Raw genomic sequence first — 56,623 nt, 5'->3', positions numbered from 1 at the left:
GGGGCTGGTCTCACCTTCGGCGTCGGCCAGTTCCTGCTCGCCACCGTCCGCCCGATCTGGGCGCGCCTCCTGATCGCCATCGCCTTTGTCGCGCCTGCGGTGATCGCGGGTTTCCACGCCACCCATGGCGTCGTGAAACACACCATGCCGTCCGAGACCTGGCAGATCGTGTTCTCGATCATCGGAGCTGTCGCTGTCGGCGTGACCGCCTTCGCGCGGATCATCGGCATGGCGGCCTCCGACCCTTCGGCGGGCCAACTGTCTCGCGTCTGATGCGGAAAGCCGTGAACGGCCCCGGCTAAGAGAGATATCACGTTCGTGTCCTTTCGGATGGCACAGAGCAGGCGAGCGCACGGAATGCCAAGGCGAGTCCCGGGCAGGCGGCCGCGTATTGAGCGGATGGGGGAGCAGCGTTTGTAACGGCAAGCCGACCATCTCCGGCGAGCGGTGCGATCTTGCTGTTGGCGTCTGGGACAGAGGTTGCGTGCGATGGCCCGGAATGAGGCGATGGAGTCGGTGACGTCCGGCGAGTCTTTGGCGGCAGCGTGTGGCCTGGGTCTCCGCGTTCTGTCCATTCAGCGACCGCTCCATACGGCCTCTTCAATGGCCTGATCTGGCCGAAGGACGGCTGCGCCTCGAGCGCCTATGCCACAATGGCGCGTCGCGACTTTCTTCCCCTGCCGGCTGCGCCGTCATTCCTCGCGAAACAACAAAGTCGCGCCTGCGCCATCCTCCGCGGTGCTCCGGTCGCAAGCGATGTGTCGTCGCCCGCCTCCGGCCTGCCGATCGCCATCGAGGCCGCAATGGTGCGGGCTCGAAAATGGATACGGAGACCTACAATGGCCACCATCGGCACCTTCAAGAAGACCGCCTCGAACGAATACACCGGCGACATCGTCACCCTCAGCGTCCAGGCCAAGAACGTCCGCATCGTCCCCGACCTGCGCGCCAGCGGCGAGAACGCCCCCAGCCACCGGGTCCTGGTCGGCCGCGCCGAAATCGGCGCCGCCTGGTCCAAGCGCTCCAACGAGGGCCGCGAGTATCTGGGCCTCAAGCTTGACGATCCGAGCTTCAACGCCCCGATCTACGCCAACCTCTTCGACGACGAGGACGGCGACACCTTCTCCCTCATCTGGTCCCGGCCCAACGGCCGCCGCACCGACTGAGGCGGACAAGGCCCCGGCCGAAAGGCCGGGGCCGCCACCGCATCTCGACCGAATCACCCGCGTCATCAAACGATAGTCCGAGTCGCGCACCGGCGTCGCCGATGCTCATTTCTGGTGACGTCGCGATCAAGAGCGACTATTTTAGTCGTAGTTCTGGAGTGCGTATTGGCCCTGATGGGAGGTGATCATGCATGATCACCGCCCGACAATCACGGGCCGCGCGCGCGTTGCTGGGTTGGACACAGGAGACGCTCGCTGACAAGGCCCAGGTATCGCTGACCGCGCTCAAGCGCCTCGAATCCGAAAGCGGACTCGAGGTGTACGAGACCACGCGCGATCAAGTTCGCAGGGCGCTTGAAGCAGCAGGCATCGTTCTCCTGTCAACTGACCGAGGACATGGAGTGCTGCTCGTTGACGATCGCGGAAATCGAAAGACGTGACTGGTTGCAGCAAAGAGCTTTCGCCGAGTCAGTATCCGTCGTTTCTCGAGAGACCTCCATCCCGCATGAAATCCAGCGAGAAAATGGGCTCAAGTTGAGCGAGCTACGCCATGGTTGTTCCCTTTGACGATGATCCGCCCTCCGGCCAGGAGCTGACCGACTACGACAGGTCGCACATCAAGCTCTATATGCGCCTGCTTGATGCCACTGCCGACGGCGCGGATTGGCGGGAAGCCGTCGAAATCTTGTTCGGCATCGACCCGCACCGCGACCCCGAGCGCGCGCGTCGCGTCCACGACGGCCATCTGGAGCGCGCACGCTGGATGACGCAGATCGGATATCGGCTGCTTCTGCGCGAAGGCTGCAACTGACTGGCATAAACGGGCGCTTCGTCATCGCGGTGCCGCCGCGGCACCGCGCGGTGCCGGCTCTCTGGCTTCCCACAACCTCCATGCGAGGGAATCAATTCTCGCTCGACTTGCGCAATCCAAGGCGGGGTTGAATATGAGGCCCGATACTTCTCGTTGGAGAGAGACACCCACTTACGACTACTTCGATCAGCTTGCGATCGAGGGGCTGGCGTGGGAGTGCCTGCGGCGACACGAACCCTACCAACGAACCTATCGCCAGATCCTGGAAGAGACGGACGTGGCCGAGCCGCTGCCATTGGAAGCACAGCAACAGTGGGGTTTGCGATTTCCCCGCACGGCCGGGTTTGTCCGCTCTGACACAATCCGTCCTCTGGTCGCCTGCCGTCGTCCCCTCCGTTCTCACGCTGGCGCCGGCTCCAGAACATCTGTCGCTCGGTGAAGCGCCTCCGCTTAGCCCGCTCGATATCACCCGCGACAGCCCTGAAGGAGAACTCGCTTTCTATGGCGGCGATTCTCCCCTTCAGACTCTCATGATGCCCGGCAGCGACCCGACAAAACCCGTCGTCGCAATGATCCCGTTCGATGCCGATATGCTCGGCCGGATCGAGACGCTAACGCGACTCTGGCGCAGCCTTCGCGGCCAAAGACCGCCGCCCGATACGCGGATGACCCAGCAGCAGCGCCGTCGTCTTCGCCGAATGATTCAGGCGGCCGACGGTCACATGAACGGCGCGAGCTATCGCGAAATCGCCATAGCGATTTACGGCGAGCCGCGCATTTCGGCCGAGTCGTGGAAGACCTCGCCTCTACGCGCCTCGGTGATCGGCCTGGTCAAAGGCGGCCTCGACGCCATCAACGGCGGGTATCTCAATATGCTTCGTCACCGCCGTCGCTCGTGATCGCCCTGAGGGGTGAGGAATTTAGCTCCGCAAGTTCCTCATCCCTCCCGTCGCCCTTCCTTCGCCACCGTGGTCGTTGTTCGCCGCTGAACCGCAGCGGCTTCCCGCAACACCACGGAGGCCCGATCCATGCGACCCGATACCGCCGTTCTACCGCCACGCTTCCTGCGGACCAAGGAAGCCGCAGAATTCCTCAGCCTTTCAGCCCGCACGCTGGAGAAGCACCGCACCTACGGGACGGGCCCGGCCTATCGAAAGCTCGGCGGCCGCGTCGTCTATTCCGTCGACGACCTTGAAACCTGGGCCGACCGTGGCGCCGTCACCTCGACCTCCGACCCGCGCGGTTCGGTCCTTCCTGCCAAACGCCAGACGCCATCGACGGGCCAGCCCGTCGGTCGCTTCGCACGCTGATCGCGCCCGGTCCGTTCATGGCGGTGCGGCGTCGTCACCCATCGGAGCGCGGACAGCTCGACCTGTTTCGGGCGCTCCCTGGCGACTTCGCGCCAAGAGACGCGCAGGATCTCATGACCTATCCCTTCTTCTCTCTTTCCAAATCCCATCGCACCGCGCCGATCGACTTCGCCGCCGGCGACGTCGCGATCCGCGTGGAAGCGGTGCCCGATCATGGCATGGCGACCATTTGGGACGCCGACATCCTGATCTGGGCGGCGAGCCAGATCGTCGAGGCGCGTGACGCCGGGCTGCGCACATCGCGCCTGATGGCCGCCACTCCCTACGAGATTCTCACCTATGTCGGTCGCGGCACCAGCTTGCGCGACTACCAACGGCTCAAGGCCGCGCTCGACCGCCTGCAGTCGACCACCGTTTCCACCTCGATCCGACAACCGGCCGAAGGACGCCGCCATCGCTTCTCATGGATCAATGAGTGGCAGGAGCGCACCGACGGTAACGGCCGCCCCGACGGGATCGAACTGATCGTCCCCGACTGGTTCTACAAGGCCGTGCTCGATGACGCGCTCGTCCTGACCATCGACCGCACCTATTTCGATCTGACCGGCGGCCTCGACCGTTGGCTCTATCGCCTGGTGCGCAAGCACGGCGGCCGCCAGCGGGCGGGGTGGCGTTTCGATCTGCGTCATCTTCACCAGAAGTCGGGCAGCCTCTCGCCGTTCAAGCGCTTCGCCTTCGAACTGCGCGATATCGTCCGCCGCCAGCCGCTCCCCGGCTACGCCCTCTTTCTGGAGGTGGAGATTGGCGGCCGCGTTCTGCTCGCCTTCGAGCCGCACCCACCTTGTGGAAAACCTGTGGACGGGCTCGTGCTATCGGGAACCCGCACTATCGTGCCATCGGGAACCCTTGGCTCGTGCTATCAGGAACCCAAACAGGGTCTAACGCACAGAAAGCAAAGCCGAAAGCGGCCCCTTAACTTAGAGTCTAACCAAGAATCTAACTCTGAAGAGCGCACGTGCGATGTGGAAAACCTCATCCGTGCGACGGCGCGCAACCTCAGCGCGGCTTCTTCCGGTCGCAGAGCCGCTGACCCGAAAAGCGCGCAGACGAAGCTGTTCGACGATCGATCCCAAGCCGGTCAGCGTCCTTTCCGAGACCGCTCGGGAGGGGTGCGATGATCGTCGCGTTCCTCAATCAGAAGGGCGGCGTCGGGAAGACGACGCTCGCCCTCAACCTCGCTGGTGAACTGGCCAGCCGCGGAAAGCGCGTCACGGTTATCGACGCTGACCCGCAGGGGTCAGCGCTCGACTGGTCGCAGCAACGTAGTCGCGAAGGCCTTCCGCGCCTCTTCGGCGTCGTCGGCCTGGCGCGCGACACGCTGCACCGGGAGGCGCCCGAGCTGGCGCGCGATGTCGATCATGTGGTGATCGACGGTCCGCCCCGCGTCGCCGCGCTGATGCGCTCGGCTTTGCTCGCCGCCGATCTCGTCCTGATCCCGGTGCAGCCGTCGCCGCTCGACGGATGGGCGTCGGCCGAAATGCTCGCGCTCCTCGCGGAAGCTCGCATCTACCGGCCTGATCTTCTGGCGCGCTTCGTTCTCAACCGCTGCGGCGCCCGCACAGTCCTGGCGCGTGAGACCGCCGAGATGCTGGCCGATCACGACCCGCCCGTGCTCGCCACAACCATCGGACAGCGCATCGCCTTCGCTTCGGCCGCGCAGACCGGCCGCCTCGTCTGCGAGCTGGACGAGGCGGCGACGGCGGCCCGCGAGGTCGCGGCGCTCGTGAACGAAATCAGCCGCCTTCGCGCAGGGAGGGCGGGCACATGAGCGAGCGCCCATCGCGACGCGGCTTCGCCAAGCGCCCCGCCGACGCTGAGCAATGGATCAAGGCGGCTGACACGCCGCCACGCGATGCCGCCGCTTCCAGCTTCACCGCGCGGCTGACCATCGACATCACGCCGGATCTGCGCGGCCGCATCAAGATCATCGCCTTCCAGCGCGGTGTCACCGTCGCCGACATGCTGCGCGCGCTGCTCGAGCGCGAATTTCCTCCAACCGATGGAGCCCCCTCATGACCGGCACTGCGGCCCCCCGCGTGCGCGGCGGTCCGATGCCGCCTGCACAGCCCCACGAAGACATGACCCATGTCGAACTGACGTGGGTGGAGAAGAAGATCGAATACTGGATCAGGTTCGGTCGCCAAGCCCACGAACAGATTCTCGACCGCCGTCGGCGTGTCGTCGGCTTCCAGCCGAACGCCGTCTTCGCCTTCGTCCGCTGGGCCGCCAACGACTACGGCACCATCATTTCGCGCATCGACATTCTGCGCGCGATCGTGCCGGGTCAGTCCTATCAGACGGTTCCCTTCGTGCGCCCCGGCGGCGAAATCCTGCTGAAGGTTGAGGGCTGGCCGAAAGTCGAGGACGTGCTTCGGCACATCGACGCCATCGAAGCGCTCGGCGTCGATGCCTGCGACGTCGCGCCGGACCATTGGCGTCACGTCGCTCATCGGGCACAGGCCGGTCACGCACCGCGTCCATACACGGCCGAGCGCCATCTGGCGTGGCTCAAGCGGCGGGAAATCCAAGGATGACCCGTTCCGGCTATGTCAAAGCCACGGCTATCGCCACGCTCGGCGTGGCGCTCGCCATCGCCGTGCCGACATCCACCAAGCTGGTCTGGAACGTCACGCCCAGCGTCCCGATCGGACTCTACAGCATCGCGCCTTCCCATCGGCTCGAAGTCACCGATCTGGTCGCCGTCCTGCCACCCGAACCGCTGGCCGGTTTCATGGTCCGGCGCGGCTATATCGGTCCCGATGTGCCGCTGCTGAAGCGCGTGATGGCGCTGCCGGGACAGCGCGTCTGTCGCACCGGCATGGCGATCACCGTCGATAACGTGCCGCTCGGCGATGCCCGCGATCGCGACCGCATCGGTCGCGAACTGCCGATCTGGCAAGGCTGCCGACGGCTCGTCGCCGGTGAAGTCTTCCTCATGAATCCGGACGCGGCTGACAGCCTCGACGGGCGCTACTTCGGTCCGCTTGCCGACACCGCTGTGATCGGCCGCGCGACGCCCGTCTGGACCGACGAAGACGGCGACGGCCGCTTCGTCTGGCGCGCACCGACGCGCTGATTGCTTCCATTTTTCCACCCGCAACCAAGGAGACTTCCCATGCAAATCGGTATGTTCACTCGCGAAGCAAACGGCTTCACCGGGCAGATTCACACGCTGACGCTCGCCTGCGATCTCGCCATCATCCCGGCCGAACCCTCCGAGACGGAGAACGCGCCGGACTACCGCGTTCACCAGGGCAGTGACGAAGGTCCAGAAGTCGGCGCGGGCTGGATGCGCGCCGGCGAACGCGCCGGCGAGTACGTCGCGCTAGTCATAGACGATCCCGCTTTTCCGCATCCGATCCGCGCCAATCTCTTCCGTGACGACGACGCCGGTTCGGCTTGGTCCCTGCATTGGAGCCGTCCGTCCAAGCGCGACGCAAAGGACTGACGCCATGCAGCGCGCCGTCCTTCTTCTCCTTTCCGGCCTGGTCCTGACAGCGAACGCGGCGTTGCCCGTTCGCGCGCAGACCTCGACACCGGCGCGCACGGCATCCGTCGATCCGCACGCCGGTTACGTCGCCGAAGCCTCGCAGCGCTTCGGCATTCCCGAAGCGTGGATCATCGCCGTCAAGCGCGCCGAAAGCGCCGGCGACGTGCGCGCGATCTCTTCGGCCGGTGCCATGGGCCTGATGCAGGTGATGCCCGACACATGGGCAGGGCTTCGCGTGCGCTATCGGCTCGGTCGCAATCCTTACGACCCACGCGACAACATCCTCGCGGGGACGGCCTATCTGCGCGAGATGTACGATCGCTATGGCACGATCCCCGCCATGCTCGCGGCCTACAATGCAGGACCCGGCCGCTACGACGAGCACCTCGCGACAGGGCGTGCGCTACCCGCCGAAACCCGCGCCTATGTCGCTCTTCTCGCCCCTCAGCTCGGCTCCGCAGCGCTGTCGAGAGGCGCGCCCGCTGCCGCACCTCCGCCGCCCGATTGGCGCGAGGCCCCACTGTTCGTCACGCGATCCGCCGACGCTCGTTCTGCCGTCGGGACACCATTCGGCGGCCGCTCACTCGACAGCCGCTCGTCCCTTCCGGCTGCACCGGATGGCGACGGAGGACCGCAGGCAACGCCCATCGTTCTTGCCCGCGATGATACCGGAGACCCGCAATGATGGCGCGGCTTCGCATTCGCACCGGATCGGGCTCCAGCGTGTCATGGAGGGCGCGAAGGAGGGAGACAGGCACAACAACCGCACGATGGCAGGATAAAACGGCGCACCGTGCGCTTCGGTCGGTTGGTTGTTTTTGCTGCATTTTTAGACGCGTTGCGCGCCGTGCCGGGGTTACGCGCACCGTGCGCCGAACCCGCAATCCATTGGGCTTGCGCGAATTTTCGCACCGTGCGGGGCTGCGCCATGGCCGATGAAAACGAATTCCGTGTCCGGCCTGGCCGCATTCGCTCGACCCGCGCGCAGTCGGTTCGCCCCTTCATCGCCCAGGCGCTCGCGGCCGCGAAGAAGGCCGGCGGCGGCGTGTCGCGTTCAGGCCGCGTCGTCTCCGGCAACCGCTCGCGGTTCGGACGCGGCCAGCGCGCCTCTATCCAGGCCAACAGGCTCATCACCGCCCGCACGCGCGGCGCCGTCATCAAGGCCCGCGTCGTGCGGCACTCAGCGCGATCGGCGCCGCTTGGCACCCACCTCGACTATCTGCGCCGCGACGGCGTGACCCGTGACGGAGAGAAGGCGCGGCTTTTCGGGCCGGGTGATGGCGAGGCGGACGGCCGCGCCTTCGCCGAGCGTTGCGAGGACGACCGGCATCATTTCCGTTTCATCGTCTCGCCGGACGACGCGCTGGAGATGTCGGATCTTCGATCCTTCACCAGCGACCTAGTCGGCCAGATGGAAAAGGATCTCGGCACGCGGCTCGACTGGGTCGCCGTCGACCACTGGAATACCGAGCATCCTCACGTCCACCTGATCGTGCGCGGCGTCCGTGACGACGGCCAGGACCTCGTCATCTCCCGCGACTACATCAAGGAGGGCATGCGCGACCGGGCGCGCGAACTCATCACCCAGGAGCTGGGGCCGCGCACCGATCTGGATATCCGCCGCACGCTCGAACGGCAGATCGAGACCGAGCGCTGGACGCAGCTCGACCGGCAGCTTGTCCGCGACGCGGGCAAGACCGGCATCACCGATCTCGCGCCACGTGCTGATCAGACGCCAGACGAATTCCACGCGCTGAAGGTCGGTCGGCTGCGCACTCTCGAAGTCCTCGGCGTCGCGGGACAGGTCGGCCATTCGCAATGGTTCATCAAGCCCGAGGCCGAGTCGGTCCTGCGCGAACTCGGCGAGCGTGGCGACATCATCAAGCGCATGCACCGCGCCCTGACCGAGCGCGGCATCGAGCGCGGCTCGGCCGACTATATCATCGCCGCTGAAAGCCTCGACGTGCCTATCATCGGTCGCCTGGTTGAGCGCGGGCTGGATGATGAGCTGAAGGGTACGGCCTATGCCGTGGTCGACGGGGTCGACGGGCGAACTCACCACATCAAGCTGCCCCATCTCGACGCCGCCGGCGACAGCGCTCCGGGTTCGATCGTCGAGTTGCGCAAATTCGAGGACGCGCAGGGCGAACGCCGCGTCGCGATCGCCGTGCGTTCCGATCTCGACCTCACCTCCCAGGTCACGGCGTCCGGCAGCACCTGGCTGGACCGGCAGGCCATCGCTCGCGAGCCGGCCTCGCTTTCCGATGGCGGCTTCGGCGCTGAGGTCCGCGACGCGCTCGACCGGCGCGCCGATCATCTGGTCGGGCAAGGGCTGGCTGAACGCCAGGGCAGGCGGATCGTCTTCGCCCGGAACCTGATCGAAACCCTGCGCCGCCGCGAACTCGACACGGTCGCTACCAAGCTCGCGGCCGAGACGGGATTGCCGCACAAGCCGGCCTCGAATGGCGAGTTCATCGCCGGCGCTTATCGCCAGCGCCTCACGCTCGCCTCCGGCCGCTTCGCCATGATCGACGACGGCCTCGGCTTCCACCTCGTGCCCTGGAGCCCTTCGCTCGAGAAGCAGCTTGGCCGTCATGTCTCGGGGGTCGCCCGCAATGATGGCGGCGTCGATTGGAGCTTCGGCCGCAAGCGGGGGCTCGGCCTCTAGCCGGATCGAGGAGAAAGACCGTCGGGCGAAACCGTCCTATGTGCGCGCCACAGTTTTCGGCTGTACTTCGCCTACATCTTTCCTGTTGCTTGTCCCGCGTCCGGCTACTCTCTGAATGGCTCCATCTCATTCGTCGATTGGAGCCAGCGTGCGTGGAGGCCAGGTCCTTTGGGGTCAGATTGCTGTCGTCTTCACCATCATCGTGGTGACGACCTGGACGGCGACGCAATGGACGGCCTGGCGCCTCGGCTTTCAGGGGCAACTCGGCGAACCCTGGTTCGAGCTGGCGGGCTGGCCGATCTACTACCCGCCCTCGCTCTTTTGGTGGTGGTACTTCTACGACGCCTATGCGCCGGAGGTGTTCGCCACAGGCGGGATCATCGCCGCATCGGGCGGTTTCATCGCCATCGCTGTCGCCATCGCCATGTCCGTCCGCCGGGCCCGCGAGGCGAAGAATGTCGCGACCTACGGTTCCGCCCGTTGGGCCGAGAAAGCCGAGGTAAAGGCCGCCGGATTGCTTGCACCGGACGGCGTCGTGCTCGGCCGCTACGATCACGAGTATCTGCGGCACGATGGACCCGAGCATGTGCTGTGCTTTGCGCCGACGCGATCCGGCAAGGGCGTCGGCCTTGTCGTGCCCTCGCTTCTGACCTGGCCGGGATCAGCGATCGTCCATGACATCAAGGGAGAAAATTGGCAGCTCACCGGTGGCTTCCGTGCTAGGCACGGCCGCGTATTGCTGTTCGATCCGACCAATCCGAAGTCGTCGGCCTACAATCCCTTGCTCGAGGTGCGCCGCGGCGAGTGGGAGGTCCGCGACGTGCAAAATATCGCCGACATCCTGGTCGATCCGGAAGGCTCGCTGGAGAAGCGGAACCACTGGGAGAAGACCAGCCACGCGCTGCTGGTCGGCGCCATCCTGCATGTCCTCTACGCCGAGGATGACAAAACGCTCGCCGGCGTCGCCGCCTTCCTCTCCGATCCGCGTCGGCCGATCGAATCGACTCTCGCCGCCATGATGAAGACCGCTCATCTCGGCGAGGCGGGACCCCATCCCGTGATCGCCAGCGCGGCGCGCGAGCTGCTGAACAAGTCGGACAACGAGCGCTCCGGCGTGCTGTCCACCGCCATGTCCTTTCTCGGCCTCTATCGTGATCCGGTCGTGGCCGAGGTGACGCGGCGCTGTGACTGGCGCATCACCGACATGGTGGAGGGCAAGCGGCCGACCACCCTTTACCTCGTCGTGCCGCCCTCCGACATAAACCGGACCAAGCCCCTGATCCGGCTGATCCTCAATCAGGTCGGCCGGCGCCTGACCGAGGATCTGCAGGCCAAGGCCGGGCGGCACCGGCTGTTGCTGATGCTCGATGAGTTTCCGGCTCTGGGCCGCCTCGACTTCTTCGAGTCGGCGCTGGCCTTCATGGCGGGGTACGGTCTCAAAAGCTTCCTCATCGCCCAATCGCTCAACCAGATCGAGAAGGCCTACGGCCCGAACAATTCAATCCTCGATAACTGCCATGTGCGCGTCAGCTTCGCCACGAACGACGAGCGCACCGCCAAGCGCGTCTCCGACGCTCTGGGGACCGCCACCGAAATGAAGGCCATGAAGAACTATGCAGGGCACCGGCTCTCGCCATGGCTTGGCCATCTGATGGTGTCGCGTTCGGAAACCGCCCGCCAGTTGATGACCCCTGGAGAAATCATGCAACTCCCGCCCACCGACGAAATCGTCATGGTCGCAGGGACGCCGCCGATCCGCGCGAAGAAGGCCCGTTACTATGAGGACAGCCGCTTCAAGGAGCGCATTCTTGCGCCGCCGGTGCTGGCCAAACCGGCACAGGGGCGCGCGGACGACTGGAGCAGCCTGCCGGTTCCGACGCGCCCCGAGGGGATCGACGCGACGGCGGCTTCCACATCGTCCGATGAAGACCCGACCGAATCCGAGCGCCGCCATCAGCCCGAGCTCAATCGCACGGCTCCCCAGGAGAAGAAGGCTCCGATCGAGAACGAATTCGAGTTCGATCTTCCGGAGGAGCCTGATGAAGAAGCGATGCAGAACCGCCGCATGACCCGCCTGATGCAAGGTGTCGCCCGTCAGGTCTCCCTCGACCCCAATGACGGCATGGAGCTGTAGGCCCATGGCCGGACGAACGAAGAAGGTGAAGATCTCGGTCTACCTCGACCCCGATGTCATGACGATGCTCGGCGATTATGCCGCGCGCCGGGACCAGTCGCAGTCGATGATCGCCGAGGCCGCGATCGCGTCCTTTCTGTCACCGGATGATGCCGAGCGGCGTGAGGCCGTCGTTGCGAAGCGCCTCGATCAGCTCGACCGCCGACTGACGCGCATGGAGCGCGACGTCGGAATCTCGATGGAAACTTTGGCTGTGTTCATCAAGTTCTGGTTGGCGACAACACCGGCGCTTCCCGAGCCCGCCGCCCAAGCGGCGCGCGCCAAGGCTGGAGAGCGCTACGAGGCGTTCATCATCGCACTGGGTCGACGGCTGGCGAGCGGACCAAAGCTCAGGCAGGAAGTCTCGGACGACGTACCAGCGTCTGAGTAAGTAATGTTGGAAGCGCCTCATATCCGATATCATCGGCGCGACGCGTTACCATCATCGAGCGGCGCAAGGCGCAAGGAGACCGTCGACGCGAATTCGGCCGAGTCGTTCTTCGTAGTCTCCGCTTTCGTCGCAAGCATTCTAGCGAGCATTCTTGCAGGCGCACCGCCGTTCTCCTGTATTTGCACGCTGCGCTACTACTACGCCCGAATATTGTTGAAGGAGCCCGATTTCGGGCCCTTTTAATCATCCCCGTCCGGGGACCGTCTGAATTGTTCCCAGCCAGAGCGGGGACAAGATGGCGGCGATACATGACAATACAGAAGGGCGCACACGCAGTTCGCGCATGCTGCGTACAGCCCTCGGCGCCGCCATCACGCGGTTCCTGGATGACCCATCCATCATCGAAGTGATGCTAAATCCGGACGGCCGCGTCTGGGTTGATCGCCTCTCCGAAGGTCTTGCCGACACCGGCGAAACGCTCTCTCCAGCCGATGGCGAACGTATCGTCCGCCTCGTCGCGCACCATGTCGGCGTCGAAGTCCATCCCCGCGCTCCGCGCGTCTCGGCCGAGCTGCCGGAAACAGGTGAGCGGTTCGAGGGCCTGTTGCCCCCCGTCGTGGCTGCGCCGGCCTTCGCCATCCGCAAGCCGGCCGTCGCGGTGTTCGCCCTCGAAGACTACGTGGCCGCCGGCATCATGACCGCCACCCAGGCTGTGACGCTGCGCGAGGCCGTCATATCCCGCGCCAACATCCTCGTCGCGGGCGGCACCAGCACTGGCAAGACCACGCTGACCAACGCGCTGCTCGCCGAGGTGGCCAAGGGCGCGGATCGCGTCGTCATCATCGAGGACACGCGCGAGCTGCAATGCGCCGCGCCCAACCTTGTCGCGATGCGGACGAAGGATGGCGTCGCCACGCTTTCCGATCTGGTCCGATCCAGCCTGCGCCTGCGCCCCGACCGCATCCCGATCGGCGAGGTGCGCGGGTCCGAAGCCCTCGATCTCCTCAAGGCCTGGGGCACCGGCCACCCCGGGGGCATCGGCACCATCCATGCCGGCACGGGCATCGGCGCGCTGCGCCGCCTCGAGCAGCTCATCCAGGAAGCCGTCGTCACCGTCCCACGCGCCCTGATCGCCGAGACGATCGACCTTGTCGCCGTCCTCTCCGGCCGCGGTTCCGCGCGCCGGCTCGCAGAACTCGCCCGCGTCGAAGGCCTCGGCCCCGACGGCGACTACCGCATCACCCCTGCCACCTCAACCACAGGAGACAACACATGATCCGCACCTTCGCGCGCGGCTGCCACACCATGGCGACCGCCGCTGCCGCTGTTTCCATCAGCGTGCTTTTCACCCAGGCCGCTCACGCCTCCGGCTCCTCGATGCCGTGGGAAGCGCCGCTGCAATCCATCCTCCAATCGATCGAGGGGCCGGTGGCGAAGATCATCGCCGTGATCATCATCATCGTCACCGGTCTGACGCTGGCATTCGGCGACACCTCAGGCGGATTCCGCCGCCTGATCCAGATCGTCTTCGGCCTGTCGATCGCGTTCGCGGCGTCGAGCTTCTTCCTGTCCTTCTTCTCGTTCGGCGGCGGGGCGGTGATCTGATGACCGCTGGCCTCGAACAGCTCGCTGAGGTGCCGGGCTTCACGGTTCCGGTCCACAGGGCGCTGACTGAGCACATCATGCTCGGCGGCGCTCCGCGTTCGATCGCGATCATGAATGGCACGCTGGCCGGCGCGGTCGGCCTCGGCTTGCGCCTCTGGCTCGTCGGCCTCGCTATCTGGGCGATCGGCCACTTCGCGGCGGTCTGGGCGGCCAAGCGCGACCCGCTCTTCGTCGAGGTGGGACGCAGGCACCTGCGCATCCCCGGTCATCTGTCCGTCTGACGGAGTCATCGCCATGATGAACCTCGCCGAATACCGCCGCACCGGCACATGCCTTGCCGACTATCTGCCCTGGGTGGCGCTCGTCGAAGAGGGCATCGTCCTCAACAAGGACGGTTCGTTCCAACGCACCGCACGATTCCGCGGACCGGACCTCGATTCTGCTGTCGCCGCCGAGCTGGTGGCCGTCGCCGGCCGCCTCAACAACGCCTTTCGTCGCCTTGGTTCTGGCTGGGCGATCTTTGTGGAAGCGCAACGCTACGAGGCTTCGCACTATCCGTCCGATCTCTTTCCTGATGCCGCGTCCGCGCTCCTCGACGCCGAACGCAAGGCTGATTTCGAAGAAGCGGGCAGCCATTTCGTATCGAGCTATTTCCTCACCATCACCTACCTGCCACCGGCCGAGGACGCAGCACGCACTGAAGCTTGGCTCTACGAAGGGCGCGAGCATAGCGGCGTTGATCCGCATGAGGTCCTCAAGACGTTCATGGACCGCACCGATCGCGTCGTGGGGCTGCTTGACGGCTTCATGCCCGAATGCGCATGGCTCGATAGCTTCGAGACGCTGACCTATCTGCATTCAACGGTGTCGACGAAACGCCACCGCGTCCGCGTCCCTGAAACGCCAATCTATCTCGACGCGCTGCTCGCCGATCAGCCACTGACCGGTGGGCTCGAACCACGCCTCGGGGCGTCTCACCTGCGCGTCCTGACCATTGTCGGATTTCCGACCGCGACCACACCCGGCATTCTCGATGATCTCAATCGTCTCGCCTTTCCTTATCGCTGGTCGACCCGCGCGATCCTGCTCGACAAGACCGACGCCACCAAGCTGCTGACGAAGATCCGCCGCCAATGGTTCGCCAAGCGCAAGTCGATCGCGGCGATCCTCAAGGAGGTCATGACCAACGAAGCCTCCGCGCTCGTTGATACCGATGCCGCCAACAAGGCGGCGGACGCCGATCTGGCCCTGCAGGAGCTGGGCGCCGACTTCGCCGGTCAGACCTATGTGACCGCGACCATCACCGTCTGGGACGACGATCCGCGCCTCGCCAGCGAAAAGCTGCGGCTCGTGGAGAAGGTCATCCAGGGCCGCGACTTCACCTGCATGACCGAAACCATCAACGCCGTCGATGCCTGGCTCGGTACACTGCCAGGCCATGTCTACGCCAATGTGCGTCAGCCTCCGATATCGACGCTCAATCTCGCTCACATCATTCCGCTCTCGGCGGTGTGGGCGGGACCGGAACGGGACGAGCATTTTGCAGGGCCCCCACTGCTCTTCGGCAAGACCGAAGGCTCGACCCCGTTCCGGCTTGCCCTTCATGTCGGCGATGTCGGCCACACCCTTGTCGTCGGCCCCACCGGCGCCGGCAAGTCCGTCCTGCTGGCCATCATGGCCTTGCAGTTCCGCCGCTACGCCGGCTCCCAGGTCTTCGCCTTCGACTTCGGCGGCTCCATCCGGAGCGCCGCCCTCGCGATGGGCGGTGACTGGCACGATCTGGGCGGCAACCTGTCCGAAGGCCTCGACTCCTCGGTCTCGCTGCAGCCGCTTTCCCGCGTTCACGACACTCCCGAACGCGCCTGGGCTGCCGACTGGCTTGTCTCCATCCTGACCCGCGAGGGTGTGCCGATCACACCCGACGTCAAGGAGCACATCTGGTCGGCGCTGACCTCGCTCGCGTCGGCTCCTGTTGAGGAACGGACGATCACCGGCCTCACGGTCCTGTTGCAGTCCAACGACCTGAAGCAGGCGCTGCGACCTTACTGCGTCGGCGGTCCCTACGGCCGATTGCTGGACGCCGAATTCGAGCAGCTCGGCTCGGCCTCGGTGCAGGCCTTCGAGATCGAGGGCTTGGTCGGGACTGGGGCGGCACCGGCCGTCCTGTCCTATCTCTTCCATCGTATCGGAGACCGCCTCGACGGCTCGCCGACCATGCTCATCATCGACGAGGGCTGGCTGGCGCTTGATGACGACGCCTTCGCTGGCCAGCTCCGCGAATGGCTGAAGACGCTGCGCAAGAAGAACGCCAGCGTCATCTTCGCCACGCAGTCGCTGTCGGACATCGACAACAGCGGTATCGCGCCAGCGATCATCGAGAGCTGTCCGACACGGCTGCTGTTACCGAACGAGCGCGCGATCGAACCGCAGATCACGGCGATCTACCGCCGCTTTGGCTTGAATGACAGACAGATTGAGATCTTGGCCAGGGCGACGCCCAAACGCGACTACTACTGCCAGAGCCGCAGGGGAAACCGCCTCTTCGAGCTGGGCCTTTCCGAAGTCGGCCTCGCGCTCGCGGCCGCTTCTTCCAAGACCGATCAGGCGCTGATCGCCCGCACCGTCGCCGAGCACGGCCACGACGGCTTCCTTGCCGCCTGGCTGCGCCTGCGCGGCGCCGAATGGGCTGCAGACCTCATCCCCGATCTCACCAACCTCATCCCCCAGCAGCCCGAGAAGGAGGCTTGACTATGAAGACCTATCGTTCCCCCCGGCGCGCGCTCATGCTCGCGGCGACCATGCTGGCGACGCCGCTCGCGGTCTCGCCAATACTCTCGACTCCGGCTGCCGCGCAGTGGGTGGTCTATGACCCCACCAACTACGCCCAAAATGTCCTGACGGCAGCGCGTTCGCTCGAGCAGATCAACAATCAGATTCGTTCGCTCCAGAACGAAGCGCAGGGCCTCATCAACCAGGCGCGCAATCTCACCAGCCTGCCGTATTCGTCGCTCCAGCAACTCCAGCAAAACGTCCAGCGCACGCAGCAGCTCCTGCGGCAGGCACAGAACATCGCCTACGACGTCCAGAACATCGACCAGATGTTTCAGCAGCAATACGGGAAGGCCTCGCTCACCGCGTCCGACACCGAACTCGTCAATGGCGCGCGCTCACGTTGGCAGAATACGGTGGGTGGACTTCAGGACGCCATGCGCGTGCAGGCAGGCGTGGTTGCCAATATCGACACCAACCGCGCGCAGATGTCGGCGTTGGTCGATCAGAGCCAAGGCGCGACCGGCGCGCTGCAGGCGACGCAAGCAGGCAACCAGCTTCTCGCGCTCCTCGCCCAGCAGCTCGCCGATCTCACCGCGGTCGGCGCCGCCAACGGCCGCGCCCAGGCGCTCACCGAGGCCGAACGCGCCGCAGCGGCAGAGCAGGGCCGCGAGCAGCGTCGGCGATTCCTGACGCCTGGCTCCGGCTACCAGCCGGGCAACGCCCAGATGTTCGGCAACCGCAACTGAGGACTCCCCGATGGACGGCAAGATGCTGGCCCGGTTGGGCGCCGTCGTCTTCATCGCCGTCGCCATCACGGCGATGGCGATCGAGATGACCAGGAAGGAGCGCGCGCCGGAGCCCGTTCCGGTGCGCCTCCTCGAACCTGTGCGTGATCCCCTTCGCGACGGCCAACGTCGATGCCAGCAGCTCGGTCAGGCCGCGGCCAGCGATCCCGACTGCATGCGCGTCTGGGCCGAAACCCGCGATCGTTTCCTCGGCCGACCGGCAACTCCTGCCTCTCCGCCAGCAGAAGGACGCTGAACCATGGGCGGCGCAGGCGTCATCGACAATTTCCTCGAGGTCTTCACCTCCTACATCAACAGCGGCTTCGGACTGCTCGGCGGCGAAGTGGCGTTTATCGCCACCACCCTGATCGTCATTGATGTCACGCTCGCGGCGCTGTTCTGGAGCTGGAGCGCCGACGACGACATCATCGCGCGACTGGTCAAGAAGACGCTGTTCGTCGGGATCTTCGCTTACCTCATCGGCAACTGGAACAATCTCGCCAAGATCATCTTCGACTCCTTCGCCGGGCTCGGCCTCAAAGCCTCCGGCACCGGCTTCACCGCGCAGGATCTCATGCGGCCCGGCAAGGTCGCGCAGACTGGTCTCGATGCGGCGCGGCCGCTCCTGGAATCCATCTCCGACCTGATGGGTTGGATCAGCTTCTTCGAGAACTTCATCCAGATCGCTTGCCTGCTCTTCGCCTGGGCGCTGGTCATTCTCGCCTTCTTCATCCTCGCCATCCAGCTCTTCGTCACCCTGATCGAATTCAAGCTGACGACGCTCGCTGGTTTCGTCCTCATTCCCTTTGGTCTCTTTGGCAAGACCGCATTCATGGCTGAACGCGTTCTCGGCAACGTCGTATCGAGCGGCATCAAGGTTCTCGTTCTGGCCGTCATCGTCGGCATTGGATCGACTCTGTTCAGCCGCTTTACCGCAGGTTTCGGCGGCGCGACGCCGACCATCGATGACGCCATGGCCGTCGTCCTCGCGGCCCTGTCCCTTCTCGGCCTTGGCATCTTCGGCCCAGGGATCGCGGCTGGCCTCGTCAGCGGAGGACCTCAGCTCGGCGCCGGCGCTGCCGTTGGAACAGGCCTTGCCGTCGGCGGCGCGGCGCTCGCCGCCGGAGGCGCCGCTGGTCTTGCCGTGAAGGGAGGCGCAGCCGCCATGTCGGGCGGGGCCGCCGCGATGCGTGGCGGCGCATCGGCCGCCGGTGGCGCCGCCGCCGCCTACAGCCTCGGCTCGCTCGGTCAGTCTGGCGCCGCAGGAGTCGCCTCGGGCCTCGGCGGTGTCGCCCGCGCCGCTGGCGCTGCAACGGTCTCGCCGTTGAAGCGTGCGACCTTGCGTGCGGCCGAAAGCATGAAGTCCAGCTTCTCGGACGGCGCGAAGGCAGGCTTCGGCGCCACCGGCGGCACATCGACGATGGGCACCATCGGCGGCTCCGCCGATGCGTCCGGTTCCTCTCCCGCCTCGGCGTCTCGAGACGGCCCGCCTGATTGGGCCAAGCGCATGCAGCGCCATCGTTCTCTCGGACACGGCGCCACCCTCGCAGCACATGCCGTTCGCTCAGGCGACAGCCACGGCGGGGGCTCCTCCATCAATCTTTCTGAAAGTGACCGCTCATGAGCGTTTTCAAGCGACCCGCCGCCCACTATGGCAAGACACCCGAACCCGTCACGCCCTATCAGAAGGCCGCGCAAGTCTGGGACGAGCGCATCGGCTCGGCCCGTGTCCAGGCCAAGAACTGGCGCTATATGGCCTTCGGGTCATTGATCCTCTCGGCCGGCTTTGCCGCCGCATTGGTTTGGCAGTCCGCACGCGGAACGGTCGTGCCTTGGGTTGTTCAGGTCGACCGCCTGGGCCAGGCCCAATCCGTCGCTCCCGCGACTGCCGACTATCGCCCTTCCGATCCCCAGATCGCCTGGCATCTTGGTCGCTTCATCGAACAGGTCCGCTCCATTCCGGCCGACGCGATCATCGTCCGGCAGAATTGGCTGCGAGCCTATGAATGGACGACCGATCGCGGCGCGGCGGCTCTCAACGACTACGCTCGCGCCAACGACCCCTTCACCAAAGTCGGCCGCCGCCAGGTCGCCGTCGAGGTCTCCAGCGTCATCCGCGCCTCTCCGGACTCGTTCCGCGTCGCTTGGACGGAAAGACACTACGAGAATGGCCAGCTTGCCGTGACCGAACGCTGGACCGCGATCCTGACCATTGTGATCCAGACGCCGCGCGACGCGGACCGTCTGCGCGCCAATCCGCTGGGGATTTACGTCAATGCAATTTCCTGGTCGCGGGAGATGACGCCATGAACCCGTCTTTCCGCAGGTCCGCGTTTCCTGTTTTCCGTAAATCCGCCTTTGCGGCTGCCCTGCTGTCCGCAACCGTCCTCGCCGGTTGCGCCACCGCGCCGAAACCGCCGCAGATCAGCTACGATAGCACTGTTCCACCACTTCCGTCGGTCCCGGCAGTCATCACGGATCAGCGGCCACGTCCGCTGCATACGCCTCCGGCCTGGATCCCGGCCCGGGGCGGCAATTCCGCGAGCACGCCGACCGCGCGCGTCGAGAACGCCAACGCCGCCGCGCGTGTCGAGCCGCGGCGAGACGGCTATTACAACTCCATCCAGATCTATCCCTGGAGTGAAGGGGCCCTCTATCAGGTCTATGCCGCGCCCGGGCAGATCACGAATATCGCGCTTGAGCCGGGCGAAAACCTGACCGGAGCAGGTCCGATCGCCGCCGGTGACACGGCCAGGTGGATTATCGGCGACACCGAAAGCGGCTCGGGCGTGACCCGCCGCGTCCATGTGCTCGTGAAGCCGACCAGGACCGACATCACGACCAATCTCGTCATCACGACCGATCGGCGCGTCTACATGATCGAACTGCGCGCGGGCACGAACCCCTATATGCCCGCCGTGGCATGGGCCTATCCCGAGCCCCCAGCCAGCCAACGCGCCAACGTCCCGGCGAGGCCCGTCGTTCCTGCCGCGACTGCGCGCAACTATCGCTATGGCCTGATGGGCGATACGCCCCCATGGCGTCCGGTCTCGGTCTATGACGATGGGCGGCGCGTCTACGTCGAATTCCCGCGCGGCATCGTCCAGGGCGAGATGCCGCCGATCTTCGTCATCGGCTCCGACGGCGAGCCGCAAATCGTCAACAGCCGCATCTACCAGAACATCCTGATCGTCGATCGCATCTTTGGTGCAGCCGAACTGCGTCTCGGAGGCGGCGATCGTCAGCAGACCGTCAGGATCGTCCGTACTGACGGGAGGCCCGCATCATGATCGACAACGACACCAACAACCAACAGCCGGAGAATCTCTCGGCGACGCCGGCCGAGTCCGTCGCGCCTATGCGCTTGCGTGCCGAGCCGCCCCGCGTCACACGCCTGTCCCGCAAGGTCCTGGCGACCGCGAGCGTCGTCGTCAGCATCGGCATTGGCGGCGCGCTCATCTACGCCCTTCAAACCAGGGATGGCGGCGGCAACAACGAGGAACTCTATTCGACTGAGAACCGTTCGACGGCCGATGGTCTGGCCGGGCTGCCCCGCGACTATACCGGCCCTGTTCTCGGGCCGGCGCTGCCTGGCGACCTCGGACGCTCAATCCTCGACGCGCAGAATCGCGGCCAGCCGGTCGTTCCTCCCACGATGTCCGCGCCGCAGGTCGATCCGGAAGAGCAGCGTCGTCTCGCGGAGATCGAGGCGGCTCGCACCAGCCGTGTCTTCTTCCAGAATGGTCCTACCGCGGCTACCGCCCCCGCAGGCCTCGGCACACCGGGTCTGCCGGGCCTCGGCGCCGGAGTGCAGCCGGGCGTCGCCACGGCCCAGGATCGTCAACTGGCCTTCCTCAACGCGCCCGTTGACCGGCGCACGGTGGCAGGCGACCGGGTCATGGCGCCGGCATCACCCTATGTCCTTCAAGCTGGCTCGGTTATCTCGGCCGCGCTCATTACAGGCATCCGGTCCGACCTCCCTGGGCAGATCACGGCCCAAGTGACCGAGAATATCTACGATAGCCCGACGGGTCGCATCCTTATCGTGCCGCAAGGCACACGACTCGTCGGCCAGTATGACAACAGTGTTCAATTCGGCCAGAAGCGCGTCCTGCTCGTCTGGAGCCGCCTGATCTTCCCCAATGGACGATCCATCGTGCTCGAACGCCAGCCCGGAGCTGATCCGCAGGGCCATGCCGGCCTGCAGGACGGCGTGGACTATCACTGGTGGGATCTCGCCAAGGCCGCCGGCCTCTCGACCTTGCTGGCCGTTGGCGCGGAACTTGCGGTCAGCGACGAAAACCGCCTCATGCGCGCAATTCGCGATGGCGGCCAAGACACCATCCACGAAGCCGGCCAGCAGATCGTCCGTCGACAACTCCAAGTGACGCCGACTTTGACGATCAGGCCGGGATTCCCGGTGCGTGTCATCGTCACCCGCGATCTCGTTCTCGAACCTTATGGAGGCTGATGTGAGTAAGTTGAAGCTAGGTCCGATCGTCGACGAGAAGCCGGTAAAGACAACTGTGGAGCTGCCGGCGACGCTGCACCGCGATCTGGTCGCCTATGCCGATGCTCTGGCCCGTGAAACGGGCCAGCCAATCACCGAACCGACGAAGCTGATTGTACCGATGCTCGAACGCTTCATTGCAACCGATCGGGGCTTTGCGAAGGCACGGCGTTCACATCAATCGGCATCGCCGGAGGCGTGACAGCGTCTGCTTCACGCAGGCCGGACATTGAGCGGGCGAGATCAAGAAGCTGTCCTAGGGCCGGATTGTCGTTCTTCGGAGACCAAACGGCACTAAAGGGTAGAACCTCGCCGACAATCGGCCGATAGGCGAGACCCGGAAAGTGTGCGGCCGTCATTGCCTCACTGACGACCGTCAAACCACGCTTCAAGGCCACGAGCGGCAGAAGGTTTTCCCTGCCGATCTGGTGCACGCTAATCTGAGGATGATAGCCGAACGCGGCGAGGCGCTGTACCAGATAGTCATGGATCTCCTGGCCCGGACCTGCCTCATTGATGATGAAGTTCTCATCTGCCAGGTGCTGCCACTCCAACTCGTCGCGACCCGCCAAGAGGTGATCGACAGGAAGCACAGCGAATACGCGCTCCGACCATAGCGGAAGTGTTTCGCAGTCGCGCCAATTCCGCTCTCCTGTCAGGAACGCGGCGTCCAGCTGCATTCGACGAATTGCTGAGGCTTGATCCGCAGGGTTGTCTTCAATCAGGTCGATCTGAACCTTCGGATGGCAATCGGCATAGAGACCGAGCAGCTCCGCGAGGAAACCCGACGCGATTGACGAGTAGATGCCGATTTTGATCCGACCAAAGTCCGAGCGCTTGATCGAGGCGATTTCCTCGGCGCCATCTTCAAAGTTCCGCAAAATCTGACGTGCACGGCGAAGAAAACGCTGCCCCGCGAAGGTCAAACACACGCCTCCGCTATGGCGAAGAAACAATGTCGTACCCAGCCGATGTTCGAGATCACGGATGCGGCGACTAATCGCGGAGTGTTGAATCCTAGTATCGGCGCTGGCTTTGCGGAAGCTGCCATGCTCCGCGGCCGACACGAAATAACGAAGATGCCGAAGCTCTATGGTACGCGTTCTTTCCGCAGCCATCGTTACACACCCGCCCGTTCCCTGTTTTGGGCCGTTGGCACCTGCTGCCCAATACAGTGAGTTACCAAGCAAACTCGCACGACTCGGCTCGACAGCGATTGCCAAAGGCCTAATTGGGAGCGCCGCTGCATATCTACTTACCCCCGGTGACTGCTCTTTTGCGTCTCAGCGCCTAAGCAAGTTCCTAATTCGGCATAAGATCATTCGCTGGTTGATTGCGCTGCATTTGAGGTGCCGCCGTTTCCGCTTGATGGGAGCCCGACCTTTCCGCTCGCGGATGTTTTTCACCGACGAGGCGGGCGCGTGCGACCTTGACTTGGGCGGCCAACTCAAAGCGACGCCCGGCAACGCCGAGATGCAAATATAGGCTGTTGTCCTCGCCCGGCTTCTGACCCGACACCATGAGCATGTTCTGCTCCTGCGGGATCGTCAGCTTGTCCTGTGAGACGCCGGCCACCGCGATGGTGATGCGGTAGTCGTCCTCGCCAAGCCCGGCGATAACATAAGGAGGCCAGTTGTCGATACTCCCGGCGCGCTCGCAGCTTTGAGCGCATTCAACATTCGGTCGTAGCCGATGCTCGACCGGAACAGGGGCGAAAAGCCAAAAATAGTTCTCATAGGAGGCCCTCATACTGGCTGCTCAACTAGAATAGAATAAGCGGCATGCTCCGACTTGGCGCCGCGCAGCACTTTCATGACCCGCTCATCGCGCATCTTACGGGCGACTGCCGCGAGAATCTTCAGATACTCGTTGCTGCCTTCGGGGGCCGACAGAAGCAGAAAGACAACGTCGACCGGAAGGTCGTCCACCGCCTCGAAATCGATCGGTTTCTTCAACACCATCAGCGCGGCGAATGATGTTCGGAGTCCGGGTACAGGCGCATGAGGCATGGCGACGCCATGGCCGATGCCGGTTGAGCCCAGACGCTCGCGTCCCAGCAAGGCTGTATGGATCGCTTCCTCGGTCAACCCTGTGCGAGCGGCGGCATGCGCCGCCAGCTTTTTGATCAGGACGGCTTTCGTGGAGATGGATAGATCAAGGATCACGTCCTCTGGTGCGATGGCAGATGACAGGTTCATAAGAGTACTCGCGTTAAAGTCGCCCGCTTCCAGGCGAGCGTGCGCGGTCACTGCTCCGGTTCACGGAGGCGGTAACCGACACCTGTTTCAGTCAGGATGTATTGCGGCTGATCGGGCGTGGCCTCTATCTTCTGCCGCAACTGGCGGACATAGACCCGCAGATATTGGACATCGGTCGAGCCGCCCCACACATGCTTGAGGATATGCTGGTGCGTGATGACCTTGCCCGCGTGCTGCACGAGGACGCGCAAGATTTCGTATTCCTTGGGTGAGAGCTTCACCTCCTTGTCTGCGACCTTGACAATCCGCTTCACCAGGTCGACCGAGAGGTCGCCGACCTGGAATATCGGGCGTTCGCCCTGTTGCTGAAGCTTGTGCCTCAGCGCCACCCGAATGCGCGCCGCCAGCTCGCGCATCCCGAATGGTTTGGTGAGATAATCGTCGGCGCCCAGTTCCAGCGCCTTTACGATGCCCGTTTCATCGGTCCGGCTGGAGAGGACGACTATCGGCAGCTCGACAAGTTCGGCACGCCACCTCTCAAGAAGGTCATGTCCTGAGATATCTGGCAGCCCAAGATCGAGCAGGATCAGATCGGGCTTCTCCTCTGTGATGAGCGCGGCGGCTTCCTCGCCGTTTACAGCCTCGACCATAGCGTAGCCCTCGGCCGTCAGCCCAACGCGCAGGAGTTTCCTGATCGGCGGCTCGTCATCTACGACGAGAATCTTGACTACTGACGTATTCATATCCTTCCTTCCATAGGCGATGGCTCCGGTCCGATCGAAAACCGCAGCGTGAAAATGGCGCCGGGTCTGTCAGCCCGATTAGTTGCGAAAATCGTCCCGCCCATCGCCTCGACAAATCCCTTGCAGATAGACAGACCAAGCCCCGTCCCAGCCTGGACGTGGTCCTTCTTCCGGACGCGGTGGAAACTGTCGAAAATTCTCGTCAGGTCGTCAGAGGGAATGCCGGGCCCTTCATCGACGATCTGCAAAACAACATGGTCCTCTTCCGCCCAGGCCCTGATCAAGATCAGCGAGCCCGCAGGCGCATATTTGCGCGCGTTGTCGAGGAGATTGAACAGCACCTGCTCGAACAGGACCGGATCGAGGCGGACCATCGGCAGATCGGGCGGCACCGCGAGATCGACCCTATGGCAAGCCAGTATCTTCTCAGCGCGACGCAGGGCGCTGCCGACGCTGTCGCCGATGAACAGCGGCGTCAGCGATACCGCCGCCGCGCCCGATTCCAATCGGGTCATGTCGAGAAGGTTCGCGATGAACCGGTTCAGCCTCTCGGCCTCTTCGACAATTGTCGTCAGCAGTTCGACCCGGCCGGAGTCCGTCAGAGAGGTCGAATAGTCTCTCAACGCTCCTGCAGACCCGAGGATCGACGCCAAAGGCGTCTTGAGATCATGCGAGAGCGATGTGAGAAGCGCGGAGCGCAGCTTGTCCGCCTCGGCCGCGAGGCGCGCATTGTCGACATCGGCGACCAGTTGGATGCGCTCGATCGCCAGAGCGGCCTGATCCGCCAGGGAGTCGAAAAGCCGTTGCTCGGCAGGTGTCAGGACTGGCCCCTGCTTGTCATTGTCCAGCCCGATCACACCGACCTGTGTTCGCCCCGTCTTCAAAGGCAAGTAGAGGCGCTTCGCTCCCGGTAGTGTATCCGCCCCACGGCCCGCGGGCTTGTCATGCTCCCAGGCCCAATGCGCAGCGGCGATATCCGCATCGTCAAGCGTATCGTCCGGCGGATATCCTGCTTGGACCGCGATGCGGCCATTCTCTGGCAGAAGCGCAACCACCCTAACGTGCAGCATGGAAGCGATCTGATAGACCGTCGCCCACAGAACGTCTCCCAACGTCCCAGCGCCGGCGAGCTTCTTGCTGAACTGATAGAGACCTTCAGTTGTCTTCGCGCGCTCACGCGCAGTCACGGCCTGCCGCTGAACGCGGCTGGCAAGGTTGCTTGCGATAACCGCAACCACCAAGAAAAAGGCAAAGGCCACCACGCTTTCAGGATCGCCGATGACAAGAGTGTAAAGAGGGTCGAGAAAGAAAAAATTGAAGGCAAGCGCGCTTAGCACAGACGCAAACAATGCCGGCCACAAACCGCCGCCCATCGCCGAGGCGAGAACCGCCATCAGGAAGACAAGCGCGATATTGCGCACATCCAGAAAGCGGGAGAGCGCCGTCCCGAGGCCCAATGCCACGGCAACGTAAAGCGTGCTCCACAGATAGTGACCGACGTCTGGGCGCTTCTTAGATCGTGCGCTCACGGTCGCCGGACGTCGCGTATCCTCGCCATTGCCCGGCGAGATGACGTGCACGCTCACATCCGTCTTGGCGCGGATCAGATCATGCGAAACGGAGCCCGCGAAAAGCTCCCGCCACCTGGGCGAGGTCGGCATGCCGACGATGACATGCGTATAGTTGTTGGTCGATGCGTAGGTCAGAATTTCTTGCGCAACGTTCTCGCCGGGCAGGGTAACGGCCTCAGCGCCGAGTTGCTCGGCAAGTCGCAATGCACTGGCGATCTTGTCCTTTTGGTGCTCGGAAAGCCGGGCATCCTTGCTCGTTTCGACATGAACCGCAGCCCAAGGCGCACGAAGCCGGTCGGCCTGACGGCGGCCATAGCGCACGAGCGCCGTCGCCCCGGGCCGTTCGTTGATACATACCAGGACACGCTCGCCGGCCGACCACGGGCCGGTGATGGCGTGCGCCTGCATATGGGTGACTAACTGGTCATCGACCCGCTGCGCCGTGCGCCGCAGAGCCAACTCACGAAGGGCCGTCAGATTGCTTGGCGAGAAATAGTTCTGCGTTGCGCGCTTTGCGGTCTTGGGCAGGTAAACCTTGCCCTCGTTCAAGCGCTTGATCAGGTCGCCCGGCGTGATGTCGATGATCTCGATGTCGTCGGCACGATCGATGATCGAATCCGGAACGGTTTCTCGCACCCGGATGCGCGTGATTTGGGCCACGACGTCGTTGAGGCTCTCGACGTGCTGGATGTTGAGCGTGCTGTAGACGTCTATGCCGTTGGCGAGCAGTTCCTCGACATCGAGATAGCGCTTGGGGTGGCGACTGCCAGGGGCGTTGGTATGGGCGAGTTCATCCACCAGAACGAGCGCCGGCTTGCGCGCCAGAATCGCGTCGATGTCCATTTCATCGAGCACATGCCCTCGATAGGGCACTGTGCGACGCGGAACGATCTCGAACCCGTCGACCAGAGCCTCGGTCTCGGCCCGCCCGTGGGTCTCGACCACCCCGATGACCACGTCGACGCCATCCGCCCGCTGAGCCCGGCCCGACATGAGCATCTCATACGTCTTGCCTACACCCGGAGCCGCCCCAAGAAAGATCTTGAGGTGGCCCCGCGTCTCCCGCTGCGCGCTTTCCAGTAACGCGTCGGGCGATGGCCGGCTGTGCTCTCTTATCGGATCGTCAGACACTTAATCGCTCCGGATCAACGGTCAGGACGGCTATTATAGCCGTCTGGCACCTTCATTCAGCCTCGATTAGCGTCGTCGAGCGCCAAGTTCAGCTTGAGAACGTTGACCACGGGCTCGCCCATGAAGCCGAGCATGCGCGGCTCGACATGCTGATCGACCAATGCGCGCACGACGGCCTCGTCGATACCGCGCGCTTTAGCGACGCGACCTACTTGGAAGTAGGCGGCTTCGGGCGTGATGTGCGGGTCAAGTCCGCTGCCCGAGGCGGTCACGAGGTTCATCGGAACGGTCGCATCACCACCGTTCGCCGCGCGCAGAGCTTCTGTATCGGCGGCGACGCGATCGCGAAGCTCCTGGCTGGTGGGGCCAAGGTTGGAGCCACTCGAAGCGCCCGCGTCATAGCCGTCCGAGCCGGCCGCCGACGGGCGCGGATGGAAGTAGCGCTCGCCGGTGAACCGCTGGCCGATGAGCTCGGAGCCGACGAGCGTGCCGTTGCGCTCGATCAGGCTGCCGTTGGCCTGGAAGGGCAGGATCGCTTGCGCGATCCCGGTGATGCCGAGCGGATAGAGAAGCCCGGTGATGATGGTGAAGGCTACGATCATGAAAATCGCAGGTCGGATTTGCTTGAGCATCTTTGTTTGTCCCGAATGATCCGCCGCTGGACACCAGCAAGAACGCGGAATGATTTCGTGGTCGTCGGTCTCGCCTTAGGCGAGACCGACGGCGGTGATCGCCATGTCGATGAGTTTGATGCCGGCGAAGGGGACAAGGATGCCGCCCAGGCCGTAAATCAGGAGGTTTCGGGACAACAGCGAACCCGCTCCGATGGCGCGATACTTGACGCCTTTCAACGACAGCGGGATCAGCGCCACGATGATGAGAGCGTTGAAAATGATCGCCGACAGGATCGCGCTCTGGGGCGAAGCGAGGCCCATGATGTTAAGCGCACCGAGCTGCGGATAGAAGACGAGGAACATCGCCGGGATGATCGCGAAATACTTCGCAATATCGTTGGCGATCGAGAACGTCGTCAGCGCGCCGCGCGTCATCAGCAACTGCTTACCGATTTCCACGATTTCGATCAGCTTGGTCGGATCGCTGTCGAGATCCACCATGTTGCCAGCCTCGCGGGCGGCGACCGTGCCGGTGTTCATGGCGACGCCGACATCCGCCTGGGCGAGCGCCGGGGCGTCATTGGTGCCGTCGCCGCACATGGCGACCAGCTTGCCCTTGGCCTGTTCCTCGCGGATTAGCGCCAGCTTGTTCTCGGGCGTCGCTTGCGCCAGGAAGTCGTCGACACCGGCTTCGGCAGCGATAGCCGCCGCGGTCATCGGGTTGTCGCCGGTGATCATCACCGTGCGAATGCCCATGCGGCGCAGCTCGGCGAACCGCTCCTTGATGCCGCCCTTGACGATGTCCTTGAGATAGATGACCCCGAGCAGGCGGCCATCCTTCACCACAGCGAGCGGCGTGCCGCCTGCCTTGGCGATCTGGTCGGCGATGCCCTGAAGCTCACGAACGCTTTCAGTGGACGCACGCGGGGTGCCGGTTGCGACCGTGGCGAGTTCCACGTGCTTCAGAACCGCATCGACCGCGCCCTTGCGGATGGTCGAACCGTCCAGGTCGACGCCGCTCATACGGGTCTGCGCCGTGAACGGAACGAAAGTCGCTTTGAGGCTCGCCATGTCGCGTGCGCGGATGCCGTATTTTTCCTTGGCGAGCACGACGATCGATCGGCCTTCCGGCGTCTCGTCAGCCAGCGAGGCTAGCTGCGCCGCGTCGGCCAGCTCCTTCTCGGTGACGCCGCGGACCGGCCGGAACTCGCTTGCCTGGCGGTTGCCGAGCGTGATGGTGCCGGTCTTATCGAGCAGCAACGTGTCGACGTCGCCGGCGGCTTCCACAGCACGGCCGGACATGGCCAGGACATTGAAGCGCACCAGCCGGTCCATACCCGCGATGCCGATAGCAGACAGCAGCGCGCCGATGGTCGTGGGGATGAGGGTGACGAACAGGGCAACGAGCACGATCACCGGAACCACGCCGCCGGAATAGGCAGCAAAGCTCGGAATGGTCACGACCGCCAGCACGAAGATCAACGTCATGCCCGCGAGCAGGATATTGAGCGCGATTTCGTTCGGCGTCTTCTGGCGCTCGGCGCCTTCGACGAGAGCGATCATCTTGTCGATGAAGGTCGAACCCGCCGCGGCCGTGATCCGGACCTTGATCCAGTCGGAAAGCACCTGCGTGCCGCCCGTGACAGCAGAGCGGTCGCCGCCAGATTCGCGGATCACCGGGGCCGATTCGCCGGTGATCGCGGCTTCGTTCACCGAGGAGACACCCTCGATGACTTCGCCATCAGAGGGGATGATGTCGCCGGGTTCCACCAGAACAACGTCACCGACCTTCAGCGTTGCGCCAGGCACCATTTTGTAGTCGGAACCGCCGTTCGAGAGCAGCTTGGCCTGGGTCTCGCTGCGGGTGCGCCGAAGCGATTCCGCCTGCGCCTTGCCGCGCCCTTCGGCGACGGCTTCGGCAAAGTTGGCGAAGAGAACCGTGAACCACAGCCACAACACGATCTGCAGCGAGAAGCCGACATTTTCGGCCCCGGTCATGATGTCTTTCAAGAGCAGCGCCGTCGTGAGGACTGACACCACGGCGACTACGAACATAACGGGGTTCTTGGCGAGGCTCTTCGGATTCAGTTTCCTGAAAGCATCGCCAATGGCCGGTACGAGTATGCGAGCGTCCAGCATGCTCGCGGATTTGGACTGGTTCATAAGAAACTCCAGCGAGTTTGTTCTTGGGGGCCAACCACTCGGTCACGCCGCCGCGAGCAATTCAGCGATAAGTTTGGCGAGGAGCACTACGCCCCCCAAAGCCAGTGTCATGCCGAGAATGATCGTCGATGCCCTGGGCGGTCTGGCCGCCCCTCGCTCCTGAAACCAGGAGCGAGGGTTCACGACAAATCGGATCGATCTCAGCCATTTGGCTGTCATCGCGCTCCTCAGAACACCTGACCCGCCAACATGGCGAAGTGTTCGACGATCGGACCCAGCGCTAGGACCGGGAAGAACGTCAACCCGCCGACGATGAGCGTCACTCCAACGACAAGGCCGATGAACAGTGGGCCCGTGGTCGGCAGCGTTCCCGTCGATGCCGGCACGCTCTTCTTGGCTGCAAGCGACCCCGCGATCGCCAGGACCGGCACGATGAGCAGGAAGCGCCCCATCAACATCGCGAGTCCGACGGTGATATTAAAGAAGGGCGTGTTCGCGTTGAGACCGGCAAACGCGCTGCCGTTGTTGTTGGCGCCGGAGGTATAGGCGTACAGCACCTCGCTCAGTCCATGCGGCCCAGCGTCCTGGATGCTAGACAAGCCGACAGGAAGAACGACGGCGATCGCGGTCAGAGCCAGAATGGCGAGCGACGGTCCAAGCATCGCAAGGATGCTCATCTTCACTTCCTTCGCCTCGATCTTCTTGCCGATATATTCCGGCGTGCGACCGACCATCAGACCGGCGATGAAGACGGCCAGGATCGCGAAGATCAAGGTGCCGTAGACACCGGCGCCGATGCCGCCGAGCGGCGGGATCTGCATGTTGAACAAGGGCACAAGGCCGCCCAGCGGCATCAGGCTGTCATGCATAGTGTTGACGGCGCCCGTCGAAGCCGACGTCGTCACCACAGCGAAGAGCGAAGACAGCGCGATACCGAACCGCGTCTCCTTGCCTTCCATGTTGCCGCCCTCGAGGCCGAGCGCATGGAGCAGCGGGTTGCCTGCCGATTCCGCCCAGTAGATGACGCCGATGCCGGCGATGACGATGGTGAGGACGGCGGCAAGCAGCGCCCAACCCTGCTTCTGGTTGCCTGTCATGCGGCCGAACACATTAAGCATCGCAAAGGAGATCGAGTAGATCGCCAGGATGTGAATGAGATTCGTCAGCGCCGTCGGGTTCTCGAACGGATGAGAGGAGTTGGCATTGAAGAAGCCGCCGCCATTCGTTCCCAGATGCTTGATGATCATCTGCGAAGCGACAGGGCCTTGCGCGATCGTCTGCTGCGCGCCTTCAACCGTCGTGGCGACTGTGTAGGGGTTCAGGTTCTGGGGGACGCCTTGCCACACCAGGACGAGGCTGCCGACGATGCAGATAGGCATCAGAATATAGAGCGTGGCCCGCGTCAGATCGACCCAGAAATTGCCGACGGTCTTGGCGGAAGCGCGCGAGAAGCCGCGGATGATCGCCATCGCGCCGGCCACGCCCACAGCCGCCGACACAAAGTTCTGCACCGTGATGCCGGCCATCTGTGTCAGGTAGCTCATGGTGGTTTCGCCACCGTAGCCCTGCCAGTTGGTGTTGGTCATGAAGCTGACCGCCGTGTTGAACGAAGAGTCCGCGCTCACCGCTCCCATCCCGGCCGGGTTGAAGGGCAATCCGCCCTGAACGCGCTGCAGCAAATAGAGCAACGCAAAACCGGCCAGGTTGAACAGCAGCATGGCGCCCAGATAGGTCGTCCAGTGCTGCTCTTCCTTTTCACTGGTTCCGGCCATGCCATAGAGGCCACGTTCCACCGGCCCGAGAACCGGCGAAAGGAAGGTTCTCTCGCCGTTCATGACACGCGTGATATAGCCGCCGAGCGGCTTCACCAGCGCGATAACGATCCCGAGAAAGACCAGGATCTGTATCCATCCGTTTATTGTCATTGGTCGTTTCTTTCCGAGCTGTTGCCTTGATCAGAACCGCTCGGGACGAGCGAGGGCGTAAAGCAGGTAGGCGGTGATAAACACCGCGATTGCCGCCCCAAGGAAATATTCTAAGGTCATGTTGCCGCCTCCTGGGTCAGAGGTTTTCGCAAAGCTTGATGTAGCCAAACATCAAAGCGAAAAATCCGAACCCTATCGCTAGTACAAGAACATCCATTGCTTTCGCCTCCGGCACCGCTGTTGGTACAAATGGCCCGCCAAAGATGGATTGTCCTGACCAGCCACAGTTTGAACTCTTCCAGCGCGCCCTTGCGTACACACGGGTGCCGGAGGAGGAATTTGGCGGAAATATGGACGCGAACCGCATATAGGTTCGAGAGAGGACGAGGCCTCAAAAAATAGGAATCTAATAGTTTTTTTGGCCTCACTCATAAAAATTTCATAGGAATCTCTCGCTGGAAGCGCGGTGGTAACTAAAAAGCCCGCCGACTCGGTAGAGTCGGCGGGCTTTGCTTATCTCAAGCCGAAGATTTTCTTCCCCATTTCCAACGTCGCGAGAAGGGCAGCGAGTGCAAAGGCGGGGCTTCCGGATCGACGGCGACCGGCTACGCGGCTTCCCAATGTCCAAACAGCGGGTCCAGGGTCAGACGCTGGTTTTCGCCCATACAGATCACGGCGCCCGGCGCATTGTTGGTTTCCTGACGGGCGAAGTGAATCGCCGCATCCTTGCTCACGAAGCAGCCGCCGACGAGGTTACGCTCATCGCGGACGGTCCAGCATCCTCGGTTGTCCTGGCCGACAAAGAAATGGTTCAGAGGTTGAGGAGGCTCTTTCGGCGGAATGGCGCTTGCCATGGTGGATAATCCTGATTGTTCGTTGAAGACTGAGCTGTGGACGTCGATGGGCGCTAGCCGGCCAGCGACGTCACCATGGCGACAGCCGCGATTACGAGGGCTATCACGACTCCGAGCCGCAGGAACATTCCAACGTCGGCCATCGGCTCATCCGAGCCCACGGCAACCTTGACCTCGCCATCCGTGCGCCCGACATTGGCTTTGTTCTGCTGATGCATCGCATAGAAATAGTAACCACGAGGGTACATCGTCGACATCCTTTCTCGATATCGGCAGGAGCTTCTACTCGTCGAGTAAGATGATGCTTTTTGCCGATACCTTGAATCTAAGGATTTCGGGATTTGTTCTCCATTTCTCGGAAGAACGCATTTCATAGTATTTTCATTAGAGAACACAGCAGCACGATGCTGCTGTTATAAAGGCGGCCCGATCAGACCGAGAGGGGGACGAGAGACCGCTCGGCGAGCAGGCACGTGTCGATCGCCAAAGTGTCGATCTCCGCAACGGCCGCGCGAACTCTTGCCAGGGTGGCTTCAGTGACCTCGACCAGCGGGAGGCGGACGGCGGGCGAGTATCCGCGCGCGCAATGCAACGCGCACTTGATCGGGCATGGATTGCTTTCAAGCTCCAGCGCTTCGATCAGGGGGAAAAGATGGGCGTTGATGCGCCGTGCTTCCAGATAGGCGCTTTTGCGTACTGCGCCGACCATCGCCGCGGTCAACATCGGGGCGACGTTGGAGACGACCGAGATCGCACCATCTCCTCCTGTCGTCATGAAGGCGAGCATCGAACGGTCTTGTCCGGAAAGCTGGGTGAAGCGATCGCCAAAGCGGAAAGCCATCGCGCTTACCCGCGTCGGATCTCCGCTTGCGTCCTTGATGCCGACAAGGCCGGGCAGGCGCGCAAGGCGGTCCAGCGTTTCGACTCTGATATCGACGGCCGTCCGCGAAGGCACATTGTAGATGATGATCGGCAGCTCCGCAGCTTGCGCGACACTCTCGAAATGCCGGAACAGGCCCTACTGGCTCGGCCGACTATAATAAGGCGTGACGACCAGAGCTCCATCCGCGCCAAGCCGAGCCGCCTCGCAGGTTAGTTCAACGGTGCGCTGGGTGTCGTTTGTCCCCGAGCCGGCGATCACCGGCACACGGCCATTGGAAACCTCGACGCACAACCGGACCACCGCCGCCCATTCCGGATGAGACAGGGTCGGCGCCTCGCCCGTGGTGCCGCAGGCGACAAGCCCCCGTACGCCCTGGTCGATCTGCCAGTTGGCGAGCTCCGCCAAGGCGTCGAAATCGATAGCCTCACCCCTAAACGGAGTGACAAGTGCGGTCATCAGACCGCCGAATAACGGAGAGTCGCCTCTGGGCGTCATGCTGCCTGTTCTCCATCTTTCGAGAGTTCTTTTGGCCGCTCTCGGCGACGACCGAGGGAGCTTAGCAACGCGATCATCAGGGCAGCCGCCAAGTCATCGTGTCGGCCTGCGCACCTGCGCAAATTACCGCGATCGTTCCACGCCACGCGACAACGCCAACGATCTCCTGACCGCTCCATCGACCAAGGCTGCCGTGTTGGCTGCAGATGAGCTCCGAGTTCGATCACCGCTTCAAGCAAGGCATTCGCTTCGAGCAGATCCCGGAGCCGGCGGTGCCGTCGAAACTGCGGCTGGTCTTCGCGCTCCTCGATAATCCTCACCGCCAGCCAGATGTGGTACTCCTTGATGACCCTGGCCATTTCCAACTGCGTCCTCAGGCTTGGCAACTCAGCCAGACGGCTTTCACCGATAGCGCGCCTTCGGTCGTCGAGTTGGAGGGCGGGAGCAGCAGGGCTTGTCATACCGCTCTCAGAAAAACTATGGCGACGACTTGCACAGCGGCACAGCTCGCCGCAAACATCAGGAGCAGGTATTCCGATCTACGGCGTCGCTCGCGTTTAGTGAACTTCGGTTTCGACCGCGGCAACCGGGGGTGAGCAGGACGGCCTGCAACTCTGCATTCAACCGCCATTGCTGAGCACCAGATAGATGCTGGGGCCTGCGGCAGCAAGAACAGCGCAACCGGCGATCACCACCAGAACGATGATCTCCACGCCGCAGCGGATGAGGTGTCGGGAGACTTGGCGCTTGCTTGGTACAGCCTGGCTCAATTTTCGCCCTCACTTGGGTCAACCTGGCGCGGTTCGCGCCGTCGACTAAGGTTCATCATCTCCAGGCAGAAGCGGCCGTCTGACAGTTGCAGAAAGAGACGATAGCAGCCGTAACTCTCGCCTATCAGCCTCGCGGCACCGACCGCATCATTGCGCGTGGGGTGGCACCACTCGGAGTCTTCACCTTCAAGATGCACAGTCCAGTGATCATCATAGTTCCGATAGACCCAGAGAACGGGCAGGACCGGATACACAGTCGCTGTGGCCTGAGGAGCCTCCAATTTCGATATGATCCGTTCTAAACCCATGTTTCACCTAAGTCCGCAGAGCATCTGCGGAGCCGGCGGCTCCGCATTTCCGCCCGCGCCCGTCCTAGAAAAGCACCCCAGCTTCAAACATCCCGCGAACCTGGTCGCGCTTGTCGAAATTGGACCCAAAGCCGTAGCCTTCGGTGACCCGGTCAATGCGGGTGTACGAGAGCTCGGTGCGCGCGAAGAAGATCCCGCGCTGGTAGGTCGGCGTCACCGTCAGCGACCACGCCCTGCTTTTCGGCCCGTAGAACAGATTAGTGGGGGCGCAGTCTGCGGCGACGCCGCAATCTCCTCCGCTTGAAGCGATGTACTCGGCGCGTCCAGCGATCGAGAAATTCTCATCGATGGCATATCGAGCCAACAGCGCGCCGCCGAATGTTTCGGCCGAGCGATCAATCCCGATGTCCCTGTTCGAGCGGACCGTTGTGTATTGCAGGTAGGGCTGGAGCGTCAGCGGGCCGTTGACATAGGTGTAGATCACATTGAAGATGCTGCTGTTGTTCTGCGCCAAAGGCGTCGCCGCGCCGGTCTTGCCGGACTCTGCAAAACTGCCTGCGGCGACCAGCGTGATCGTGCTCGACGGCGTCGCCGCATAAGACAACAGACCGGATACCCAGTTGTAATTCCCTGAGTAGAAACCATCGTTGACCGACACGGAGGCGTTCAGCGGTCCATTGCTATAGTTCACCTGAACACCGCGGCTAATGGCCGGCTCCTGGTTCCAGAGCAGTCCGCGCGCGATATTCATATTCTGGAACGTGAAGGTCGATTCCGCACCGATCAACGTCGGCAGCAAACCGGCCTGAATCGAGAAGTTCGGCGACAGCTCGAGCTTGCCATAAGCAACCGGCACGGGCCCGTATAACTGGTCGGTCACGTCGGTTGCGCGGGTGTAGGCCGAGCCCAACGCGGGCAGTGAGTAGACGCCGCCCTGGACGAAGAACGTCAAAGGCGCCCCGGTCGTCTGCACCTGTATTTGGGCATTGCCGACATCGACGAGGGGATCCCTCGTCTGGGGATCGACGCCCGGAATGCCGTTCGTCTGCGCATTGCCGATGCCTGTGAGCTGGCCGGTGATATGAAGACGACCAAACATGCCTGCATCCGTACTCATCGGATGGGGGTTAGGGCGCAGAGGACCACCAAAACTCGGCGCGCTCAGGGGTTCCGCCGCTGCTTGGCCAAGACCCATCATCGAACCGGCCATGATCGCGACCGCGCCGACCGCGCTCCGGGAAAGCACCCGCCGGTGTCCTGAACCCGATCTCGGTGAACGAGCGCCCTCCCAGGCTCCTGGGAAGGCGGGCGGGAGGGACGGTTTAAGCGGCTTCATGCCTTCAGATCCTTCCGGTTTGGCGGGATCATCAAGCTAGATAGAGCCGCATATTATTTCGACGGGAGCTCAGCCGCGCTGCGATAGTATTTTCATAAGAAAAGCTCCGACAAAAATATACGCACTCATATAGCCGGATTTTTATTTGACTGAGCACGACTTTGCGCCCTCTCTCGCGCGGGAGTGTGCTTCTATGATTGACCAGAATCTCGATTATCTCGCTAACTTGCTTTGCCGAAACCGTCGGCAGGGACTAACCTCAGACATCCCTTTCGATCTGCTTCGAAGCGAAGACGATGCTTGGGCGGTGCAGTCAGCAGCAATCTCAGCCTTCGCCAATGACGCGGTAGGCTACGCCCTCATAGGGACTTGCCCGGCCATTCGCGGCTCGCTTGGCCTTGCTAGTCCGATCTACTGCCCGATTCCTGTGGGAACAGTGCTTCAAGACTCCCACGGGCCGTTCCGGCTTCCCCAAGGTTTCATCGGGGCACAATGCGAAATCGTCTTTACGATAGGAGGTCCCTTGGGGGCGGACCATTGGCCCATCACTCGCGATCAATTTTGCAAGGCGATCCTGAGCTACCAACCGGCTATCGGTCTTGTCGGGCGACGTGGTCACCTGACTGGGCAACCACACCTGGCCGCCATCGCGGACTATGCGTTCCATGTTTCGACGATCGTCGACAGATATCATGAGCCAACAGGCCTGGACGCCATGGACAGGATCGACATGCGAGCGTCGATCAACAACGTTCCGGTGTTTCAGTCGGCATCGGGAGAGGGGCTGGTTGATCCGATCAACTCTGCGCTCTGGCTCGTGAATGACCTGATCGCTAGAAGCAATTATCTCAGTGCCGGCGATATCGTAGCAACCGGATCGATCATCCCGATGCTGCTGCAAATCCTTCCTGGTCAGGAACTGAAGGTTGAGTTGTCAGGCGTAGGCGACGCAGCCGCAAGCTTTCTTTGAGCCAACAGATTTAGCCGATCAAACGGCCAGTTGATGACCACTGAAAATGTAGAGACCTAACGCCGTCGCCGCCAACCATAGAGCTTCATCCCAATAGGTGAAGCTGGTCTTGCCGAGTCGTTCGCCGCGATGAACTGCGTAAGCGACGGCCATTACGCCGTATATGCCGGTCCACAACGCAAAGGTTGCAAGGAAATTTTCGCTCTTCAGAATGTAAGCGATTGCCGCAGCGACGACCAGCTTGATGCAATAGCGTCCAACGTGCTCTCGCGACTGCTCGTCTAACCGCATAACACGCTAGGATCGTTATTTAGATCAGGCCGAAGACGAGAGTCAGCCGGTAGCCAACATACCCGACGCCGATCGCCGTAATTGCAAGGACAAGCAACAAGCCAAGCCCACCCCCACCTGGCTCGTTCTGAGGGCGCGGCGCCTCGTTCTGATTCTTCCTGCCCCAATCATTCCCAGCCATTTCCGATGAGCGCTCTCTCGGCGCTCCAGTGCGCAGCCATTTCTAGGGTGTCACTGCATAGGAATTCGAGAGGGATAACCTTCAGGCTATATAGTCAAATTTTATACGCGGACGCTCTCAACGATAAACCCAGGCCGGCGCCGATGACGGGCAGCAACCGCTTTAGCTGCCATTGGCCCACAAGCTGCGACCTAAAGACTTGCATGTAAGAGACGATAACCTGTTGAGCGTTGGATGCCCCGATTCATATCCGTCTTTCTGTCCCGTCTCCGGCGATATGGCTTGGGAGGAGAGTGTACGTTGGGCTCGCCGCTCCTTTGATGGCCAGGACGCGGCGGACGCCGTGATTGGCTGGCCGAGAGCGGAACGGCTCTCGCGTCGTTGGACAAATCAAGAGAGTGGCCAGATGGTGCCATTTCTGCGGGGACGGCAAGCGTCAGCGCGAACCGGCCCGGCAGAACCTTCTGGCAATCGAAAACGACACGTGGGTCAATCGCTGCACCTCATGCCGCCTTTCGCGTGCCTGAATTACCCCGGTCGGCCGCAAGCTCGCGTTCGAGCGCCAGCAGCGCCTGCTCGACCTCGTCGAGGCGCGACGGCCGGTTGTTCTCAGGCATCCCTTCATTGGTTGCCTGGTCGATCAGGTATTCGGTCCAAGCCCAGTTCATCAGGATCGACCGTTTGGCTTCCACCGTTAGCGTAGGATCGCCGACCACGCCCATGGCGATGGCCAACTCTCCGGACCGGACCGGTCGTTTCGATTCGCTGCGTCGTCGAGGACGTGCCCGTATCTTTCCTGAAGGGCAGCCAGCCCTAGTCGATCCAGCGTCGCGTCTGAGAACGAGTGCTTCGACCTCTCCACTCGCGGAGGCTTTTCATTGACGCGGCGACTGCTGGCGTTGCCGATTTGCCCGGTCGGCCTTTGGACAATATAAGTAAGCCCCTGCCGCTCGGCGTAGCGGATGGCCGATTCCGGTGTCGGGAAGGCTAGCTCGACCTGGGTCAGCGTATCGTCGCCGCCGGTATAGCCCATCAGCGGTTCAATGAAGGGCGCTGTGCGCCGCTCGAAGATCAGCCGCCAGCCCTTCGTGCGGGCCTTGCCGGAGGTCGTCACCGCGCGGGACGGCTTGTAGATGCGCGCAACCGCGTCATCCGGGAATACTGAGCGCCCCATCGAAAGGGGCTTGTGCCGGTTGTCGTTCGACGGCCACGCTTGCGAAATTGAATTTCCAGTTGATCTGCTGATCTGTCTCGTCATCTCCATTGTTCATCCCTCCCTCTCTGGCGATGCAGCCGACGGCGGCCAGATGGCCCGCCGCCGGCGCCTGCCATGCGTCAACTCTTGATGGCGATGCGCTTGACCTGCGACTGCGCCTCTTCGCTCTTGGGCAAGGTCACGGTCAGCACGCCGTTTTTGAACCGCGCGTCGACTTGGTCGTCCTTGACCTCGTAGCCGAGCGGGATACGACGCTCGAAGCGGCCATAGAAACGCTCGGTGAAATGCCTGTCTTTGTCCTCCGTTTCGGAGCGCTTCTCGCCCTTCAACGTCAGCACGCCATCGTGGAGCAGGACTTCGATGTCCTTCTCTTCCAAGCCGGGCACTTCGGCGGTCACTTTGATCTCCTTCTCGCCGTCGGAGATCTCCACGCTCGGCCAACCGCCGCTGAAGGCGGACGCGCTAACGAGAGAGGGTAGGTTCGGCCCGAAGCCGCGGAAGACGTCGTCGAACAGCCTGTTCACCTCGCGATGCAACGAGAGAAACGGATCACGTTCGCCCTCGCGCAAGATACTGGGAACCTGATTGCCGTTGCTGCGGCCCCAGGGGATCAGATCACGGACACTCATTATTCTTCTCCTTTCTGTTCGTTCGACTGACAATGCTTTCCCGTCGGCGCCGGGAAGTGCCCGGCGCCTTGCGCAAATTACGCTGGGAGAGCTACCTCAGGCGGCCTGCTTGTCGGCCTCGATCTGCCTGGTCCCAACCTTGGGCAGCGCCTCGCCGGCCGCAATCTGGATCTTGCGCGGCTTCATCTCTTCGGGAACCTCGCGCTTGAGATCAATCGTCAGCAGACCATTGACCAGGCTGGCGCCCACGACCTTCACGTGGTCGGCCAGTTCAAAGCGGCGCTGGAATGTGCGGGCGGCAATTCCGCGATGCAGATACTGGCTGTTATCCTCGCCAGCCTTCTGACCGGACACCACGAGCATGTTCTGCTCCTGGGTGATGGTCAGTTCGTCCTGCGCGAAACCGGCCACCGCCATGGTGATGCGGTAGTCGTCCTCGCCGGTCTTGGCTATGTCATAAGGAGGCCAGTTGTCGATGGTCTCGACGCGGCTCGCAGCTTCGAGCGCGCTCAATATTCGGTCGAAGCCGATGCTCGACCGGAACAGGGGAGTAAAGTCGAAAGTGGTTCTCATAGCCACATCCTCCTTGTGAAGCAACATGGATACAAGTTGTTCTGCCGTTGGACGCTGTTGCATCGGCTCGGCTTTCCGACCCCGAAATGAGCGGCCGGCGATTTAAGATTTAGTTCAGTGGATTGGCTGTTCAAGAGCCGTCGGCATACCCATGTGACAGACCTCAACAGGTCCGAGATGCCGACCGGAATCCGGTATGTCCACCATAGAATGTGTCCTGCGTAGCGTTCACCATCCAGCTCCCGGGGCGTCTAGCTTGCGCCATCACTTCATGCACCTGTTCTAGATCCGCGATATATGCCCGTTGGTGAACGAGGGCGGACTGATCAGGGTCTTGGGAACGCCAGCGTCGTGGGCAATATCAACCGCGGGCTAGGCCGCGTACCTTCTGATAGCGCAATTTCGGCTGCATTCCTCTTGCGAACAAAAATGGAACAAAGGACTTGTAAAGCGACTCTTTACAGGGCACAGTCCATAAAGTCGCAAAGGTAGGGAGGCGGCCACATGCGAGCTGCAGTCCGGACAACAGAGCCTGGCCATCCTGGCGAGTTCGTCAAAAGCGAAATTGTCGAGGCCAACGGTCTATCGGTGACGGATGCCGCACAGGTACTAGGCGTGACCCGGCCGGCGCTCTCGGCCCTGCTTAACGGCCGTTCGGATTTGACGCCCCAAATGGCGGTTCGCATAGAGAAAGCCTTTGGCGTGTCTATCGAACAGTTGATGGAGATGCAGACCAGCTTTGACATCGCGGAAGTCCGTAAGCGGGCGGGCGAAATCAAGGTAGCGCCTTACAAGCCGAAGGCGGCTAAGGCGCGGGATGGGGTAAGAGATGACAAGTTCTAGATCGACCGCACGCTTGGAAAGCCCAGCGACAGCCGACGCGGCCGTTGCCATAGACTTCAAGCGCGTCGAATTGGCGCGCGCCCGCGTCATGGCAAGGGCTTGGGCAGAAACGATTCCGGAGACACGCCGCACCAGCCAAGCCGCCCTTTTCGCAAGGGCGGCAATAGAGGCATTTGCCGCGTGTGTGGCTCCTCGGCTGACCCTCAGCTCACCCTTTGTGACTGTCCGCGGAAAGCTCGATGCGACCGCGCGCCAGCTCGCCACATCTATTGGGCGTGAGGCGTCGATACTGCCCATCTTGGAAGGCGGCCACTTCTTGACCAGCCTCTACACGACCTTATTGCCAGGGAGGGAGCGCAGCGCCCTCGGCGCATTTTACACGCCTCCGGCGTTAACCCAACGCCTGCTCGATCTCGCCGATGAAGGGGGCGTTGACTGGTCAACTGCGCGAGTGCTCGACCCGGCGAGCGGCGGTGGCGCCTTCCTTTTGGAAGTCGCCGCGCGCATGCGCCTAGCACTTGAAGGCAGCGAGCCGGCTTTTGTCCTTGCCCAGCTAGGCACCCGTCTTTCGGGCCTCGAGCTTGATCCGCATGCGGCGTCCCTCTCACAGGCCGCGCTCGAAATCTTCCTATCCGATCTCAGTATGGCGAGCGGCCGCACTACACCAGTCTTCGTGAAAGTCTGTGACACGCTCGAAGAGACGCCCGTGGCGCAATATGACCTGGTGATCGGCAATCCACCTTACGGGCGCGTGACCCTCTCGGCTGCACAACGCGCCCGCTATGCACGCAGTCTGTACGGCCATGCCAACCTCTATGGCGTGTTCACTGACGTTGCGCTGAGATGGACACGACCGGGCGGCGTCATTGCCTACCTCACGCCCACGAGCGTTCTAGGTGGGCAGTATTACACTGCTTTGCGCCAGCTTCTCGCGGACCAGGCTCCACCCATCGCGATTGATTTTGTCCATGCCCGCCGTGGCGTCTTCGAGGATGTCCTGCAGGAAACCCTACTTGCGCTCTATCGCAAGGGCGGAAAGCGGGATCGTTTCCAAGTGCATTATCTCAATGTCGATAACGAGCGCGAGGCGCGTCTAACTAAGAACGGCAAAGTTGGCCTGCCGCTCGACGCCAGCGCACCGTGGCTCGCGCCCCGCGAGCCGGGCCATGTCGGGTTGATCAAGTCGGCCGAAGGCATGGCCGCCCGCTTGTCGGATTGGGGATATGGCGTTTCGACTGGGCCGCTTGTGTGGAACAGGTTCAAGCCTCGGATGCGCACCCGCGCGGCGCACGGACTGCACCCACTGATTTGGGCGGAGGCGGTAACGGCTGATGGGCGCTTTGAATTCCGAGCACAGAAGAAGAACCACGCACCCTACTTCAAGACGGAAGCCGGCGACGAATGGCTTGTGGTAGAGAAAGGGTGCGTCCTGGTGCAGCGCACGACTGCCAAGGAGCAATTGCGCCGCCTGATAGCTGCCGAATTGCCGCAGACCTTCATCGACACGCATGGTGGCGTCATCGTCGAAAACCACCTGAACATGGTGCGCGCGATCGGAAAGCCGAAAGTCTCCCCCGCGACCGTTGCCGCCGTGCTCAACAGCGACGTGGTCGATCAGATGTTCCGTTGCATCAGCGGGAGCGTCGCCGTGTCGGCGTTTGAATTGGAGGCCATTCCGCTGCCGCCTGCCTCGGCCATGACGCAAATCGAGCGACTTGTCGCGAAGGACTCTCCGCGTGCGGTCATCGAAAAGGCCCTACGCAGCCTCTATGGCCTCAAAGCATGACGCTCCCCCAGGTCCTATCGTGGAAGGCCATCCACGCACGCTTGCCGGAAATATTCCCGGAAGGCTTACAGAACCGCGAGCATTCAATCTGGGAAATCGCGGCCAAGACCATTTTTGTCATGCTCTACGCGGGCGCAGTCGAAGGCGCAGACCGATGGATTCGCCCTGATCAGGTCACGCGCATGACTGACGAGCAAGCGGCGCTGTCGGATGACGATGCACGCCACGCATGGGCAAAGGCTTCCATCAAGCCAAGCAAGGCGGACGTCCCCGGTCGCTGGTACGCGGTTAATACACGAGAATCTATCCGCGATGACACGATCCGATATGCTCTGATCCAAAATGGCGCTGTGATCGAGCGTCCCGGCCTTTCCACTACGTCGCCGGCCGGACGCTATGCTCTGCAGACTGACTTCGCGGATCTGCTGGCGCCCGGGCTTGATGAAGCAACGTTCATTGCGAAAGCGGCCGCTTGGCGGGACAAGCATCTCAATGCGGGCGCGCTCGCCCGAATTGCGATCGTTCGCAGGGGCGCGGCCGGTGGCGGCGCTTATGAGCTCGTGACGTTTCCTAACGGCGAAACCCGCCGCATGTCGACGGGGCCGAGCGCCGATATTTCAAAGGCGGTGATTGAAGTCTTTGCGCCGAAATTCCTGCAGAAGCCGGGAGTCATCACCCTGAGCGAGAGCGGCAATAAGGTAGTGGCCCGCGATGATGAGCTGGCCAAGGCGATCAGTCTGACAATCCCGGCGGACAAGAGTCTACCTGACATTGTGCTGGTCGATCTCGGCCCGGCGCATCCATTGCTGATCTTTGTCGAAGTTGTGCACACGGATGGCCCGGTCAACGATGCGCGCAAGACGAGCCTTTTACAAATTGCAGAAGGGGCTGGTTTTGCGCCACAGCACGTTGCGTTCGTGACCGCTTATCTCGATCGAGCCTCACCGACATTCCGTAAAACTGTCAGCAGCCTAGCCTGGGGTAGTTATGCCTGGTTCGCATCGGAGCCAGACAGTCTCATGGTGTTCAGCGGCAGGCCCATGCAGATCGAGGGAGGCTGACAGTGGGTTCGTGTGAGCTTTATAGTGGGTATGCGCCCTTTCTGACTCCAAGGAGAAGTTGGAGGGGCCGAAGCACTCCATCCGGACGGTAGGTCGAATCATAATTTCGTATTTCGTGGCGGTCGATGTCGCGAGTTAAGGACGTCAAAACTTGTGATCTGTGGACGGTTATAGAAGTCCGCGGAGACTTCGGGTCTGCTCACAGCAACGCCTGCCTCTCGACTAGGACGAATCCTCGGTAGATTCGGTGGAACGTTAGGCTATGATTGTGCAAAACCAATAATCGCTGGGGGGGGCGGTTCGGGGTGCGTGTTCGTCGACTTAAGATCACCAATTTTCGCGGGATCTCTCAAGGCAGCGTCGATTTCGACGGGCATACATTGCTCGTTGGGGGAAATAACATCGGAAAATCAACGATCTGTGAGGCGCTCGATCTCGTTCTCGGGCCTGAGAGATTGTTTCGCCGCCCCGTTATCGACGAACACGACTTTCACTGTGGCAAGTATCTCGACGACGACGGTGCGCCGATCGAGGTTCGGATCGAAGCCATTCTGGTCGATCTATCGGACGAGGCCAAGCGCCGATTCTGCGGCCATCTCAGGCGTTGGAACGACACGGCCTGCGTATTTATCGACGACGCCGACGACGCGCTTGACCACGCTGATGCAGCAGATGCGATGTGGGCGCTGCCGCTGCTGTTCGTGGGACGTTATGACCGTGATGAGGACGACTTCATCGGCAACACGTTCTTCGATCATCCCTCGAAGGACGTCGACCCCCTCGACGAGGAAACCGAAATTAGGCTTGGGCAGGGACGTGTGCCGTTCACGCGAATGCACAAGCGGCTGTGCGGCTTTGTCTTCCTCAGAACGCTACGAACCGGATCACGGGCACTGAGTCTCCAGCGAGGGTCGCTGCTCGACTCGGTGCTGAAGCTTGGCGGCACAGGCGCTGTCGAGATGTGGCAGGACACTCTTGCCAGGCTTCAGAGCCTTGATCCCGCCATTGGTGAGATCACGCAGCTGAAGCACATACGCGACGAAATTCGCGCGCGGATGGGACGTTTCATCAATCTGGCGCCGGGCGACGAGTCGACCGGGTTCTTTGCCTCCGACTTAACACGGGAGCATTTGCGCGAGGTCGTGCGGTTGTTCGTTGCCGCGCAGCCTGGTCAGCATCTCGTGCCATTCGGCCGGCTTGGCACTGGGTCGATCAATCTACTGGTCTTCGCGCTGCTGACGTTCATAGCGGAGTTGAAGGACAAGCAGTCGGTGATCTTCGCGATGGAGGAGCCGGAAATCGCACTGCCGCCGCACACTCAGCGCCGCGTCACCCGCTTCATTCTGGCGGAGATGGGACAGTCGATCGTCACCTCGCACTCGCCCTATGTGATCGAACAGTTCGACCCGGAGCAGATTGTCATTCTCAATCGGAATGAAACCGGCGCGCTCACCGGACAGCCGATCAATGTCGATGCAGTGAAGCCAAAGACCTTCAGGACTGAGCGGCGGCAGTTCGCTGAGGCGATCCTCAGCCGCGCGGTGCTGGTCGTAGAGGGATCGACCGAAGCATCGCTGTTCCCCGTTGCATCATCGATCATGGAGGCGAGTCTCGGCGCCGACGCTTATACCCACCTCGACCTCGCCGGCGTCAGCATCTTTAACGCCGGTGGAGATGGATCGGTGCCGCGCCACGGGTCGGTCTTTTCGGCGCTCGGCAAGCTCTCCTTCGGCTTCTACGACAAACCGAATGCGGCACTGACACCGGCGGCCACCGAAAAGCTGAAAGAGTACACCCAATTCTGGGAGTCGCCGGAGAAGGGCATCGAGACCGTCCTAGTGAAGCAGATGCCCGTCGCTGTGGTGCGTCGGTTCCTCGACGAGGTGAAGGATCGATCGGACTATCCGGCTGTGGGCACCTATGACCCAGCGGCCGTGGATGCAGACGTCGTCGCGCTAGCGAGCAAAGTACTGAAGGCGCGCAAGGGTGACGCCCATGGCTATGCCGCCATGCTCGTGGCCCAATGTCAGAACGCTGACGAACTGCCCGCGACAATCCGCGAAATTCTGGAAACGATCCACAAAGCGCTGAGTGCTGTGCCTGAAGACATCGCAGCACCTCCGATGGACGAACTTGAGGGTCTTCTTGGATGAAGATCGAACTGTGCGAGAAGCGCAAGGCGATCATCGCACAGCAGGGCCACCTGCTGGTTTTGGGCGGCCCGGGTTCCGGCAAGACGACGATCGCGTTGTTCAAGGCGCAGAAGCGGTTCGCTGATCTGAAGCCAGGCCAAGAGATCTTGTTCCTGAGTTTCTCGCGCGCGGCGATCCGCCAAGTTCTCCTCCGTTGCAAGGAAATCCTGACCCCAGCTGAACGGCGCACGGTGACCGTACAGACCTATCACGCCTTCTGTATGGAAATGCTTGAGGCTCACGGGCGGTTACTCGGCGGGAAGCCTATCCGCTTCCTCTACCCAGGAGATGAGCGGCTGCAGAAGTCGGCGTTTGAAGGCGACTGGAGTGTAGAGCGTCGGCGGCAGGCGGCTGAGATGGGCCTCTACAGCTTCGATCTCTTCGCGGCTGGAACGGCCGAGTTGTTCGAGCGGTGCGGGGCGTTGCGCGACCTCATCGCCGATCGCTTTCCGATGATCATCGTGGATGAGTTCCAGGACACGGACGACAATCAGTGGCGGATAGTGCAGGCGCTTTCCGGCGTAACCGACGTTTTCTGCCTTGCCGATCCCGAGCAGCGCATCTTTGACTATCGCGACGATATCGACCCGCGAAGGCTCGAGATTCTGCGCGAGACGACCAAGGTCTCGGAATTCGACCTTGGGGGAGAAAACCATCGCAGTCCGAACGCCGGCATCCTGAAGTTCGCGGATGCGGTGCTACGTAATCAAGCCCCGTTGCCGGCAACACCCGACGTCAAACAGGTGGCCTACTGGCCAAACGCGTTCGCCGCCACAGCGCATGCTGCTGTGATCTGGACGTTCTCTGTGCTCCGCAAGAAGGGCGTGACGAATCCGAGCGTAGCGGTGCTGTCGCGTAGTAACGCGCTGATTTCCGACCTGTCGACGATCCTGTCCGAGCCGCATACCTACAACAATCAGCCGCTCCCGGTCATAGAGCACGACGTCGTGTGGGATGCAGAGCTCTCCGCCGCCGCCGCGCTTGTCGTTGCATCGATACTCGAATGGCCGACAAGCCCGGCCAATGAGAGCCTAGTCCGGACCCTCCGGCTCATCTGCGCCTACTACAAGCTGAAGAACGCTGAGGACCCAACAAAGGCAGCGGCCGATCACGCGCGCAAGTACGACGAGGCCGCAGGAAAGGTGGAGAAGGGGGAAGCGCCGAGGATCAATGCAGCCAAAGCGCTGGTAACAGCCCATGCCAACGGCATCGATCTGATCGGCGAACCCGTAGCCGACTGGAAGGCCGCTCGTACCGTTCTGCAGGATGTTCCCGCGCTGGCCGAACTGTTCCGCGAGGTGCGGTTGGTTCGCCTCTTCAGGGCGACCGACGCGCTTGCCTCTGGCTTGGGCGAGCAATGGTTGGCTTTGGGCAGCTACGCCGGTGTGAGCGATCTCGTGAAGCGCATTCTCGAGCAAGAGCGGCTCATCGCTGTGGAGCGCGACCCCCAAGGGTGCGTGCTGATGAATATGCACAAATCCAAGGGCAAAGAATTTGACGGCGTCGTTCTCGTCGAAGGCGCGTTCAAGTCCGGCTTCTTCAACGAACGTGAGAAGCCGCCTTTCGAGCCGAGCCGGCGGCTGCTGCGTGTTGGTCTGACGCGCGCCAGGGCCCTAGTGACGATCGTACGGCCACAAAACGCGCGGCCACTGGTCGACTAGGAGGACCTATAGTGACCGAGACGACAGGCACTGGGAAATGGACGCAAGCGGGCGTCCCCCACAAGGGCTGGACCTGCATCGATATCGAGGAATTGGAAGAACAGGATCATCTCTGCGAGATGTGCGAGGCCCGACACATCCGCTTCGTCCATGTGATGGAGCATTCCGACCATGGCGAGACGCTCAGGGTCGGATGCGTCTGCGCGGGCCATATGGAAGAGGATCTTGTCGGAGCGCGTAAGCGCGAAGCTGGATTTAAGGGCGAGCGGAACCGGCGTAAACGCTGGCTGTCGCGTGAGTGGCTCGTCTCATCGGTTGGCAACGAGTTCCTGAACACCAACGATGGCTTCAACGTCGTGGTCTATCCCAAAGGCGCAATTTGGGGAGCGCGAGTTCAGCACCGTGGGAGCGGCTACCAGAGAACGTCTAAGCTTCCCTACCAAACGCAAGATCAGGCGAAGCTTGCTGCCTTCGACGCGATGATCGGGATGAAGCACAGCGCTCCTTGGATAAATCGATGAGGTCGACGGTATGGGCAAAGATCACACAAGCAAAGAGCACTCGGCCGAGGGTGCGGCGCTCGGCTTTTGGTATCAGTCCTTCTACGCGCTCCGCACTCTGGTGATGCTGACCACTGACGACGCGGCGATCGGCGTCGAGCAGCTCGATGACGTGGAGCTCAAGGCTGACGGGCAGACGCTGCTCTATCAGCTCAAGCACTCGATCAGCGCTGTGCCAGTATCCATCACCATCAAGTCGACGTCCCTCTGGCGAACAATGAAGGTCTGGATCGATGCGCTACCGTCTCTGAACTTGGCCGAGACTACGCTGCACCTCGTTACCGTTGGAGGGATTTCCGCAGAGAGCTCCCTTAGTGCGTTGACAGATCTTGAGGCCGATCGCTCCGATTTAGTCGCAGCGATGACGGCGGAGGCCAATCGCGTCATAGAAGCGCGTCAAGCCGCCGCGAAGGCTAACAAGGCACTGCCCTACGCCGACCGCGTTCACGGTTGTGCCGCCTTTCTCGGTCTCTCAGAGCCCGAACGGCTGAACCTGCTTCGTCGTGTCCAGATACGGCCCGACAGTCCGACGGTCGCGGAAGTCGAGCAGGAGATCGCAGGCCACTTTCACATCGTACTCCCCGCGCATCGCCCGGCCGTGGCGACGCGTCTCATCGAGTGGTGGGACCGGCAGATCGTTTATGCTCTGTGCGGCGAACGCGAGCGCGTCATCACACGGGCTGAGCTGCAGGCACAGATCATGGCGATTGTTGCCGACCTTGAGCAGGGCAAGCTCGTTCCCGAATTCGAGACGGTCAGCCAACCCGAGGACTACCAACCGGATAGTATGCTGGCGCGGCAAATCGAGCTGGTGAAGGGCAAGTCCTTTGATCTCGAGCGCGCCATTCGGGAGGAGTGGAAGGCACGCGAACAACGGGCTCGGTGGCTCGCTAGCAACCCTGCCATGGCGACGAGGATCACCGAATACGACCATATTCTGCGAGAGCACTGGGCCGATAGGCACGCTGAAATGGTAGACAGCTGCGCTGCGTTACAAGATGACGAGAAATGCGCGTCGGGGCTGAATCTTCTGCGCTGGACTCACAACGACGCGCCGACGACCGTTCGCCCTATCGCCGAAGGCTGGGGCGCGGCCTACTATGTGCGCGGGAGCTATCAGGTGCTCGCGATCAACCTGAAGGTAGGGTGGCATCCTGAATATGAAAACGTGCTCGGTGGTGAGAAATGAGGATCGCCCACGACGTCTATGCCGAGACAAATCCCGCGTTCTGCGCTTCCGCCCTCGTCGAGTTCACCAAAACGTATGCGTCGGTCCGGCCCGACGGGCCGGAGACGCCAGCCGCGTATCTGGCGCTGCCTATCGCGCTTTCGGGCGAGCTCGCCAGTACTTTCACCGGAACCAATAAGAATACCGGCTTGCTCGAATGGTTGGAGCGCAGTCCACAGGTCCAGGTCGGACTCGCCAAGCGGGTGAACGCTTCACTGGACATCGTTACTGAGGCGATTCGATTTGGGTGCTTCACGCAGTTGCTGATTTTTGGCGAAGGGGCCTTCCTTAGACTTGGAGACAAGAAGTTGAAGCCGAGCGCGATCAGCGCTCTCGGCGATGAGCCGGCGCAGACGATTAAGCGTGCCGGGCGGCTCGGGCATTGGTTTGCAACTGCCGGCTCGACCCGGACGGTTTTCGACATGATGGGGATAACGGCATGACACGCTGGAACATCGCTACGATTTTCTTCCTGGGCGTGTCTGGGCAGCGCCGAGAGGTGACTTTCGCGGCTGACGAACTGAATATCATTACAGGCGCTTCCGGTACCGGCAAATCGACCCTTATCAAGGCGATCGACTACTGCCTCGGCTCGAGCAAGTGCGAGTTGCCCGCCCATGTTCGTCGGCGCAGCATCGCGGTTGGCGTAAAATGGGTCGCAGGCGATGCGGAGATGATCATCGGGCGCGTGATCCCGCCGGTAGGTCAGGCAACCAGCACGCGTATGTTCACCTCCACCGGTCGAAATTTGCCGCTACCTGAGACGGTAGACGAGTTCGAGGGTACGACGACAGTTGAGGCCGCGAAGGCCTTCATCGAGCGGGCGTTCGGGATTGGCGATGTTATTTCGGAGCCAGATGCCGCTGCCGCGCGTGGGCGCGCCACCGTGCGCCACGTCACACCCTATCTGTTTGTGACCAAGGAGGTCATCTATAGCGAGTCAACCCTGCTCCACGGCTTGGAGAAAGCGGACAAAGCGCGCGACATCATCGCGGCCATGCCATACTTCCTTCGCGCAACCGACGAGGCGAGCGCGATTGACGAGCGGCGGCTGCGGCAGCTGCAGCGGGCGCTCGAAAAAGAGGAGGCGAAAGCGCGCTCGCGCGCGGCTGCCGAGACAGCGCTCAAGCAGCGCGCAACCAATCTTCTTACCGAAGCTCACCGAATAGGGCTGGCCAAGTCGCCCTCGCTGGACGCGCCGGAAGCCACGCTTCTCGCCGAATTGAAGACGATAGGTGAGACGCCGCTTCAGGCGAATACCTACCCGGACGAGGGTGAACTAGGAGCCCTCAATCGGCGACGTCGAGAGATCCTGGCCGAAGTCAGTGCGCTACGTCGGCACTTGCAGGCGACCCGGACGGCGCTGCGTGAGGCGACGGGCTTCCAAGGCGCTGTTTTGCGTCAGCGTGACAAGCTCATGCTAGCCGAGCATCTGCATCTCGACGGTATCGCCGAAGTTTGTCCGGTTTGCGAGGCACCGTCCGAGCGCGGACGCGAGGCAGCCCGGGCCCTGCGGACCACTCTGACGAAAGTGCGTGCGGAGAGCGTAGCGGTGGAGCGCGTGAGGCCCCGGCTTGTCGAGCATGATCGTGCACTTGAGGAGGAGATAGGCCAGCTCAATATCGAGCTGCGCCGCATCGACGATCAGATTCAAACTTGGCTGCGCCAAAGCGAGGAGACCCGCCGGTTGGCCGATCTTGGCCAACTCCGAGCACATCTGCTTGGCCGGATCTCTTTCTTTCTTGAAGCGAGTGTCGACGAACCACGTCAGGCCACGCGCGATCTTAGCGTATTGCGAGCTGAGATCGCCGAGTTGGAGGCCCGAGTCGATAAGGAGGCGAAGGAGATCAAGCTGCGGCGGGCGGAGGCGAGAATCTCGCAGTTTGCGTCTGAGGCATTTGTCGCGCTGCCGACTGTGGCGCCCTGCATCGGGTCAGAGCTCGACTTCTCGTCGCGGCAGCCGGAAGTTACGGTCATTGAGGAGGAGAGCGGTGCTGTTCTGCGGCTTCCTGACGTTGGATCTGATCAAAACTACCTAGCGATCCACATCGCGCTCTCCTTTGCGTTACAGCGCTACTTCCAGACCGTGAATGCGCCGGTGCCAGGTCTGCTCGTGCTCGACCAGATCAGTCGACCCTATTTCCCGACAAGCGGCGAGGACGAGGACGAGGCAGAAATTTCCGGCGATGAGGAAGACGAGGACGTGCAAGCGATGCGCAAACACATCGACTTCCTATTTTCCGAGACGGCTCGGCGGAAGGGGCTACAGGTCTTGCTCATCGAGCACGCCTATTTCGCGGACGACCCCCGCTATGTGAACGCCACACGGGAGCGGTGGACACGGGCCTCGGGACAGGCCCTTATTCCGCTCAATTGGCCAGCTCGCGGCGACGAATAGCGTTCGGAATTTAGGCCATCCGTCATTCTACTCATATAGATATTGCTCGTATTCGCGGCGAGAGTAGGACTCCAGAGTCTGTCCGAAGTTTTTATGTATATTTCGGACGAATGACTGGACAGAGGCCGTCGTGTACTTATGGGGGGGCGGCGAGGACCAGCAGTCCACGTAGCACTTCATGGGCGAATGGAAGTTTGATCGGCCGGATTCGCGCCACGATCAGAAATCCCGGCTTATAAGAGAGAGCATCCGTGGACGGAGCAGCGATCAGACTCGCTGAGCTCAAGTGATGGCGCGCGGGAGTTATCGTCCTTCACACCTTCCGTCGTATCCTTCCATCAACCGATTACTGAAGCGGGGGATAGCTATGGCGGACTTACCAGTGCATCAAAAAGCGCGGCATGTGAGCCGAGAGGAACTGTACACGCTGGTCTGGCAAAAGCCGATGACCCGTCTCGCGGAAGAGTTCGGGATTAGCGGCAATGGACTTGCCAAGATATGCGACAGGATGGACGTGCCATATCCACCACGCGGCTATTGGGCCAAAAAGGAGGCGGGCAAGCCGGTAGTTGTATTCAAGCTACCACCTCGCAGGGACGGCATTCCGCAGGTAACTGATATCCATCCCACGCTCCCCAAGCCAGCGCCGTTGCCGGAAGCCGAGAGGTCCGCGACGGTCGCCGCCGCCAAGGTAGAAGCCATTGCCGTGCCGGATGGCCTGGATAATCTTCATCCGCGCGTGAAAGCGTGGATTGTGGAGCACAAGAAGCAGCAGAGAGAACGCGAACAAGAGAGCAAACGGCGAAGATACGAAACCTGGTGGACACCCCGAGTGCTCCCCGATCTGACCGAACGCGACCTATATCGTTTCCGGGTCACGAGTGCGATTTTTACGGGCGTCGAGAAAGCGGGCGGCAAAATTGAGAAGTCACCGATGACAGGAAGAGTGACCTTCGAGATTGCGAACCACGCCGTTGAATGCTCGATCGTGGAGAAGTTGGTGAAGTCGCTTAAGCAGCGCGACGAAACACGGAAGTGGACAGCCTATCCCGACCACCATCAATCCGGCCTCGACTCGTCAGGCTTCCTGCGCGTGTCGATCACTACGTACCTGGATGGCCGGCAGCCTCAATGGATCGAAAGCCAGAAGACAAAGATTGGCGACATGCTGCCTGAGATCGTCGGCACCATCATGGCGGCGGGGCCGATCTTAGAACAGAAGAAGCGCGAGCAAGAGGAATGGCAGAAACAGTATCGCAAGGAAGAGGCGCGGCGGTACGAGGCAAGGCGTCTCAAGGAAATCGACGACAAACGCTGGAATAAGCTCTGCGAATTTGCGGCGAATTGGGAACAGCGCGACAGGCTTCTTGTGCTTCTAGCCGAAGTGGAAAAGCGTGCCTTCGACGAAGGCGATATCATCGTCGGCGACAGCGCCTTGAGCGCTTGGATCGCATGGGCAAAAGAACGTGTCGAGGCGCTCGATCCTCTTCGTCAGGGCGCGGCGGGAATGTTCGATACGATTTCGAAGGTTTCGCAATGGTCATGAGCGAAGGGCGCATCACCGACGCGAGCGCCAGGCACCCTAGTTTGCAGCGCCCCGTCGCGGGAGTGCTGTCTGCACAGACCAGCACATTTGGAATCGTTCACGGGGAGATGGCGCACCCATCAGGATTCGAACCTGAGGCCTCTACCTTCGGAGGGTAGCGCTCTATCCAGCTGAGCTATGGGTGCATCTATCTTCAAATAGTGTCCGAGGTCGACCAGGGTCAATCTCGATTTCAACTTTCAAACGATCGCAAACGGTGCGAGCCCGAGGCACTGCCGATTGTGGTCGTTCGTACTCTACAGCTTCCTTCAGTTTGCTTCCGCGGCGCTTCCGTGACCACGGAAGCAGTTTCTCTGCTTCCTTCGAGTTTCGCCAATCGCTTGGTTTCCCTCGTCTTTTTTGACCCTCGCCCACAACACGCTTGACTTAGCCTTGCCTTCGGAGGGCAGCACTCTATCCAGCTGAGCTACGGGTGCTCGCGCGCCGAGGGCGCAAAGCAAGGGTTCGTATAACCGAGTTCGCGGGCAAGGCAAAGGAAAAAGCGCGCGCCCCGAAGGGCCGTCGCGGGGCTTTGTCCGATAGCTGCCGAACATGAGAACGGCGCCGGTGGAGACCGGCGCCGTTCCCGTTGTTCGCGGCAGGCGGGATCAGTTGCCGACCGGCACGTCGACGAACGTGCCGTCATTGGGCTGGTAGAGATGCAACACCGCGCCGCTGGTCTTGACGGCGTCATGAGTGGCGATGGTCGGCGCGGCGCCGACCTTGGTGGTCACGAACGTGCCATCGGACGGCTCGAAGTAGGTGACGGTCTGCGTGTAGCGCGCCGCATCGCTATTGGCGGCCGGGGCCACGTTCAGGTTGCCGGAGATGAAAGTATTATCGGGAGGATTGTAGTAGCTCTGCTCGGCGGCTGAGGCCAGCGTCGGGACAGCGAGAGCGGCGGCAGTAAAGGCGACAAGAGCCAAGGTTTTCATTTCCATACTCCGTGTATTGAAGTGGCGAAGTCGGGCCCGAAAGAAGGTCTTGTCCAGCCCCAATATTCGTCTCGCTTCGATGAATCATGGTATAGACCTCGCTATGGGAATTAGAAAGTGGGCCGGAACTCAACACGGCGCGACAGGTTCCGTGATGTGTTTTCACGATTTCGTGTGATTGCGTGATCGGGAGCGCAAAATCACGCGACTGATGGAATACTTCTGGCTGAAGACCTTTCGAAAACAGCGAAAGCAACAACCGGGGCTTGCCGGCTGCGCTCCGCCGTGGGCCGGGCCGATGGCACCGTCGGCCATCGGCCGTCATGATTCGTTACATTTTTTCCGGCCGGTGCCGGCTTGGGCGCGGGGAGGGCGGCGGTCGTCGCTTTATGCTATGCCCGAGGGAGCCATTTTCCGGAGGACTGCCGCCATGACCGATCTGTCCGCGACCACCCATGCTGATGCTCTCGCCGGGCTCGACACGCCGGCGGTGGTGATCGACGCGGCCAAGGTGGAGGCCAATCTCCGGCGGGCGCAGGCCTATGCCGACCGGCATGGGCTGCGGCTCAGGCCGCACATCAAGACGCACAAGATGCCGCATCTCGCCTTGCGACAGGTCGAGCTGGGCGCCGCCGGCATCACCTGCCAGAAGCTCGGCGAGGCCGAGGTGATGGCCGATGCCGGCCTTGCCGACATCTTCCTGCCCTACAACATCGTCGGCGCCGCCAAGCTGGCCCGCCTCGCGGCCCTCAAGCGCCGGATCGCCATCTCCGTCACCGCCGACAATGCCGTGGTGGTCGAAGGCTACGCCGCCGCCTTTGCCGACGCCGACGCGCCGCTCACCGTTCTCGTCGAATGCGACACCGGCATGGGCCGCTGCGGCGTGACGACGCCCGAGGCGGCGCTGGCGCTGGCTCGGACGATCGCCGCCGCGCCCGGCCTCCGCTTCGGCGGCCTGATGACCTTCCCGGCGACGCACCGGGCGGTCGAGGCGCGCGACTTTCTGGAACGGTCGATTGCGCGGCTCGCCGCCGCCGGCCTGCCGCCGGCCGTCGTCTCGTCGGGCGGCACGCCGGACCTCTATGCCGCCGGCGACGACGCCGGCCTCGTCACCGAGTACCGGCCCGGCACCTATGTCTTCTCCGACAGATTCCAGGTAGCCAAGGGCGTCGGCGGCTATGACGACTGCGCGCTCGGCGTGCTCGCCACCGTGGTCAGCCGGCCGACCGACAGCCGCGCGGTGATCGATGCCGGCTCCAAGGCGCTCACCTCCGATCTCCTGGGTCTCGACGGCTACGGCTACCTGCCAGCCTATCCCGAGGCGCGAATCGCTTCGCTGTCCGAGGAGCACGGGGTGATCGATTTCTCCGCCTCGCCGCGCCGGCCGGCGATCGGCGAACGTCTCTTCGTCATCCCGAACCACGTCTGCCCGGTGGTCAACCTGTTCGACACCGTACACTTCCTCCACGCCGGCGGCTCGATCGAGGAGCGGCGGGTGGCGGCACGCGGACGGGTTGGCTGACCCAGGGTCGCGGAAACCGGCGATTTTTAGGGGTGAAATGGTACAGCTGGCTGGGCTTGAACCAGCGACCTTCGGAGCCACAATCCGACGCTCTAGCCAACTGAGCTACAGCTGCACATGACGGCGCGGAACCTAGTGGGATCGCCGGGGCAATGCAAGCCCCCGGCGGCCACTTTTTTGCGCCGCCGGCCTCAGGCGGCGACCACCGCCGTCAGGAAATCGTCGATCGTCGCGCCAAGCCCGGACGCCTCCTCGGCCAC

Annotated in this window: 57 protein-coding genes, 2 tRNA genes and 3 pseudogenes (2 of these 62 cut by a window edge); 40 read left to right on the top strand and 22 right to left on the bottom strand. The window is 62.4% G+C overall.

Annotated elements, in window-relative coordinates; translation table 11 throughout:
- The 28 genes from H512_RS0103105 to H512_RS26170 all read left to right on the top strand — a co-directional run.
- A protein-coding gene (locus H512_RS0103105; RefSeq protein ID WP_012561389.1) for a hypothetical protein crosses the window boundary here: on the top strand, window positions 1-273 show its 3' portion. Its footprint begins 168 nt before the window's first position; only the last 273 of its 441 coding nucleotides appear in the window; its start codon lies beyond the left edge, outside the window; its stop codon occupies window positions 271-273.
- A 566-nt stretch (window positions 274-839) separates the two neighbouring features.
- Window positions 840-1,166 (top strand): DUF736 domain-containing protein, encoded by a 327-nt coding sequence (locus H512_RS0103100; protein WP_026782237.1) that lies wholly within the window; start codon window positions 840-842, stop codon window positions 1,164-1,166.
- A gap of 191 nt (window positions 1,167-1,357) precedes the next feature.
- Window positions 1,358-1,606, top strand: coding sequence for a helix-turn-helix domain-containing protein (locus H512_RS0103095; RefSeq protein ID WP_012561387.1), 249 nt, complete (start codon window positions 1,358-1,360; stop codon window positions 1,604-1,606).
- 110 nt (window positions 1,607-1,716) lie between these two features.
- On the top strand, window positions 1,717-1,977 hold the full coding sequence (locus H512_RS0103090; protein ID WP_012561386.1) for a DNA -binding domain-containing protein: 261 nt from the start codon (window positions 1,717-1,719) through the stop codon (window positions 1,975-1,977).
- Between the two features lie 133 nt (window positions 1,978-2,110).
- On the top strand, window positions 2,111-2,416 hold the full coding sequence (locus H512_RS27545) for a transcriptional regulator domain-containing protein (protein ID WP_244396124.1): 306 nt from the start codon (window positions 2,111-2,113) through the stop codon (window positions 2,414-2,416).
- Complete coding sequence (locus H512_RS22340; protein WP_012561385.1) at window positions 2,322-2,876, top strand: DUF2285 domain-containing protein; 555 nt, start codon at window positions 2,322-2,324, stop codon at window positions 2,874-2,876. The genes H512_RS27545 and H512_RS22340 overlap by 95 nt, the downstream gene beginning before the upstream one ends.
- Before the next feature lie 129 nt (window positions 2,877-3,005).
- The gene (locus H512_RS0103080) at window positions 3,006-3,287 is read left to right on the top strand and encodes a helix-turn-helix transcriptional regulator (RefSeq protein ID WP_012561384.1); all 282 of its coding nucleotides are present in this window, start codon (window positions 3,006-3,008) and stop codon (window positions 3,285-3,287) included.
- 17 nt (window positions 3,288-3,304) lie between these two features.
- Entirely contained in the window at window positions 3,305-4,465 is a 1,161-nt protein-coding gene (locus tag H512_RS0103075; protein ID WP_012561383.1) for a replication initiator protein A, read from the top strand.
- Window positions 4,462-5,115: a ParA family partition ATPase gene (gene parA / locus H512_RS0103070; RefSeq protein ID WP_012561382.1), complete on the top strand. Its 654-nt coding sequence runs from the start codon at window positions 4,462-4,464 to the stop codon at window positions 5,113-5,115. The genes H512_RS0103075 and parA overlap by 4 nt, the downstream gene beginning before the upstream one ends.
- On the top strand, window positions 5,112-5,363 hold the full coding sequence (locus tag H512_RS0103065; protein WP_012561381.1) for a ribbon-helix-helix protein: 252 nt from the start codon (window positions 5,112-5,114) through the stop codon (window positions 5,361-5,363). The genes parA and H512_RS0103065 overlap by 4 nt, the downstream gene beginning before the upstream one ends.
- Complete coding sequence (locus tag H512_RS0103060) at window positions 5,360-5,881, top strand: DUF2840 domain-containing protein (RefSeq protein ID WP_012561380.1); 522 nt, start codon at window positions 5,360-5,362, stop codon at window positions 5,879-5,881. Before H512_RS0103065 ends, H512_RS0103060 begins: the two co-directional genes overlap by 4 nt.
- Entirely contained in the window at window positions 5,878-6,423 is a 546-nt protein-coding gene (locus H512_RS0103055) for a S26 family signal peptidase (protein WP_012561379.1), read from the top strand. Before H512_RS0103060 ends, H512_RS0103055 begins: the two co-directional genes overlap by 4 nt.
- A 39-nt stretch (window positions 6,424-6,462) precedes the next feature.
- A complete protein-coding gene (locus H512_RS0103050; protein ID WP_012561378.1) occupies window positions 6,463-6,795 on the top strand; it encodes a DUF736 domain-containing protein in 333 nt (110 codons plus the stop codon).
- 4 nt (window positions 6,796-6,799) lie between these two features.
- Window positions 6,800-7,522, top strand: a complete 723-nt coding sequence (locus H512_RS0103045; RefSeq protein ID WP_012561377.1) for a lytic transglycosylase domain-containing protein — start codon at window positions 6,800-6,802, stop codon at window positions 7,520-7,522.
- Between the two features lie 243 nt (window positions 7,523-7,765).
- A complete protein-coding gene (locus H512_RS0103040; protein ID WP_012561376.1) occupies window positions 7,766-9,505 on the top strand; it encodes a relaxase/mobilization nuclease domain-containing protein in 1,740 nt (579 codons plus the stop codon).
- Window positions 9,506-9,653: 148 nt separating this feature from the next.
- The gene (locus H512_RS0103035; RefSeq protein ID WP_012561375.1) at window positions 9,654-11,639 is read left to right on the top strand and encodes a conjugal transfer protein TraG; all 1,986 of its coding nucleotides are present in this window, start codon (window positions 9,654-9,656) and stop codon (window positions 11,637-11,639) included.
- A 4-nt stretch (window positions 11,640-11,643) separates the two neighbouring features.
- Window positions 11,644-12,069, top strand: coding sequence for a CopG family transcriptional regulator (locus H512_RS0103030; protein ID WP_012561374.1), 426 nt, complete (start codon window positions 11,644-11,646; stop codon window positions 12,067-12,069).
- Window positions 12,070-12,364: 295 nt separating this feature from the next.
- On the top strand, window positions 12,365-13,345 hold the full coding sequence (gene trbB, locus H512_RS0103025) for a P-type conjugative transfer ATPase TrbB (protein ID WP_012561372.1): 981 nt from the start codon (window positions 12,365-12,367) through the stop codon (window positions 13,343-13,345).
- A complete protein-coding gene (locus H512_RS0103020) occupies window positions 13,342-13,674 on the top strand; it encodes a TrbC/VirB2 family type IV secretion system protein (RefSeq protein WP_012561371.1) in 333 nt (110 codons plus the stop codon). Before trbB ends, H512_RS0103020 begins: the two co-directional genes overlap by 4 nt.
- Complete coding sequence (locus tag H512_RS0103015) at window positions 13,674-13,955, top strand: VirB3 family type IV secretion system protein (protein WP_012561370.1); 282 nt, start codon at window positions 13,674-13,676, stop codon at window positions 13,953-13,955. The genes H512_RS0103020 and H512_RS0103015 overlap by 1 nt, the downstream gene beginning before the upstream one ends.
- A 13-nt stretch (window positions 13,956-13,968) precedes the next feature.
- A complete protein-coding gene (trbE, locus tag H512_RS0103010) occupies window positions 13,969-16,422 on the top strand; it encodes a conjugal transfer protein TrbE (RefSeq protein WP_012561369.1) in 2,454 nt (817 codons plus the stop codon).
- Between the two features lie 2 nt (window positions 16,423-16,424).
- Window positions 16,425-17,192, top strand: a complete 768-nt coding sequence (gene trbJ / locus H512_RS0103005; protein ID WP_012561368.1) for a P-type conjugative transfer protein TrbJ — start codon at window positions 16,425-16,427, stop codon at window positions 17,190-17,192.
- A gap of 10 nt (window positions 17,193-17,202) precedes the next feature.
- Window positions 17,203-17,487: a putative entry exclusion protein TrbK-alt gene (gene trbK-alt, locus H512_RS0103000; RefSeq protein ID WP_012561367.1), complete on the top strand. Its 285-nt coding sequence runs from the start codon at window positions 17,203-17,205 to the stop codon at window positions 17,485-17,487.
- A gap of 3 nt (window positions 17,488-17,490) precedes the next feature.
- Window positions 17,491-18,855 (top strand): P-type conjugative transfer protein TrbL, encoded by a 1,365-nt coding sequence (gene trbL / locus H512_RS0102995; RefSeq protein ID WP_012561366.1) that lies wholly within the window; start codon window positions 17,491-17,493, stop codon window positions 18,853-18,855.
- Window positions 18,852-19,541: a conjugal transfer protein TrbF gene (gene trbF / locus H512_RS0102990; RefSeq protein WP_012561365.1), complete on the top strand. Its 690-nt coding sequence runs from the start codon at window positions 18,852-18,854 to the stop codon at window positions 19,539-19,541. The genes trbL and trbF overlap by 4 nt, the downstream gene beginning before the upstream one ends.
- Entirely contained in the window at window positions 19,538-20,521 is a 984-nt protein-coding gene (trbG, locus tag H512_RS0102985; protein ID WP_012561364.1) for a P-type conjugative transfer protein TrbG, read from the top strand. Before trbF ends, trbG begins: the two co-directional genes overlap by 4 nt.
- Window positions 20,518-21,702: a TraB/TrbI/VirB10 family type IV secretion system protein gene (locus H512_RS0102980; protein WP_012561363.1), complete on the top strand. Its 1,185-nt coding sequence runs from the start codon at window positions 20,518-20,520 to the stop codon at window positions 21,700-21,702. Before trbG ends, H512_RS0102980 begins: the two co-directional genes overlap by 4 nt.
- A 1-nt stretch (window position 21,703) precedes the next feature.
- On the top strand, window positions 21,704-21,943 hold the full coding sequence (locus H512_RS26170; RefSeq protein WP_013912755.1) for a DUF2274 domain-containing protein: 240 nt from the start codon (window positions 21,704-21,706) through the stop codon (window positions 21,941-21,943).
- On the opposite strand, the gene H512_RS0102975 is transcribed toward H512_RS26170, so the two are convergent.
- The 14 genes and pseudogenes from H512_RS0102975 to H512_RS0102910 all read right to left on the bottom strand — a co-directional run bounded on the left by H512_RS0102975 (window position 21,876) and on the right by H512_RS0102910 (window position 36,642).
- Window positions 21,876-22,859, bottom strand: coding sequence for a LysR family transcriptional regulator (locus H512_RS0102975; RefSeq protein WP_013912756.1), 984 nt, complete (start codon window positions 22,857-22,859; stop codon window positions 21,876-21,878). The genes H512_RS26170 and H512_RS0102975 overlap by 68 nt on opposite strands.
- Window positions 22,860-23,148: 289 nt before the next feature.
- Window positions 23,149-23,477 (bottom strand): annotated as a pseudogene (locus tag H512_RS0102970) (Hsp20 family protein); the annotation flags it as partial.
- A gap of 9 nt (window positions 23,478-23,486) precedes the next feature.
- Entirely contained in the window at window positions 23,487-23,939 is a 453-nt protein-coding gene (locus H512_RS0102965; protein WP_012561360.1) for a PTS sugar transporter subunit IIA, read from the bottom strand.
- Between the two features lie 47 nt (window positions 23,940-23,986).
- Entirely contained in the window at window positions 23,987-24,682 is a 696-nt protein-coding gene (locus tag H512_RS0102960) for a response regulator transcription factor (RefSeq protein ID WP_012561359.1), read from the bottom strand.
- Entirely contained in the window at window positions 24,679-27,384 is a 2,706-nt protein-coding gene (locus tag H512_RS0102955; protein WP_012561358.1) for a sensor histidine kinase, read from the bottom strand. The genes H512_RS0102960 and H512_RS0102955 overlap by 4 nt, the downstream gene beginning before the upstream one ends.
- A gap of 56 nt (window positions 27,385-27,440) precedes the next feature.
- Entirely contained in the window at window positions 27,441-28,016 is a 576-nt protein-coding gene (kdpC, locus tag H512_RS0102950) for a potassium-transporting ATPase subunit KdpC (RefSeq protein WP_012561357.1), read from the bottom strand.
- Window positions 28,017-28,091: 75 nt separating this feature from the next.
- Window positions 28,092-30,161, bottom strand: a complete 2,070-nt coding sequence (gene kdpB, locus H512_RS0102945) for a potassium-transporting ATPase subunit KdpB (RefSeq protein WP_012561356.1) — start codon at window positions 30,159-30,161, stop codon at window positions 28,092-28,094.
- A gap of 227 nt (window positions 30,162-30,388) precedes the next feature.
- Window positions 30,389-32,086 (bottom strand): potassium-transporting ATPase subunit KdpA, encoded by a 1,698-nt coding sequence (gene kdpA, locus H512_RS0102940; RefSeq protein WP_012561355.1) that lies wholly within the window; start codon window positions 32,084-32,086, stop codon window positions 30,389-30,391.
- Window positions 32,087-32,116: 30 nt separating this feature from the next.
- Window positions 32,117-32,206 (bottom strand): K(+)-transporting ATPase subunit F, encoded by a 90-nt coding sequence (gene kdpF, locus H512_RS26165; protein ID WP_081434661.1) that lies wholly within the window; start codon window positions 32,204-32,206, stop codon window positions 32,117-32,119.
- Between the two features lie 485 nt (window positions 32,207-32,691).
- The gene (locus tag H512_RS26160; protein ID WP_012561354.1) at window positions 32,692-32,940 is read right to left on the bottom strand and encodes a hypothetical protein; all 249 of its coding nucleotides are present in this window, start codon (window positions 32,938-32,940) and stop codon (window positions 32,692-32,694) included.
- A 53-nt stretch (window positions 32,941-32,993) separates the two neighbouring features.
- Window positions 32,994-33,197, bottom strand: a complete 204-nt coding sequence (locus H512_RS0102925; protein ID WP_012561353.1) for a hypothetical protein — start codon at window positions 33,195-33,197, stop codon at window positions 32,994-32,996.
- 173 nt (window positions 33,198-33,370) lie between these two features.
- Window positions 33,371-34,279, bottom strand: a pseudogene (dapA, locus tag H512_RS22335) (4-hydroxy-tetrahydrodipicolinate synthase).
- Between the two features lie 35 nt (window positions 34,280-34,314).
- A complete protein-coding gene (locus H512_RS0102915) occupies window positions 34,315-34,677 on the bottom strand; it encodes a hypothetical protein (protein WP_013912758.1) in 363 nt (120 codons plus the stop codon).
- 783 nt (window positions 34,678-35,460) lie between these two features.
- The gene (locus H512_RS0102910) at window positions 35,461-36,642 is read right to left on the bottom strand and encodes a porin (protein ID WP_244396122.1); all 1,182 of its coding nucleotides are present in this window, start codon (window positions 36,640-36,642) and stop codon (window positions 35,461-35,463) included.
- 283 nt (window positions 36,643-36,925) lie between these two features.
- Between H512_RS0102910 and H512_RS0102905 the strand changes: the two genes are divergently transcribed.
- Window positions 36,926-37,702, top strand: coding sequence for a 2-keto-4-pentenoate hydratase (locus tag H512_RS0102905; RefSeq protein ID WP_013912760.1), 777 nt, complete (start codon window positions 36,926-36,928; stop codon window positions 37,700-37,702).
- Between the two features lie 18 nt (window positions 37,703-37,720).
- Here H512_RS0102905 and H512_RS0102900 read toward each other — a convergent pair whose 3' ends face one another.
- The 4 genes and pseudogenes from H512_RS0102900 to H512_RS0102875 form a co-directional block, all read right to left on the bottom strand.
- Window positions 37,721-37,993: a hypothetical protein gene (locus H512_RS0102900; protein WP_012561347.1), complete on the bottom strand. Its 273-nt coding sequence runs from the start codon at window positions 37,991-37,993 to the stop codon at window positions 37,721-37,723.
- Between the two features lie 684 nt (window positions 37,994-38,677).
- Window positions 38,678-39,438, bottom strand: a pseudogene (locus tag H512_RS0102885) (NADH dehydrogenase ubiquinone Fe-S protein 4).
- A gap of 71 nt (window positions 39,439-39,509) precedes the next feature.
- Window positions 39,510-40,019 carry an Hsp20/alpha crystallin family protein gene (locus tag H512_RS0102880; RefSeq protein WP_012561342.1) on the bottom strand — a complete coding sequence of 170 codons (510 nt, stop codon included), beginning with the start codon at window positions 40,017-40,019 and terminating at the stop codon, window positions 39,510-39,512.
- Window positions 40,020-40,115: 96 nt separating this feature from the next.
- On the bottom strand, window positions 40,116-40,592 hold the full coding sequence (locus H512_RS0102875) for an Hsp20 family protein (RefSeq protein ID WP_012561341.1): 477 nt from the start codon (window positions 40,590-40,592) through the stop codon (window positions 40,116-40,118).
- A gap of 504 nt (window positions 40,593-41,096) precedes the next feature.
- Between H512_RS0102875 and H512_RS0102870 the strand changes: the two genes are divergently transcribed.
- From H512_RS0102870 to H512_RS0102825, 10 genes are all read left to right on the top strand, one after another.
- On the top strand, window positions 41,097-41,435 hold the full coding sequence (locus tag H512_RS0102870) for a HigA family addiction module antitoxin (RefSeq protein WP_012561340.1): 339 nt from the start codon (window positions 41,097-41,099) through the stop codon (window positions 41,433-41,435).
- Between the two features lie 316 nt (window positions 41,436-41,751).
- Entirely contained in the window at window positions 41,752-43,221 is a 1,470-nt protein-coding gene (locus H512_RS0102865; protein WP_244396121.1) for an HsdM family class I SAM-dependent methyltransferase, read from the top strand.
- Window positions 43,218-44,282, top strand: a complete 1,065-nt coding sequence (locus tag H512_RS0102860; RefSeq protein WP_012561338.1) for a BsuBI/PstI family type II restriction endonuclease — start codon at window positions 43,218-43,220, stop codon at window positions 44,280-44,282. Before H512_RS0102865 ends, H512_RS0102860 begins: the two co-directional genes overlap by 4 nt.
- A gap of 266 nt (window positions 44,283-44,548) precedes the next feature.
- A complete protein-coding gene (locus H512_RS0102855) occupies window positions 44,549-46,435 on the top strand; it encodes an ATP-dependent nuclease (protein ID WP_245585339.1) in 1,887 nt (628 codons plus the stop codon).
- Window positions 46,432-48,135: a UvrD-helicase domain-containing protein gene (locus tag H512_RS0102850; RefSeq protein ID WP_012561336.1), complete on the top strand. Its 1,704-nt coding sequence runs from the start codon at window positions 46,432-46,434 to the stop codon at window positions 48,133-48,135. The genes H512_RS0102855 and H512_RS0102850 overlap by 4 nt, the downstream gene beginning before the upstream one ends.
- An 11-nt stretch (window positions 48,136-48,146) precedes the next feature.
- The gene (locus tag H512_RS0102845) at window positions 48,147-48,656 is read left to right on the top strand and encodes a hypothetical protein (protein ID WP_012561335.1); all 510 of its coding nucleotides are present in this window, start codon (window positions 48,147-48,149) and stop codon (window positions 48,654-48,656) included.
- A 10-nt stretch (window positions 48,657-48,666) separates the two neighbouring features.
- Window positions 48,667-49,884 carry an ABC-three component system protein gene (locus H512_RS0102840; protein ID WP_012561334.1) on the top strand — a complete coding sequence of 406 codons (1,218 nt, stop codon included), beginning with the start codon at window positions 48,667-48,669 and terminating at the stop codon, window positions 49,882-49,884.
- Complete coding sequence (locus H512_RS0102835; protein WP_013912762.1) at window positions 49,881-50,366, top strand: three component ABC system middle component; 486 nt, start codon at window positions 49,881-49,883, stop codon at window positions 50,364-50,366. The genes H512_RS0102840 and H512_RS0102835 overlap by 4 nt, the downstream gene beginning before the upstream one ends.
- A complete protein-coding gene (locus H512_RS0102830; protein ID WP_012561332.1) occupies window positions 50,363-52,321 on the top strand; it encodes a DUF3732 domain-containing protein in 1,959 nt (652 codons plus the stop codon). The genes H512_RS0102835 and H512_RS0102830 overlap by 4 nt, the downstream gene beginning before the upstream one ends.
- Window positions 52,322-52,688: 367 nt before the next feature.
- Window positions 52,689-53,867, top strand: a complete 1,179-nt coding sequence (locus H512_RS0102825) for a hypothetical protein (protein ID WP_026782234.1) — start codon at window positions 52,689-52,691, stop codon at window positions 53,865-53,867.
- A 108-nt stretch (window positions 53,868-53,975) separates the two neighbouring features.
- On the opposite strand, the gene H512_RS0102820 is transcribed toward H512_RS0102825, so the two are convergent.
- Window positions 53,976-54,052 (bottom strand) — tRNA-Arg (locus H512_RS0102820).
- 462 nt (window positions 54,053-54,514) lie between these two features.
- The gene (locus H512_RS0102815) at window positions 54,515-54,841 is read right to left on the bottom strand and encodes a hypothetical protein (protein WP_026782233.1); all 327 of its coding nucleotides are present in this window, start codon (window positions 54,839-54,841) and stop codon (window positions 54,515-54,517) included.
- Window positions 54,842-55,271: 430 nt separating this feature from the next.
- Here H512_RS0102815 and H512_RS0102810 point away from each other — a divergent pair, with 430 nt between their 5' ends.
- Window positions 55,272-56,363, top strand: a complete 1,092-nt coding sequence (locus tag H512_RS0102810) for a D-TA family PLP-dependent enzyme (protein ID WP_036789748.1) — start codon at window positions 55,272-55,274, stop codon at window positions 56,361-56,363.
- 38 nt (window positions 56,364-56,401) lie between these two features.
- Here the strand turns inward: H512_RS0102810 and H512_RS0102805 are convergent.
- Both H512_RS0102805 and H512_RS0102800 read right to left on the bottom strand, forming a co-directional pair.
- Window positions 56,402-56,478, bottom strand: a tRNA-His gene (locus H512_RS0102805).
- A 76-nt stretch (window positions 56,479-56,554) separates the two neighbouring features.
- Window positions 56,555-56,623 carry the final stretch of a methyl-accepting chemotaxis protein gene (locus H512_RS0102800; protein ID WP_169507119.1) on the bottom strand. 1,569 nt of this gene lie beyond the right edge of the window, so the window shows 69 of its 1,638 coding nt (coding positions 1,570-1,638); the start codon falls outside the window, past its right edge; its stop codon occupies window positions 56,555-56,557.

Source organism: Pleomorphomonas koreensis DSM 23070, from assembly GCF_000425185.1.
Lineage (GTDB): Bacteria > Pseudomonadota > Alphaproteobacteria > Rhizobiales > Pleomorphomonadaceae > Pleomorphomonas > Pleomorphomonas koreensis.
This window is presented reverse-complemented; position numbering and strand designations above follow the sequence as displayed.

Coding starts and splice junctions, on each gene's coding strand:
- H512_RS0103100 (WP_026782237.1), top strand. CDS start 840: ATGGCCACCATCGGCACCTTCAAGAAGACCGCCTCGAACGAATACACC.
- H512_RS0103095 (WP_012561387.1), top strand. CDS start 1,358: ATGATCACCGCCCGACAATCACGGGCCGCGCGCGCGTTGCTGGGTTGG.
- H512_RS0103090 (WP_012561386.1), top strand. CDS start 1,717: ATGGTTGTTCCCTTTGACGATGATCCGCCCTCCGGCCAGGAGCTGACC.
- H512_RS27545 (WP_244396124.1), top strand. CDS start 2,111: ATGAGGCCCGATACTTCTCGTTGGAGAGAGACACCCACTTACGACTAC.
- H512_RS0103080 (WP_012561384.1), top strand. CDS start 3,006: ATGCGACCCGATACCGCCGTTCTACCGCCACGCTTCCTGCGGACCAAG.
- H512_RS0103075 (WP_012561383.1), top strand. CDS start 3,305: ATGGCGGTGCGGCGTCGTCACCCATCGGAGCGCGGACAGCTCGACCTG.
- parA (WP_012561382.1), top strand. CDS start 4,462: ATGATCGTCGCGTTCCTCAATCAGAAGGGCGGCGTCGGGAAGACGACG.
- H512_RS0103065 (WP_012561381.1), top strand. CDS start 5,112: ATGAGCGAGCGCCCATCGCGACGCGGCTTCGCCAAGCGCCCCGCCGAC.
- H512_RS0103060 (WP_012561380.1), top strand. CDS start 5,360: ATGACCGGCACTGCGGCCCCCCGCGTGCGCGGCGGTCCGATGCCGCCT.
- H512_RS0103055 (WP_012561379.1), top strand. CDS start 5,878: ATGACCCGTTCCGGCTATGTCAAAGCCACGGCTATCGCCACGCTCGGC.
- H512_RS0103050 (WP_012561378.1), top strand. CDS start 6,463: ATGCAAATCGGTATGTTCACTCGCGAAGCAAACGGCTTCACCGGGCAG.
- H512_RS0103045 (WP_012561377.1), top strand. CDS start 6,800: ATGCAGCGCGCCGTCCTTCTTCTCCTTTCCGGCCTGGTCCTGACAGCG.
- H512_RS0103040 (WP_012561376.1), top strand. CDS start 7,766: ATGGCCGATGAAAACGAATTCCGTGTCCGGCCTGGCCGCATTCGCTCG.
- H512_RS0103030 (WP_012561374.1), top strand. CDS start 11,644: ATGGCCGGACGAACGAAGAAGGTGAAGATCTCGGTCTACCTCGACCCC.
- trbB (WP_012561372.1), top strand. CDS start 12,365: ATGGCGGCGATACATGACAATACAGAAGGGCGCACACGCAGTTCGCGC.
- H512_RS0103020 (WP_012561371.1), top strand. CDS start 13,342: ATGATCCGCACCTTCGCGCGCGGCTGCCACACCATGGCGACCGCCGCT.
- H512_RS0103015 (WP_012561370.1), top strand. CDS start 13,674: ATGACCGCTGGCCTCGAACAGCTCGCTGAGGTGCCGGGCTTCACGGTT.
- trbE (WP_012561369.1), top strand. CDS start 13,969: ATGATGAACCTCGCCGAATACCGCCGCACCGGCACATGCCTTGCCGAC.
- trbJ (WP_012561368.1), top strand. CDS start 16,425: ATGAAGACCTATCGTTCCCCCCGGCGCGCGCTCATGCTCGCGGCGACC.
- trbK-alt (WP_012561367.1), top strand. CDS start 17,203: ATGGACGGCAAGATGCTGGCCCGGTTGGGCGCCGTCGTCTTCATCGCC.
- trbL (WP_012561366.1), top strand. CDS start 17,491: ATGGGCGGCGCAGGCGTCATCGACAATTTCCTCGAGGTCTTCACCTCC.
- trbF (WP_012561365.1), top strand. CDS start 18,852: ATGAGCGTTTTCAAGCGACCCGCCGCCCACTATGGCAAGACACCCGAA.
- trbG (WP_012561364.1), top strand. CDS start 19,538: ATGAACCCGTCTTTCCGCAGGTCCGCGTTTCCTGTTTTCCGTAAATCC.
- H512_RS0102980 (WP_012561363.1), top strand. CDS start 20,518: ATGATCGACAACGACACCAACAACCAACAGCCGGAGAATCTCTCGGCG.
- H512_RS0102975 (WP_013912756.1), bottom strand. CDS start 22,859: ATGGCTGCGGAAAGAACGCGTACCATAGAGCTTCGGCATCTTCGTTAT.
- H512_RS0102965 (WP_012561360.1), bottom strand. CDS start 23,939: ATGAACCTGTCATCTGCCATCGCACCAGAGGACGTGATCCTTGATCTA.
- H512_RS0102960 (WP_012561359.1), bottom strand. CDS start 24,682: ATGAATACGTCAGTAGTCAAGATTCTCGTCGTAGATGACGAGCCGCCG.
- kdpC (WP_012561357.1), bottom strand. CDS start 28,016: ATGCTCAAGCAAATCCGACCTGCGATTTTCATGATCGTAGCCTTCACC.
- kdpB (WP_012561356.1), bottom strand. CDS start 30,161: ATGAACCAGTCCAAATCCGCGAGCATGCTGGACGCTCGCATACTCGTA.
- kdpA (WP_012561355.1), bottom strand. CDS start 32,086: ATGACAATAAACGGATGGATACAGATCCTGGTCTTTCTCGGGATCGTT.
- kdpF (WP_081434661.1), bottom strand. CDS start 32,206: ATGACCTTAGAATATTTCCTTGGGGCGGCAATCGCGGTGTTTATCACC.
- H512_RS26160 (WP_012561354.1), bottom strand. CDS start 32,940: ATGGCAAGCGCCATTCCGCCGAAAGAGCCTCCTCAACCTCTGAACCAT.
- H512_RS0102925 (WP_012561353.1), bottom strand. CDS start 33,197: ATGTCGACGATGTACCCTCGTGGTTACTATTTCTATGCGATGCATCAG.
- H512_RS0102915 (WP_013912758.1), bottom strand. CDS start 34,677: ATGGCCAGGGTCATCAAGGAGTACCACATCTGGCTGGCGGTGAGGATT.
- H512_RS0102905 (WP_013912760.1), top strand. CDS start 36,926: ATGATTGACCAGAATCTCGATTATCTCGCTAACTTGCTTTGCCGAAAC.
- H512_RS0102900 (WP_012561347.1), bottom strand. CDS start 37,993: ATGCGGTTAGACGAGCAGTCGCGAGAGCACGTTGGACGCTATTGCATC.
- H512_RS0102880 (WP_012561342.1), bottom strand. CDS start 40,019: ATGAGTGTCCGTGATCTGATCCCCTGGGGCCGCAGCAACGGCAATCAG.
- H512_RS0102875 (WP_012561341.1), bottom strand. CDS start 40,592: ATGAGAACCACTTTCGACTTTACTCCCCTGTTCCGGTCGAGCATCGGC.
- H512_RS0102870 (WP_012561340.1), top strand. CDS start 41,097: ATGCGAGCTGCAGTCCGGACAACAGAGCCTGGCCATCCTGGCGAGTTC.
- H512_RS0102860 (WP_012561338.1), top strand. CDS start 43,218: ATGACGCTCCCCCAGGTCCTATCGTGGAAGGCCATCCACGCACGCTTG.
- H512_RS0102850 (WP_012561336.1), top strand. CDS start 46,432: ATGAAGATCGAACTGTGCGAGAAGCGCAAGGCGATCATCGCACAGCAG.
- H512_RS0102840 (WP_012561334.1), top strand. CDS start 48,667: ATGGGCAAAGATCACACAAGCAAAGAGCACTCGGCCGAGGGTGCGGCG.
- H512_RS0102835 (WP_013912762.1), top strand. CDS start 49,881: ATGAGGATCGCCCACGACGTCTATGCCGAGACAAATCCCGCGTTCTGC.
- H512_RS0102830 (WP_012561332.1), top strand. CDS start 50,363: ATGACACGCTGGAACATCGCTACGATTTTCTTCCTGGGCGTGTCTGGG.
- H512_RS0102825 (WP_026782234.1), top strand. CDS start 52,689: ATGGCGGACTTACCAGTGCATCAAAAAGCGCGGCATGTGAGCCGAGAG.
- H512_RS0102815 (WP_026782233.1), bottom strand. CDS start 54,841: ATGAAAACCTTGGCTCTTGTCGCCTTTACTGCCGCCGCTCTCGCTGTC.
- H512_RS0102810 (WP_036789748.1), top strand. CDS start 55,272: ATGACCGATCTGTCCGCGACCACCCATGCTGATGCTCTCGCCGGGCTC.